52 protein-coding genes and 1 tRNA gene (1 of these 53 cut by a window edge) are annotated in these 56692 nt (G+C 68.9%); 29 read left to right on the top strand and 24 right to left on the bottom strand.

What is annotated here, in order from left to right; genetic code table 11:
- Position 1: 1 nt before the first annotated feature.
- Positions 2 to 1363: a lipase family protein gene (locus tag G4H71_RS05900; protein WP_072736321.1), complete on the bottom strand. Its 1362-nt coding sequence runs from the start codon at positions 1361 to 1363 to the stop codon at positions 2 to 4.
- 367 nt (positions 1364 to 1730) lie between these two features.
- Here G4H71_RS05900 and G4H71_RS05895 point away from each other — a divergent pair, with 367 nt between their 5' ends.
- Positions 1731 to 2999 carry a Tat pathway signal protein gene (locus G4H71_RS05895; RefSeq protein ID WP_246442549.1) on the top strand — a complete coding sequence of 423 codons (1269 nt, stop codon included), beginning with the start codon at positions 1731 to 1733 and terminating at the stop codon, positions 2997 to 2999.
- Between the two features lie 22 nt (positions 3000 to 3021).
- Here G4H71_RS05895 and G4H71_RS05890 read toward each other — a convergent pair whose 3' ends face one another.
- On the bottom strand, positions 3022 to 4926 hold the full coding sequence (locus G4H71_RS05890; RefSeq protein WP_072736046.1) for a propionyl-CoA synthetase: 1905 nt from the start codon (positions 4924 to 4926) through the stop codon (positions 3022 to 3024).
- A gap of 227 nt (positions 4927 to 5153) precedes the next feature.
- On the opposite strand from G4H71_RS05890, the gene G4H71_RS05885 reads away from it, so the two are divergent.
- Positions 5154 to 6146: an ABC transporter substrate-binding protein gene (locus G4H71_RS05885; protein ID WP_246442550.1), complete on the top strand. Its 993-nt coding sequence runs from the start codon at positions 5154 to 5156 to the stop codon at positions 6144 to 6146.
- A gap of 63 nt (positions 6147 to 6209) precedes the next feature.
- Positions 6210 to 6884: a GOLPH3/VPS74 family protein gene (locus G4H71_RS05880; protein WP_072736318.1), complete on the top strand. Its 675-nt coding sequence runs from the start codon at positions 6210 to 6212 to the stop codon at positions 6882 to 6884.
- Between the two features lie 6 nt (positions 6885 to 6890).
- Here the strand turns inward: G4H71_RS05880 and G4H71_RS05875 are convergent, their stop codons facing one another.
- Together G4H71_RS05875 and G4H71_RS05870 are read right to left on the bottom strand one after the other, a co-directional pair.
- Complete coding sequence (locus tag G4H71_RS05875) at positions 6891 to 8246, bottom strand: HNH endonuclease signature motif containing protein (protein ID WP_072736045.1); 1356 nt, start codon at positions 8244 to 8246, stop codon at positions 6891 to 6893.
- Positions 8247 to 8302: 56 nt separating this feature from the next.
- Positions 8303 to 8662 (bottom strand): Rv2640c family ArsR-like transcriptional regulator, encoded by a 360-nt coding sequence (locus tag G4H71_RS05870; protein WP_072736044.1) that lies wholly within the window; start codon positions 8660 to 8662, stop codon positions 8303 to 8305.
- 100 nt (positions 8663 to 8762) lie between these two features.
- On the opposite strand from G4H71_RS05870, the gene G4H71_RS05865 reads away from it, so the two are divergent.
- Entirely contained in the window at positions 8763 to 9164 is a 402-nt protein-coding gene (locus tag G4H71_RS05865) for an ArsI/CadI family heavy metal resistance metalloenzyme (protein ID WP_072736043.1), read from the top strand.
- Positions 9165 to 9174: 10 nt separating this feature from the next.
- On the opposite strand, the gene G4H71_RS05860 is transcribed toward G4H71_RS05865, so the two are convergent.
- Genes G4H71_RS05860 through G4H71_RS05850 form a run of 3 tightly spaced genes read right to left on the bottom strand, consistent with a single transcriptional unit; the run spans position 9175 to position 11060 of the window.
- Entirely contained in the window at positions 9175 to 9588 is a 414-nt protein-coding gene (locus G4H71_RS05860; RefSeq protein ID WP_072736042.1) for an arsenate-mycothiol transferase ArsC, read from the bottom strand.
- Positions 9589 to 9591: 3 nt separating this feature from the next.
- Positions 9592 to 10644 carry an ACR3 family arsenite efflux transporter gene (gene arsB, locus G4H71_RS05855; protein ID WP_072736317.1) on the bottom strand — a complete coding sequence of 351 codons (1053 nt, stop codon included), beginning with the start codon at positions 10642 to 10644 and terminating at the stop codon, positions 9592 to 9594.
- Positions 10645 to 10679: 35 nt separating this feature from the next.
- A complete protein-coding gene (locus tag G4H71_RS05850; protein ID WP_072736041.1) occupies positions 10680 to 11060 on the bottom strand; it encodes an ArsR/SmtB family transcription factor in 381 nt (126 codons plus the stop codon).
- A gap of 277 nt (positions 11061 to 11337) precedes the next feature.
- On the opposite strand from G4H71_RS05850, the gene rox reads away from it, so the two are divergent.
- Positions 11338 to 12777: a rifampin monooxygenase gene (rox, locus tag G4H71_RS05845; protein WP_072736040.1), complete on the top strand. Its 1440-nt coding sequence runs from the start codon at positions 11338 to 11340 to the stop codon at positions 12775 to 12777.
- 15 nt (positions 12778 to 12792) lie between these two features.
- On the opposite strand, the gene G4H71_RS05840 is transcribed toward rox, so the two are convergent.
- The 5 genes from G4H71_RS05840 to G4H71_RS05820 all read right to left on the bottom strand — a co-directional run bounded on the left by G4H71_RS05840 (position 12793) and on the right by G4H71_RS05820 (position 17302).
- Positions 12793 to 14283 (bottom strand): acetyl-coenzyme A carboxylase carboxyl transferase subunits beta/alpha, encoded by a 1491-nt coding sequence (locus tag G4H71_RS05840; RefSeq protein WP_072736039.1) that lies wholly within the window; start codon positions 14281 to 14283, stop codon positions 12793 to 12795.
- A 20-nt stretch (positions 14284 to 14303) separates the two neighbouring features.
- Positions 14304 to 15500, bottom strand: coding sequence for an ABC transporter permease (locus tag G4H71_RS05835; protein WP_072736038.1), 1197 nt, complete (start codon positions 15498 to 15500; stop codon positions 14304 to 14306).
- Complete coding sequence (locus tag G4H71_RS05830; protein ID WP_072736316.1) at positions 15497 to 16393, bottom strand: ABC transporter ATP-binding protein; 897 nt, start codon at positions 16391 to 16393, stop codon at positions 15497 to 15499. The genes G4H71_RS05835 and G4H71_RS05830 overlap by 4 nt, the downstream gene beginning before the upstream one ends.
- Before the next feature lie 65 nt (positions 16394 to 16458).
- A complete protein-coding gene (locus tag G4H71_RS05825; RefSeq protein WP_072736037.1) occupies positions 16459 to 17010 on the bottom strand; it encodes a hypothetical protein in 552 nt (183 codons plus the stop codon).
- Positions 16994 to 17302, bottom strand: a complete 309-nt coding sequence (locus G4H71_RS05820) for a helix-turn-helix transcriptional regulator (protein WP_072736036.1) — start codon at positions 17300 to 17302, stop codon at positions 16994 to 16996. Before G4H71_RS05820 ends, G4H71_RS05825 begins: the two co-directional genes overlap by 17 nt.
- Positions 17303 to 17456: 154 nt before the next feature.
- Here G4H71_RS05820 and fdxA point away from each other — a divergent pair, with 154 nt between their 5' ends.
- Positions 17457 to 17780 carry a ferredoxin gene (fdxA, locus tag G4H71_RS05815; RefSeq protein WP_072736035.1) on the top strand — a complete coding sequence of 108 codons (324 nt, stop codon included), beginning with the start codon at positions 17457 to 17459 and terminating at the stop codon, positions 17778 to 17780.
- Positions 17781 to 17795: 15 nt separating this feature from the next.
- Here the strand turns inward: fdxA and G4H71_RS05810 are convergent, their stop codons facing one another.
- Both G4H71_RS05810 and G4H71_RS05805 read right to left on the bottom strand, forming a co-directional pair.
- Positions 17796 to 19439 (bottom strand): ABC-F family ATP-binding cassette domain-containing protein, encoded by a 1644-nt coding sequence (locus G4H71_RS05810; protein WP_072736034.1) that lies wholly within the window; start codon positions 19437 to 19439, stop codon positions 17796 to 17798.
- Positions 19440 to 19498: 59 nt separating this feature from the next.
- Complete coding sequence (locus tag G4H71_RS05805) at positions 19499 to 20110, bottom strand: class I SAM-dependent methyltransferase (protein ID WP_083342801.1); 612 nt, start codon at positions 20108 to 20110, stop codon at positions 19499 to 19501.
- 153 nt (positions 20111 to 20263) lie between these two features.
- On the opposite strand from G4H71_RS05805, the gene G4H71_RS05800 reads away from it, so the two are divergent.
- Positions 20264 to 21112 (top strand): aldo/keto reductase, encoded by an 849-nt coding sequence (locus G4H71_RS05800; protein ID WP_072736314.1) that lies wholly within the window; start codon positions 20264 to 20266, stop codon positions 21110 to 21112.
- Between the two features lie 144 nt (positions 21113 to 21256).
- Here G4H71_RS05800 and G4H71_RS05795 read toward each other — a convergent pair whose 3' ends face one another.
- The 3 genes from G4H71_RS05795 to G4H71_RS05785 all read right to left on the bottom strand — a co-directional run bounded on the left by G4H71_RS05795 (position 21257) and on the right by G4H71_RS05785 (position 27881).
- The gene (locus G4H71_RS05795; protein ID WP_083342800.1) at positions 21257 to 23407 is read right to left on the bottom strand and encodes an MMPL family transporter; all 2151 of its coding nucleotides are present in this window, start codon (positions 23405 to 23407) and stop codon (positions 21257 to 21259) included.
- 62 nt (positions 23408 to 23469) lie between these two features.
- Positions 23470 to 26730 carry an ATP-binding protein gene (locus tag G4H71_RS05790; protein WP_072736033.1) on the bottom strand — a complete coding sequence of 1087 codons (3261 nt, stop codon included), beginning with the start codon at positions 26728 to 26730 and terminating at the stop codon, positions 23470 to 23472.
- 8 nt (positions 26731 to 26738) lie between these two features.
- Positions 26739 to 27881: an NAD(P)-binding domain-containing protein gene (locus G4H71_RS05785; protein ID WP_371842118.1), complete on the bottom strand. Its 1143-nt coding sequence runs from the start codon at positions 27879 to 27881 to the stop codon at positions 26739 to 26741.
- 68 nt (positions 27882 to 27949) lie between these two features.
- Between G4H71_RS05785 and G4H71_RS05780 the strand changes: the two genes are divergently transcribed.
- The 15 genes from G4H71_RS05780 (at position 27950) to G4H71_RS05710 (ending at position 44707) form a co-directional block, all read left to right on the top strand.
- Positions 27950 to 28681 carry an enoyl-CoA hydratase gene (locus G4H71_RS05780; protein WP_072736313.1) on the top strand — a complete coding sequence of 244 codons (732 nt, stop codon included), beginning with the start codon at positions 27950 to 27952 and terminating at the stop codon, positions 28679 to 28681.
- Between the two features lie 58 nt (positions 28682 to 28739).
- On the top strand, positions 28740 to 29855 hold the full coding sequence (locus G4H71_RS05775) for an MBL fold metallo-hydrolase (protein ID WP_072736312.1): 1116 nt from the start codon (positions 28740 to 28742) through the stop codon (positions 29853 to 29855).
- 30 nt (positions 29856 to 29885) lie between these two features.
- A complete protein-coding gene (locus G4H71_RS05770; protein ID WP_072736031.1) occupies positions 29886 to 32375 on the top strand; it encodes an HAD-IC family P-type ATPase in 2490 nt (829 codons plus the stop codon).
- A gap of 132 nt (positions 32376 to 32507) precedes the next feature.
- The gene (locus G4H71_RS05765) at positions 32508 to 32699 is read left to right on the top strand and encodes an antitoxin (RefSeq protein WP_072736030.1); all 192 of its coding nucleotides are present in this window, start codon (positions 32508 to 32510) and stop codon (positions 32697 to 32699) included.
- Positions 32700 to 32731: 32 nt separating this feature from the next.
- Positions 32732 to 34363 (top strand): Na+/H+ antiporter, encoded by a 1632-nt coding sequence (locus tag G4H71_RS05760; protein WP_072736029.1) that lies wholly within the window; start codon positions 32732 to 32734, stop codon positions 34361 to 34363.
- Positions 34364 to 34411: 48 nt separating this feature from the next.
- Positions 34412 to 35623, top strand: a complete 1212-nt coding sequence (locus G4H71_RS05755; protein WP_072736311.1) for a lipase family protein — start codon at positions 34412 to 34414, stop codon at positions 35621 to 35623.
- Positions 35620 to 36009, top strand: coding sequence for an MmcQ/YjbR family DNA-binding protein (locus G4H71_RS05750; protein WP_072736028.1), 390 nt, complete (start codon positions 35620 to 35622; stop codon positions 36007 to 36009). The genes G4H71_RS05755 and G4H71_RS05750 overlap by 4 nt, the downstream gene beginning before the upstream one ends.
- Complete coding sequence (locus G4H71_RS05745) at positions 36006 to 37238, top strand: sensor histidine kinase (protein ID WP_072736027.1); 1233 nt, start codon at positions 36006 to 36008, stop codon at positions 37236 to 37238. The genes G4H71_RS05750 and G4H71_RS05745 overlap by 4 nt, the downstream gene beginning before the upstream one ends.
- A gap of 87 nt (positions 37239 to 37325) precedes the next feature.
- Complete coding sequence (locus G4H71_RS05740; protein ID WP_371842128.1) at positions 37326 to 38084, top strand: LytR/AlgR family response regulator transcription factor; 759 nt, start codon at positions 37326 to 37328, stop codon at positions 38082 to 38084.
- A gap of 41 nt (positions 38085 to 38125) precedes the next feature.
- Positions 38126 to 38461, top strand: a complete 336-nt coding sequence (locus tag G4H71_RS05735) for a hypothetical protein (protein WP_139183139.1) — start codon at positions 38126 to 38128, stop codon at positions 38459 to 38461.
- A 13-nt stretch (positions 38462 to 38474) separates the two neighbouring features.
- Positions 38475 to 40232, top strand: a complete 1758-nt coding sequence (locus tag G4H71_RS05730) for a sodium/solute symporter (protein WP_072736026.1) — start codon at positions 38475 to 38477, stop codon at positions 40230 to 40232.
- 191 nt (positions 40233 to 40423) lie between these two features.
- Positions 40424 to 40777, top strand: coding sequence for a DUF485 domain-containing protein (locus G4H71_RS05725; RefSeq protein WP_072736025.1), 354 nt, complete (start codon positions 40424 to 40426; stop codon positions 40775 to 40777).
- Positions 40774 to 42408 carry a monocarboxylic acid transporter gene (locus tag G4H71_RS05720; protein ID WP_074700593.1) on the top strand — a complete coding sequence of 545 codons (1635 nt, stop codon included), beginning with the start codon at positions 40774 to 40776 and terminating at the stop codon, positions 42406 to 42408. The genes G4H71_RS05725 and G4H71_RS05720 overlap by 4 nt, the downstream gene beginning before the upstream one ends.
- A 240-nt stretch (positions 42409 to 42648) precedes the next feature.
- On the top strand, positions 42649 to 43080 hold the full coding sequence (locus G4H71_RS05715; protein WP_072736023.1) for a type II toxin-antitoxin system Rv0910 family toxin: 432 nt from the start codon (positions 42649 to 42651) through the stop codon (positions 43078 to 43080).
- A 40-nt stretch (positions 43081 to 43120) separates the two neighbouring features.
- Complete coding sequence (locus G4H71_RS05710; protein WP_072736022.1) at positions 43121 to 44707, top strand: substrate-binding domain-containing protein; 1587 nt, start codon at positions 43121 to 43123, stop codon at positions 44705 to 44707.
- A 48-nt stretch (positions 44708 to 44755) separates the two neighbouring features.
- Here G4H71_RS05710 and G4H71_RS05705 read toward each other — a convergent pair whose 3' ends face one another.
- Positions 44756 to 45658, bottom strand: a complete 903-nt coding sequence (locus G4H71_RS05705; protein ID WP_139183122.1) for an ABC transporter substrate-binding protein — start codon at positions 45656 to 45658, stop codon at positions 44756 to 44758.
- Positions 45659 to 45797: 139 nt separating this feature from the next.
- Here G4H71_RS05705 and G4H71_RS05700 point away from each other — a divergent pair, with 139 nt between their 5' ends.
- The 3 genes from G4H71_RS05700 to G4H71_RS05690 all read left to right on the top strand — a co-directional run bounded on the left by G4H71_RS05700 (position 45798) and on the right by G4H71_RS05690 (position 49353).
- On the top strand, positions 45798 to 48089 hold the full coding sequence (locus tag G4H71_RS05700) for an ATP-dependent DNA ligase (protein WP_072736020.1): 2292 nt from the start codon (positions 45798 to 45800) through the stop codon (positions 48087 to 48089).
- A gap of 156 nt (positions 48090 to 48245) precedes the next feature.
- Entirely contained in the window at positions 48246 to 48635 is a 390-nt protein-coding gene (locus G4H71_RS05695; protein WP_139183121.1) for a hypothetical protein, read from the top strand.
- Positions 48636 to 48717: 82 nt separating this feature from the next.
- Complete coding sequence (locus tag G4H71_RS05690; RefSeq protein WP_083342798.1) at positions 48718 to 49353, top strand: vitamin K epoxide reductase family protein; 636 nt, start codon at positions 48718 to 48720, stop codon at positions 49351 to 49353.
- A gap of 7 nt (positions 49354 to 49360) precedes the next feature.
- Here G4H71_RS05690 and G4H71_RS05685 read toward each other — a convergent pair whose 3' ends face one another.
- A complete protein-coding gene (locus G4H71_RS05685; RefSeq protein WP_072736018.1) occupies positions 49361 to 49975 on the bottom strand; it encodes a TetR/AcrR family transcriptional regulator in 615 nt (204 codons plus the stop codon).
- 177 nt (positions 49976 to 50152) lie between these two features.
- Between G4H71_RS05685 and G4H71_RS05680 the strand changes: the two genes are divergently transcribed.
- Positions 50153 to 51499 (top strand): flavin monoamine oxidase family protein, encoded by a 1347-nt coding sequence (locus tag G4H71_RS05680; RefSeq protein WP_072736017.1) that lies wholly within the window; start codon positions 50153 to 50155, stop codon positions 51497 to 51499.
- Here G4H71_RS05680 and G4H71_RS05675 read toward each other — a convergent pair.
- Entirely contained in the window at positions 51400 to 52455 is a 1056-nt protein-coding gene (locus G4H71_RS05675; RefSeq protein ID WP_083342797.1) for a helix-turn-helix transcriptional regulator, read from the bottom strand. The two genes, G4H71_RS05680 and G4H71_RS05675, sit on opposite strands and share 100 nt — an antisense overlap.
- An 84-nt stretch (positions 52456 to 52539) precedes the next feature.
- On the opposite strand from G4H71_RS05675, the gene G4H71_RS05670 reads away from it, so the two are divergent.
- Positions 52540 to 52941 (top strand): RidA family protein, encoded by a 402-nt coding sequence (locus tag G4H71_RS05670; RefSeq protein ID WP_072736016.1) that lies wholly within the window; start codon positions 52540 to 52542, stop codon positions 52939 to 52941.
- Positions 52942 to 53066: 125 nt separating this feature from the next.
- Here G4H71_RS05670 and G4H71_RS05665 read toward each other — a convergent pair whose 3' ends face one another.
- The 4 genes from G4H71_RS05665 to G4H71_RS05650 form a co-directional block, all read right to left on the bottom strand.
- A complete protein-coding gene (locus G4H71_RS05665) occupies positions 53067 to 53444 on the bottom strand; it encodes a hypothetical protein (RefSeq protein ID WP_185280466.1) in 378 nt (125 codons plus the stop codon).
- 74 nt (positions 53445 to 53518) lie between these two features.
- Positions 53519 to 53884 (bottom strand): hypothetical protein, encoded by a 366-nt coding sequence (locus tag G4H71_RS05660; protein WP_072736014.1) that lies wholly within the window; start codon positions 53882 to 53884, stop codon positions 53519 to 53521.
- 30 nt (positions 53885 to 53914) lie between these two features.
- Positions 53915 to 54823, bottom strand: coding sequence for a hypothetical protein (locus tag G4H71_RS05655; RefSeq protein WP_072736013.1), 909 nt, complete (start codon positions 54821 to 54823; stop codon positions 53915 to 53917).
- A gap of 458 nt (positions 54824 to 55281) precedes the next feature.
- Positions 55282 to 55354: transfer RNA gene (locus tag G4H71_RS05650), tRNA-Arg, on the bottom strand.
- 129 nt (positions 55355 to 55483) lie between these two features.
- Between G4H71_RS05650 and G4H71_RS05645 the strand changes: the two genes are divergently transcribed.
- Positions 55484 to 56323, top strand: coding sequence for an ABC transporter ATP-binding protein (locus G4H71_RS05645; protein ID WP_072736012.1), 840 nt, complete (start codon positions 55484 to 55486; stop codon positions 56321 to 56323).
- Between the two features lie 3 nt (positions 56324 to 56326).
- Positions 56327 to 56692, top strand: partial view of an ABC transporter permease gene (locus G4H71_RS05640; RefSeq protein ID WP_083342796.1) — the beginning only. The gene runs 819 nt beyond the window's last position; the window shows 366 of its 1185 coding nt (coding positions 1-366); it begins with the start codon at positions 56327 to 56329; its stop codon lies off the right edge, out of view.

The raw sequence follows: 56692 nt of genomic DNA, 5'->3' as shown, positions 1-56692 counted from the left end.
ATCAGGGCTCGAGGGTCGATGCCAGCCACGGCACGGTCTGCATACCGAAGAGGTCGGTGCCCCAGCCGTAGAGGTCGGTGAGGAACCGGATCATGCTGCAGTCGGTGGGTGCGTACGTGACCTCGGTGCCACCGGCGCGGTACTTGTCGGCGAGGTCGCGGGCGTCCTGCGCGGGAACCAGCGACATGGGTGAGTCGTCGGCGGCGCACGAGGCGATGAGCACGTCGGACCGCGGCGCCCGGGTCCCGAGCTGGTTGTCCTCGTAGACGTGCTGGAACTCGGGGATGTCGGCCGGGTGCAGACCACTGGTGAACAGCGTGTTCAGCGGCAGGAACGGTGCCGTGAAGTAGGCCGGGGTCTGGCACTGCGTGCGGTAGTAGTCGGCGAGGGCCTTGCCTGCCGGGTTGAGCTTCTCGTCGATCCGCATCTCGGGGTACTTCGGTTCCAGCCCGAGGAGCGTGGCGAACCCGAATCCCGAGCCGATCGAACCGTCGGCGGTGGCGAGGAAGTTCTTCTGGTTGACGACCATGCCCTCGAGGACGGTGGAACGAATGTTCAGCTCGGGCGCGTAGTCGTCGTGTGCCTCGGCCGCGAACGCGGCGCCGACACCGCCGCCTGCGATTCCGAACAGGGAGATCGGCGAGTCCGCGCCGAGTCCGGCCTCGTCCACCGCGAGCGCGGCACGCAGGCCGTCGAGGTTGGAGTGACCGGCGAACTTCCCGGCGAACACGCCGTGGGGTTCCGGGTCGCCGTCGTTGCCGACGTCGGTGATCATCACCGCGTAGCCCTTGCCGAACAGCAGGGCCAGGGGACCGAGTGCGGACCAGGAGGCGCCGTCGAGCGGTGCACCGCCGGTCCACTGGGTACTCGGGTGGCAGTAGGCGCCGACGCTGTCGTTCGCCTCCTGGTATCCGATGATCGGGCGGGTGGCGTCGTCCCTGCCGTCGTCCGGGATCATCAGGATCCCGGTGCTGATGTCCCGGGTCTGCCCGTCGATGTCGGTCGTGACGTACATCAGCTTCCAGGCCCGGAGATTGCCCGGCTGGTATCCGGTGAACTGCACCGTCACGGGCTGGGCGGCGAGCAGTGTCCCGGGTGCCTCGTCGCCGCGGAGGACGGGCTCGTCGTAGAACGGGTCGCCGGGCTGGAGCGCCTCGAAGATCTCCTCCGGTGACCCCATCCGTCCCTCGGTCATGGCGCCGACGACGTAGCCGTTGAACACCTCGTCGAGGCCGGGGGTACGGGGAGGCTCGTGCGCCGGATCCTGCGCCTGCGCGGGAGCGGCGAGCCCGGCCCACGTGATCGCCGCGGCTGCGGCGACGGGAACGATCCGTCGGACGAGGGTCCTCGGGCTGTGCTTCATCGTCGATCCTCTCGCCGGACGCACGGTGGCGCCGGTGTCGTGCAGGTGGAACGGGTTGCAGAACACTGGTGTTGCTGCGTCCGTGTGCCCGGACGGTGCTCGGGCGCGATCACGGTAGCCGACAGTAGCCGTCTACGTTCCCTCGGGATGTGGGGGCGGTGAGGGCGCGAGTCCCCGAGGGGCGGGACTTCGGCCCTCCATGGTGATGCTCGCTTTCACCAGGCTGTTTGTTACTTTCTATGGCGAGTATCACATATGACTCGGCAGGTTACCGGTATCGTCCCGGAATTTGCTACACAGTTGCGAGTCGAGAAGTCCCGGTGCAGTGCCGGAGACGCGTTCGGCGAGATCGATGTCAGGAGCACACGTGAAAACCCGTTCTCTCGTCGCGGCACTGGCGGTCGCGGTGTCCACCGCAGCCGCCATGCTGGCCGCTCCCGTCCACGCGCCCGCGTCCACTCTCGACCGGTACCTCGACGCGCCGAGGAGCAACGAGCAGGCCGAATACGTCGGCGGGGTGAATCCGGAGTTCTCCACCGACCCGGCCGTCCTGGGTGGGCTGCTGGAGGAGGCACGCTCGTCGGGGATTCCCGCGCAGCGCTACGCGGCCCTGCTGCACCAGTACTGGCTGACCGTCGCCACCACCAAGGCCGGCCTCGACCTGAACCGGTGGGACCCGCAGCTCGGCCTGGCCGCCAACGAACAGAACATGTCCGACACGTTCGCCTACTACCAGGCGCTCGCCCTCGAACACCCGGACTTCCTGTGGACGGGGCAGGGCGGCATGGCCGGCCCGTCCTTCGCCGCCGGAATGATGGACGTCGACCTCGGCCGGCTCGTGCTCGAGGTCCGGGAGGCGCGAGATCTGGTAGCGGGCATCGTCGGCACCCTCGACGAGGCCGCCGCACCGGCGACGGCGCATCTGCCCTCCGACGTGCAGGCGCTGCTCGAGGTCGGGGCGCTGATCACCGCGGAGGACATCGCCCATTTCCAGGTGCAGGTCGTCGCGATGAGCAAGCACATCTTCATGGACCTCATCCCGCAGCACGAGGCGTATCTCGCCGGCGGGATGACGGCGATCGACGAGTACCACCGTGCCGGTCTCATCGACGACAACGCGTACACGGCGTGGAAGCTCATCGCCACCGGTGATCCCGAGAACATCGTCGTCGGTAACCAGGATCTGCTCTACCGCGAGCAGTTCCAGTCGATCGGGGACCAGTGGGATCGGGTCGCCGCCTACGGATCCGACGAGGGGCGGGGAGCGGTCGGCCGGGCGCTGACCTACCTGAGCACCATCGGCGCGGACCCGGCGATCCCGGGGGTGGTACCGCCGCGCGAAGCCTCCCCGTTGACGTTGACCACCGACGACATCGGTGTCCCCGCAGGCTCGCCGACCTGGCACCTGCAGACGCCGCTGCCCGACTTCAACTGGGCGGACCGCGAATCCCGGTGGGAGTACATCACCGAGCGCATGGTGCCGCAGTACCGCTCGCTCAAGGAGAATCAGCCCGACGTGTGGCGGGCCGCGATGAGCAAGCCGATGTCGCAACAGATGTTCGAGCAGCGCGCGTTCGTGCGCCTGCCGCAGGTGCTCTCGTCGGTGGCGGCGACCACCGCGCTCTGGTACGGCTGAGCGCGGCGGTTCGGGCCGGCCGTCACCGGGCGGACAGCTGGGCCGCCAGGGCGTCGAGGACCGCGGGATCCTCGATGGTCGACGGCACCGTGTACTCCTCCTGGTCGGCGATCTGCCGCATGGTCTTTCGGAGGATCTTGCCCGAGCGGGTCTTCGGCAGGGCGGCGACGACGGTGACGTCCCGGAAGGTGGCGACGGCACCGATCCGGTCGCGAACCATCGCGACCAGTTCTTCGCGCAGGCGTTCCGGATCGATGTCGGCGCCTGCCTTCAGGACGACGTACCCGCTGGGGCGCTGGCCTTTGAGCTCGTCCCGGATCCCGACGACGGCGCATTCGGCGACGGCCGGGTGCGCCGCCACGACGGCCTCCATGGATCCGGTGGACAGCCGGTGCCCCGCGACGTTGATGACGTCGTCGCTGCGGCCGAGGACGTACACGTAACCGTCCGCATCGATGTACCCGGAATCACCGGTGAGGTAATAGCCCTCGAACGTCGACAGGTACGAGCGCCGATACCGTTCCTCGTCCCGCCAGAGGCCGGGGAGGGTGCCCGGAGGCAGGGGCAATTCGATCACGATGTTGCCTTCGGTGCCTGCCGCCACCGGAGCGCCCTCGGCGTCGACGATCCGTACCCGATAGCCGGGAACCGGAACGGACGGTGAGCCGGCGACGATCGGCATCGGTTCCAGGCCACGCAGATTCGCACAGATCGCCCACCCGGTCTCGGTCTGCCACCAGTGGTCCACCACCGGCCGGTCGAGAACCCGGCCCGCCCACTCGTAGGTGTCGGGGTCGAGTCGCTCGCCGGCAGCGAACAACGTACGCAGCGAGGAGATGTCGTACTGCGCGAGCAGTGCCGCATCCGGATCTGCCTTGCGGATCGCCCGGATCGCGGTCGGCGCCGTGAACAGCGCACGCACCCCGTGGTCGGCGACGACCCGCCAGAAGGCGCCCGCGTCCGGAGTGCCGACGGGCTTGCCCTCGTACATCACCGACGTGGCGCCGGCGAGGAGCGGCCCGTACACGATGTAGGAGTGGCCGACCACCCATCCGACGTCCGAGGCTGTCCACCACACATCTCCGGGCGAGATGTCGTACAGGTACCGCATCGACCACGTGAGGGCGACGGCGTGACCGCCGTTGTCGCGCACCACTCCCTTGGGTTTGCCCGTCGTTCCCGAGGTGTAGAGGATGTACAGCGGGTCGGTCGCGGCCACGGGAACGGCGTCGACGGGAGCGGCCTCGGACATCGATGCGTCCCAGTCCAGCCAGTTGGCGCCGTCGGTGGCGTCGGCCGCCGAGCCGGGGACCTCGGGCCGATCCTTCACGATCACGGTGCGCGGGGGAGTGGCGGTGAGCGCCAGCGCCTTTGCCACGATCGGCAGATATTCCACGGTCCGCCCGGGTTCGAGCCCACCCGAGGCAGTGACGAGGGCGACGGGTTCCGCGTCGTCGATGCGGGCGGCCAGCTCGGCCGCGGCGAACCCGCCGAACACGACGGAGTGGACGGCGCCGATGCGGGCGCAGGCGAGCATGGCTATCGCAGCTTCGGGGATCATCGGGAGATACACGACGACGCGGTCTCCCGCGGCGACACCCTGGGCGCGCAGCACTCCGGCGAACCGTGCGACCTCGTCGAGCAGCTCCGCATAGGTGTAGCTCCGGCACTGTCCCGTCATGGCGGAGTCCCAGATCAGCGCCGCTCGATCACCGTGACCGGCGAGCACGTGCCGATCGAGGGCATTGTGGGCGGTGTTGAGCCGACCGTCCGGAAACCACCGATACAGCGGTGCCGCCGAGTCGTCGAGCGCGCGCGTCGGCGGGGTGGCCCAGTCCAGGGCTTCCGCCGCCTCGAGCCAGAATCGCTCGGGCTCCTCGATGCTGGCGCGGTAGACGTCCTCGTATGTGGGCCGGGTCGAGCTCATCGGGCACCCTCTCGTTCGCCTGGGCTCCAGGCTCCTGCATTTCTCGTCCTGTGTCTCAGGCCACAGTAGGTCAGCGTCGGCGCCCCGGGCCACGTCCCGGGGGTCCGGAGCGCCCGGCGGCGTTCGGTCCGCGCCGAACGGTCCGTGGGCCGGTGGCAGCAGCATCTTGGCGAACGTCCGTCCATCTGCAAAGGTGAGCCTGAGCTAAGTCGCAACGGAGGTGTCCTGTGGGCCGAGGGAAATCGATGCTGGTGGGGATCGTGGGTGTTCTCGCGCTCGTGTCGGCGGGATGCAGCGCCGACGAGGAGTCGACAACGGAGTCGGACCGCACCACCGTCGTCGAGCACAAGTTCGGAAGCACCACCGTCGAGGGGATACCCGAGCGGATCGTCGCGGGCGGTAGCCAATGGGTGGACGCACTGCTCGAGCTCGGTGTCGAGCCGATCGCCTATCTCTCCGCCGGGGACCAGGGTGACGAGCGCGGGCTGTATCCCTGGCAGGAGGACCTGAGTGAGGACGCGCAGGAACTCGATCGGTCCACTCTCACCCAGATCGGTGCGCCGTTGCCCGAGGAGGAAATCGCGGCGCTGCAGCCCGATCTCATCCTGGCCTCGTTCGCCGTCACCTCGCAGACCGGGTTCGACCGGCTGAACACCATCGCGCCGACCGTGTCCGAACTCGGCGACGCGCAGGTCGATTCCTGGGAGGATCAGCTGACCGTGCTCGGCCGGATCCTCGACAAGGAGGACGAAGCAGCGAAGGTCATCGAGGAGCGCAACGCCGCGATCGACGACCTCGCCGCCGAGTTCCCCGGTCTCGAGGGCAAGACTGCGGTGCTCTCCCAGTACATGTTCGCCACCAACCAGCTGATCGTCGTCGCGGATCCCGACGACGGTGCCGCGCAGACCTTCCGGCGACTGGGGATGTCGGTGCCGCCCGCCCTGGTGGACGAAGCCGGGGCCGTGGGCGGGAGGCTGACGCTGAGCCCGGAGCGGGTCGATGCACTCGTCGCGGACCTGGTGGTGATGCTTCCGAACGGCGGCACGCAGGAGCAACTCGAAGCCTTGCCCGGGTTCGCCGATCTGCCCGCGGTGCAGGGCGGCGGTCTCGCCGTGGTGGACTACCCGACGGTGGTCGGCTTCAACACGCCGTCGAGCCGATCGGTCGCCTATTCGCTCGACCAGATCATGCCTCAGCTGGAGGCGGTGGCCAGGGCCTGACGATCCCGGATTGTTACCCTTTCGTCTGCTGCGTAGGTGGGGCAAGCACCGTACCGTGATCGCATGACGCTGCTCGCCGAAGATCTGCTGCTGCTCATGCTCGACGAGGAATCCGGGAAACCACTGGTGGACAGCACGAAGCTGCCTCGTGTGCTCGCCGGTGCGGTGTTGCTGGATCTGGCGTTGACCGGGGTCGTCACCCCGGCCGAGCCCGGTGAGGACGCGCGCAAGGGCCGGCTGGTGATCCGCACGCAGGAGTTCCCGGAGGATCCGCTGCTCCGGGATGCCGTCGAGATCGTGGGTAAGGGTCGTCCGCTGAAGCCGGAGAGCGCGATCGAGAAGTTGTCCAAGGGTATTCGGGACAAGGTGGCTACCCGCCTCGTCGCGGACGGGTGGGTGAGGGAGGAGCGCTCGCGGATTCTCGGGCTCTTCCCCTCGGTGCGGTGGCCGCAGGTGGACGGCAGCCGTGAGCACGCCTTGCGCGCCGAGATCGGTGCGTCGCTCGTCGACGGCATCACGCCGACTCATCGCACGGCTGCATTGATTTCCTTGATCGCAGCCGTCGACGTGGCTCCCAAGCTCTTTCCGAATGCGGACAAGAGGGCGATGAAGAAGCGCGCCAAGGAGATCGCCGAGGGCGATTGGGCAGGCAAGGCCGTTCGCAAGGCGGTGGATGCGGTGAATACGGCGATCATGATCGCCGCGACAACTCCGGCGATCGTGGCAGCAAGCAGCTGATCGACCTCACGGCGCGTGGGTGCGTTCTCGTGCCCCGTTGCATCGGAACCGTTGTCCGGCAGCGTGCCGGTGTCCCGGGACGCGGCGCCGGTGCGGGCTCACGCTCGCCGGTGGGGTGAATACCGGGTGCCTGGTCTTGCCGATCGTCACTTCCCAGTCCGTGGTGTGGAGTAGTCGGTGGTGGGTGCCGCAGAGCAACACGAGGTTGTCGAGGTCGGTGGGTCCGCCGTCTGCCCAATGTCTGATGTGGTGGCCCTCGCACCAGGCGGCGGTGGCTCCGCAGCCGGGGAAGGCGCAGCCACCGTCTCGGGCGGCGAGGGCCTTGCGTTGGGCCCTGGTGACGGTGCGGTGGGTGCGTCCCACACTCAACGGGGCGCCGTGCTCGTCGAGGATGATCGCCGTCACCTGCGCATCACACCCCAACAAGCGTGCGGTGTTGACCGTGAGGGGCCCCATCCACGGCGACCACGCGATACCCCGCACATCGGCAAGACCAGAGAGGTCAGCGACATCAGCAGGATCACCAGGATCGGCGGGGTGCGTGTCTGTGTTGTCGGCCGGCCGTGTTCTGCGGGCATATTCTTCCCGCCGGTCCTGGCCGAGGTCCCGCGCGTGTACGTGTACCGACAGGTGCGGACGTTCCCCACCCTCGACCCCCAACTCGCCGAACGCGAGGAGCATCGACAACAACTGGGCGAGCCCGTCCGCGCGACGTCGGGACGGTGTGCGCGGGTCACGGGTCCCGTCCGCTGCCGGGTGTGGTGCCGAGTATTTCGACAGGGCGGTCAGCAGCATCTCCCCGGTCACTGCGTCCACGTCACCACGAATCGCGACCCGACCATTCAACGTCTTCGATACATACAGCTCGTTACGGTCGGTGTCCTCCGACGCGGGCTGGTCATCGGATTCGAAGATCGCCTCCAACTTCGCAATCGCCGTGCGGACTCCGTCGGTACGCGCCAACGGCCCGTCCGCCGCCGCCAGCAACGCCGCCACACACCCCGGTAGAGCCTCGGCGGGCATGCCTTTCGGGGGCTTCGTGCAGAACCGGACGATCACCAACGCATGCTCGAACGCGATCCACCCCGCATCGAACGCCTCCGCTACCGCGGGATGCTCGGCCAACCCGGCACCGAGTTCCACGATCCGCCCCGCCGCACCCGGCGACACCACCGTCACCGACGACAACCACCCCTTCGTCGACGCGAACCCGTGATCCTCCCGCGTACACCGGCGCTCGACCTCGGCGACCACAGCCACCCGCTGCGCCTCCCACACCGCGATCTTCGCGCTCAACGCGACAGCGTCACACAACAACTCACGACTGGTCCGCTCCCGGAAACGATCCCCCTGATACCCCATACACGAACATTACCTCGAAAGAATGTTCGAAACAAGAGTGGGTGTCCGGCGAAATGTTAAGTGCAGCAGTTCGGGTCGAGGATCGAGCGGAGGGCGTCGAGAGCGTCTCTGCGGGCGCTGTAATACACGTTCATGCCTCGGCGAGTGGACTCGACCATGCCGGCCTTGCGGAGCTGGCCGAGGTGATGGCTTGCGGTTGATTCGGTGAGGCCGATGCCGGCGGCCAGATCGCAGGTGCAGATCTCCCCGCTCTCCGTGGTGAGCAGGATCGACATGAGCTTTATCCGTGCCGGGTCGGCCAGGGCCTTGAGGCGCAGTGCGACCTGGAGTGCTGCGTCGTCGTTCATCGGCGCGGCCGATATGGGGTTGCAGCAGACGGGTGAGCTCACGTCGATGGTCGGCAGCGCCTTGGGCATGTGCTCGATCCTACGCGAGATCTATTGACATATGTCGAAAAGGTCGTCAGCCTTGCCTGCGTACCTATTCGACATATGTCACACACCTGGAGGCTGTCTCATGTCACGCGCTCAACTCGCTCTCGATGTCGACGACTTGCCGAAGGCGGTCGCGTTCTATTCCGCGCTGTTCCGCACCCGTCCGGCGAAACTGAAGCCGGGCTATGCGAACTTCGTCGTCGCGGACCCGCCGTTGAAACTGGTGTTGCTCGAGAACCCGGGCCGAGGAGGCACGATCAACCATCTCGGTGTCGAGGTCGAATCGTCGGCGGCAGTGCACGAGGAAATCGCACGCCTGAGCGGAGAGGGACTGTTCACCGACGAAGAGATCGGTGCGACATGTTGCTTCGCCACCCAGGACAAGGTCTGGGTCACCGCTCCGGATGGGGAGCGGTGGGAGGTGTACACGGTGCTGTCGGATTCGGACACGTTCGGCTCGAGCGCCGCGACCGACGTGCGGTAGCGGCTCGCCGTCACTCGTCGAGTAGTCGTGTGGCGAGATCGTCTACGCGAGTGGCGATCTCGTCCCGAATCAGTCGCATCCGCTCGATCCCGTCGACACCGCGCAACGACGGTTCTTCGATGTTCCAGTTCTCGAGCCGGACTCCCGGCCCGACATCGACGCGCGCTTCGCTGCCGAGAGTGACCACGACGTCCACTCGGCGGATCAGGTCGGGATCGAGCGGCTTCGGACGTTCGTCGGTGATGTCGATCCCGACTTCGATCAGGGATTCGGCAGAGAGAGCGTTGATCTCGCTGCCGGGGCGGGTTCCGGCCGAGTGGACCTCGACGGTATCGGCCGTTGCCACGCGCATGAGACCGGCTGCCATCTGTGATTTTCCGCCGTTCTTGACGCATACGAACAGCACGCTCGCGGTGGCAAGCATCGTTCAGAACTCCTTCGTGAGTGCCGGTGCTCGGCGTGTATCGGGGAAGCGTGCGCGCAGTGCGAGGGCGACGTAGACCAGGCCGACCAGTACGGGGACCTCGATCAACGGTCCGACTACCCCGGCCAGCGCCTGGCCGGAGCTCACGCCGTAGGTGGCGATCGCCACCGCGATCGCCAACTCGAAGTTGTTGCCCGCGGCGGTGAACGCGAGAGTGGTGGTGCGGGCATATCCGAGCCCCATCGCGGCGCCGAGCAGGATGCCGCTGCCCCACATCACCACGAAATAGACCAGCAGCGGAACCGCGATACGCACGACATCCAGTGGCCGCGAGGTGATCTGGTCGCCCTGCAGTGCGAACAGCACGACGATCGTGAACAGCAATCCGTACAGCGCCCACGGTCCGATCCGGGGAAGGAACCGGTCCTCGTACCAGGTGCGGCCCTTGGCTTTCTCGCCGTATCGGCGGGTGAGGTAGCCGGCGACCAGTGGGATGCCCAGAAAGATCAGCACCGACTTCGCGATCTGCCACGGTGAGGTGTCGATGGTGGCCTGTTCCAGTCCCAGCCACCCCGGCAGCACGGACAGGTAGAACCAGCCGAGACCGGCGAACATGATCACCTGGAACACCGAGTTGATCGCGACGAGTACCGCGGCGGCTTCCCGGTCCCCACCCGCGAGGTCGTTCCAGATGATCACCATCGCGATGCAGCGCGCCAGGCCGACGATGATCAGCCCGGTCCGGTACTCCGGAAGGTCCGGAAGGAGTAGCCAGGCGACCGCGAACATCAACGCCGGGCCGACGACCCAGTTGAGCGCGAGGGAGCCGATCAACAGGCGGCGGTCGCCGGTGACGGTGTCGAGCCGGTCGTAGCGAACCTTCGCGAGCACCGGATACATCATGACCAGCAGCCCGACGGCGATGGGCAGCGATATCCCGTCGAGCTCCACTCGCCCGAGAGCCTCGCCGAGCGTGGGAACCATCCTGCCGAACAGGAGGCCTACCACCATGGCGCCGCCGATCCACACCGGCAGGAACCGGTCGAGTACGGACATCGTGCCGACGACCGCGGCGGGCCGGTCCGTCCTGGTCACCGGAGTGTCGGTGCTTGTGCTCGTGGGGACGACGATTCCGGAGACAGCACGGCGGACAGCTGGGCAAGAGTAGGCGCGACCACCCGGTAGTACACCCACGTGCCGCGGCGCTCGCAGTCCAGGACCCCGGCCTCCCGGAGGATCTTCAGATGGTGCGAGATGGTCGGCTGCGACAGATCGAACGAACCGGAGATGTCGCACACGCACGCCTCGCCGCCCTCGTGGCTGGCCACCAAGCTCAACAATCGCAACCGCACCGGGTCGCCGAGCGCCTTGAATGCTGTGGCCAGCTGGGCGGACGACTCCGCGGACAGCGGCTCGCGCACCAGCGGAACACAGGATTGGCCGGACGGCGTCAGTTCCCCTTGATTCGACACCGGTCAATATTGACATATTTCGAACCAGCCGGCCATTCTCGGGCTGTGACCTGCTGTGACCTGCTGTGACCTGCTGTGACCTGCTGTGACCTGCTGTGACCTGCGGAGTCCGATGAGAGCGGCTCCGCACCTTCAACCTACCGCGCACCCCGGGGCTTGTGGCAAGACCGGGGGCATGCGCCAGAATCGCTGGCCGAGGCCGAAAGTCCGAGGCGGCAGGTGCGCTCGGAACGTTCACGGAATCGGCTACTTCACCAACGCAGAGTCGAGGATTGTCATGATCGATGTGCTCATTGCCGGAGCGGGGCCGACAGGCTTGACGGCAGCCGCCGAGCTGCGGCTGCGCGGAGTGCAGGTGCTCGTGCTGGAGAAGGAAGCGCGGCCGACCGAGGTCGTCCGAGCTCTCGGCCTCCACGCGCGCAGTATCGAGATCATGGACCAGCGCGGCCTGCTGGAACGGTTTCTCGAACTCGGCAGGCAGTACCCGGTCGGTGGCTTCTTCGCCGGGATTCCCAAGCCCGCGCCCGAGCATCTCGACACCTCGTATCCGTACGTTCTCGGCATTCCGCAAACCACCACCGATCGTCTGCTGCTCGAGCACGCCACCGCGCTCGGCGCCGAAATACGCTGGAGTTCCGAACTGGTCGGCCTGAGCCGGGACGACGACGGCGTGACGGCTGAGGTCTCCGGCCCGGGATCGCTCCGGAGGCAGGTCCGTGCCCGCTATCTCGTCGGCTGCGACGGTGGACGCAGCACGGTGCGCAAACTACTCGGTGTCGGCTTTCCCGGCGAGCCCTCGAGGACCGAGACGCTGCTGGGAGAGATGGAGCTGGCCGCGGATCCGGAGACGATCGGCGCAGTGGTGTCCGAGGTACGAAGGACCCAACTACGTTTCGGTGCAACGCCTCTCGGAGAAGGTGTATACCGTGTCGTCGTGCCCGCCGAAGGGGTCGCCGGAGATCGCACGGTCCGGCCGACCCTGGACGAGGTGCGGCAGCAGATGCGGGTGGTCGCCGGTACCGATTTCGGTGCGCACTCGCCCCGCTGGCTGTCCCGGTTCGGCGACGCGACGCGGCAGGCCGAGCGTTACCGGGTGGGCCGGGTGCTGCTGGCGGGCGACGCCGCGCACATCCACCCGCCGACCGGAGGGCAAGGGCTCAACCTGGGGATCCAGGACGCGTTCAACCTCGGCTGGAAACTGGCAGCCGTGGTCGGCGGCTGGGCGCCGTCCGGCCTGTTGGACAGCTACCACACCGAACGGCACCCGGTCGCCTCCGACGTGCTGGACAACACTCGTGCCCAAATGCAGTTGATGTCCCTCGATCCCGGTGCCCAGGCGGTGCGCCGCCTGGTGTCGGAGCTGATGGACTTCGAGGACGTGAACCGGCATCTGATCGAGAAGATCACCGCGACAGCGATTCGCTACGACTTCGGTGAGGGGCACCCACTGCTCGGTCGTCGGCTCCGCGACGTCGATCTCGGCCGCGGTCGCCTCTACGAACTGATGCGCGGTGGCCGGGGGCTGCTGGTCGACCGCACCGGTCAGCTCTCGGTGGCGGGCTGGACGGACCGAGTCGATCATGTCGTCGACGCCGGAGCCGAACTGGAGGTACCGGCGGTCCTGCTACGGCCGGACGGCCACGTGGCGTGGGTCGGTGACGATCAGCGGGCGCTGGCCGGTCCACTCGCGCGATGGTTCGGCGCCGCGACCGGGTGAGGGAACATCACTGGCTCAGGGAAGCCCGAGTCCGCGGTAGCGGCCCAGGCGTGCGGACATCCGTTCCTCCGCGGGCGACGCGGCGAGGGCGTGCAATGACGAGGCGATGGCGCTGCCCACTCGTTTGGCGAAGTCCACCGGCTCGTCGGCGGCGTCCGGAAGCTCCGGGACGATCGTGTCGACGATCCCGTCGCGCAGCAGGTCCAGGGATCGGATCCCCTGGGCGGCGGCCATGTCCGGGGCATGCGCGGTGTCCCGGTGAACGATGGCACTGGCCCCCTCGGGAGGAAGCGGTGCGAGCCAGCCGTTCTGGGCGGCGACGACACGATCCGCGGGCAGGAAGGCGAGCGCTCCGCCGCCTGTGCCCTGCCCCAGCAGCACCGAGACCGTGGGAGTTCGCAGCGTGACCAGATCACTGATGCATCGGGCGATTTCGGGTGCCAGCCCACGCTCCTCGGCTTCCTTCGACAACGCCGCCCCGAGGGTGTCGATCACCAGGACCAGGGGAAGTTGCAGCTCCTCGGCGAGCTTCATGCCCCGGCGTGCCTCGCGCAGGGCGCCCGGCCCCATCGTGTGCCGCAGGGACTGCCCGCTGCGGTCCTGGCCGAGCAGGACACACGGCACGCCGCGGAACCGGGCGAGCGAGAGGAGGACGGTGCGGTCGGCCTCGCCCTGCCCCGTTCCACTGAGCGGGACCTGTTCGGTGGCCGCATGGCGCAGGAGTTGCCGGATGCCGGGGCGATCCGGGCGTCGGGACAGCAGGACCGACGCCCACGCCGGCCGGTCGGGGATCGGTTCCCGGTCGGGCGCGGCGTCGTCTCGTGCCGAGGGGGCGTCGACGAGGACACGGAGCACCCGGTGTACGAGCGTGCGCAGTCGCCGGGCGGGAACCACCCCGTCGATCACGCCGTTGCGGTAGAGGTTCTCCGCGGTCTGCACGCCCTCGGGGAACGGCTCGTTGTAGAGCGCCTGGTACACCCTGGGCCCGAGAAATCCGACCAGGGCGCCGGGTTCGGCGACGGTGATGTGGCCGAGCGAGCCCCAGGAGGCGAACACGCCGCCGGTCGTCGGATTGCGCAGATAGACGAGGTACGGCAGGTGCAGGGCCTTGTGCGCGGCGACAGCGGCCGCGATCTTCACCATCTGCACGAATGCGACGGTGCCCTCCTGCATCCGGGTGCCACCCGACGTGGGGGAGGCGAGCAGGGGAAGCCGCTCCGCGCCGGCGCGTTCGATCGCGGCGGTGATCCGCTCGGCGGCAGCGACCCCGATCGATCCGGCGAGGAACGAGAATTCGCATGCGATCACCGCGACGGTGCGACCCCGCACCGTGCCGGCACCGGTGATCACCGACTCGTCCGTTCCGGCGCGTTCGGCCGCCCGCTCGAGATCGGCGCGGTACGCGGCGCCCGGGCTCGTGTCGACGGGTGCTCGATCCCAGGAGACGAAACTCCCGGGATCGAGCACCAGATCCAGGATCTCGCGAGCCGCGATGCGGGTGGCCATGACGCGAGATTAGCGGAGGATCAGGATCGTCCGAGCGCTTCCTTCCACGACACCACCTTGCCGATGCGCAGGATCGACCGCTGGTAGATCTTCGCGGCCAGCACACTGAGTGCGGCGGTGACCGCGATCATCAACAGGGCGGTGCCCACGATCTGCGCCGGGCTCGCCACTCCGGCCGCGATGCGCAGCGGCATGAGGATGGCGGAGAACGGAGGTATCCAGCTCAGTACGTTGCTCAGCGTGCCGTCGGGGTTGCCGATCGCGGTGAAGGCGCTGAAGAACATCGCGAGGATGACCAGCATGAGCGGTGTCGCGGTGGCGTTCACGTCCTCCTGACGCGAGACCATCGATCCGGCGGCCGCATAGAGGACGGCGAAGAACGCGAAGCCGAGGACGAACCATCCGATGGTGCCGAACAGGACACCGAATGCGGTGCCCGTGACGGTGAGGACCCCGGTGGCCAGCCCCGTCGCGACGCCGGCGATCCCGTACACCACCAGCTGGAGCAGTCCGACCGCACCGATGCCGATCACCTTGCCCCACAACAGCTGCAGCGGCCGCAGTGTCGACAGCAGCAGTTCCACGACGCGGCTCGACTTCTCCTCCACGACGCCCATCGCGACGTACATGCCGAATCCGAGGATCTGCATGTACAGCAGGATGACCACCGTCACGGACAGTGCCACCCGCTGCCCCTGTTCCGGGTCCGGCGGGTCGAGTGCCTCGACGGTGACGGTGGCCTGCGAGGTGGCCTCGGCGAGCGCGGCGGAGTCGACGCCCTGCTCGGTGAGTGCCCGCGCCTGGGCGTTCTGGGCGACAGCCGAATCGACGACGGCACGCAGGTTCGCGCCGATCTCCTCGTTCGTGACGGCCGTGGCGGCGCCGGACGGCTCGGTGAGGACGGCGACGTCGAGGTCACCGTCACGGACGCGGTCCCTGGCCTCGTCGGCGGAACCGATCTCGCTGACGTCCACGGGCGTACCGATCGCGTCGCCGGTGGCGACGAGGACGGGCGCCAGTGCCTGGTCACCGACCAGGCCGATGGTCGCGTCCTCGTCGTCGCCACCGGAGAAGATCGAGAAGGCGATGATGCCGCCGACGATGACCACCAGCACGATGGCATTCGAGATGACGAAGCTGCGCTTGACGACCTGGGTGATGAACTCGCGACGGGCGACCAGCGCGATCGCGCGGGCCGGACTCAGCGGGGCGCTCATGCGGCCACCACCTCTCGGAACAGTTCGGTCAGGGACGGCCGGTGCGTGGAGAATTCGTGGACCGGGCCGGTTTTCAGTGCGGCGTGCAGGACGGTCTGGTCGTCGGTGCCCGGTGCGAGCTCGAGGACGGTGCGTCCCTCGCGGTGTTCGAGGACGGTGGCGCCGTCCAGATGAGCGGCCCAGCCGACGGGCGCGTCCGGGGCGTGGACCTCGAGCCGGGTGCTACCGGAGCCGCGTAGTTCGTCGACGGTGCCCAGGGCGCGCATGCGGCCCCTGCCGATGATCCCGACGCGGTGGCACAGCCGTTGGACCAGGTCCAGCTGGTGGCTCGAGAAGATCACGGGAACACCGGTGGCGGCCTTCTCCTTCAGCACGTCGCTCATCACGTCCACCGCCACCGGATCGAGCCCGGAGAAGGGCTCGTCGAGGACGAGTACCGCGGGATCGTGCACGAGGGCCGCCGCGAGCTGTACTCGCTGCTGGTTGCCGAGCGAGAGGGAATCGACCGTGTCGCCGACGCGTTCGGAGATCCCGAGCCGTTCGGTCCAGCGCTCCACCGCCTCCCGCGCCTCGGCGCGGGAGAGGCCGTGCAGTTCGGCCAGGTACGCCAACTGGGCGCCGACCTTCATCTTCGGATACAGACCACGCTCCTCGGGCATGTATCCGATGGTGCGGCGGACGTCGAGGTCGATGTCCCGGCCGCCGAGGAGGGCGCGTCCGGAATCGGCGGACAGCACGCCGAGCACGATCCGCATCGTGGTGGTCTTCCCGGCGCCGTTGCTGCCGACGAAGCCGAACAGCTCCCCGGGCCGGACGTCGAAGCTCAGGTCGTCGAGCGCGATGACGTCGCCGTAGCGTTTGGACAGTCCGTCGATCGTGAGGGTCTCGGGCATGAGGTCCTTCCCTGGGGTGCGGTCGTCGGTGTTCGTGATGGTGGCTCTCGGGTGGAGGTTCCTGCTCAGCGTTCCGTGGCGTCCTCCGGTTCCGGGTCGGGGCGGGTCCACGCGAGGATCATCGCAGGGGTGCACCCGCCGATGATGAGCGTCGTCAGCACCCACAGGCCACCCGCGTAGGTGCTGGCTCGGCCCGAGGACTCGAACGCCGCCGAGGCCACCAGGAAGATGGCCGGAAAGATCGTGAGCACCTGGGTGACGGTGAGTCCGATGGAGCGTGCGCTGTTGCGCTGCTGGATCTCCCACTCGTCGAGGGCGTCCCGAGGGGCGTCACTCTGCCGTCCGGAGACGATCTGCAGGATCGTCCAGGTGGGGAGGAAGATTGCCACGGCGACGAGCCACAGCAGCGGTCCGACGATCATGTCGAAGAGGCAGACGACCCCGACCGCGAACACGAAGGCGAATGTGGCGGCGAGGACGACGACCAGGACACGGCGGCGAGCCTGGGTGCGCCAGCCCGGGAGCCAGGTGCGGAACTGGTCCTCCTGCTTCAGGAACTGCCGGGTGCGGTGCTGCTGATAGCGCCCGAGCAGACTGGTGTCAGCCGGTGAGGTCATCGTCCTCGGCTCCTCGTGTCGATTCGATCGGGGGACGGCGATACAACTCGGTGGACAGCGGGCCGAACTCCCTGCGGGAGAACACGGCCTCCACCGGAAGCTCGAACACCGCGCAGATGCGGAAGGCGAGGTCGAGGCTCGGGTAGTGGTCGCCTCGCTCGAGTACGCCCACGGTCTGAGGATTGACGCCGACGAGCTCGGCCAATCGGGCCCGGCTCATCCTGCGCTCGGCGCGCAGGACTGCAATCCTGTTGTGAATGGGGAGTGTTTCTCCCCGTCGGACCGGAGACATGCATCATAGTGTTGTAAAAACACAACGCTTTGTCAATGTCTTCGTATGAGGTTTGCCTTAGCGGGAGGCTGATTCCGGAGGTGGCAGACTGGAAGTCGTCGATTCGCCCGGTTGGGCGCGAATCCACGAGGCAGGAAAGGTCAGGATCGCGGACGTGACGTACACCATCGCAGAACCTTGCGTCGATGTCTTGGACAAGGCGTGCATCGAAGAATGCCCCGTCGACTGCATCTACGAGGGTGGCCGGATGCTCTACATCCACCCCGACGAGTGTGTGGACTGTGGCGCCTGCGAGCCCGTGTGCCCCGTGGAGGCGATCTTCTACGAGGACGACGTCCCGGACGAGTGGGTCGAGTACACGAAGGCCAACGCGGACTTCTTCGACGATCTCGGCTCGCCGGGCGGAGCCGCCAAGCTCGGCAAGGTCGACTACGACCCACCGTTCGTCAAGGCGCTCCCGCCCATGGGCGAAGACTGACGGCTCCGCGCTCCGTCACACCTCCGACAGCTGTCCCGACTCCACCCGCCAGCGCCTCGTACTGCGGGTGGAGTCGAGCATTCTGCGGTCGTGGGTGACCAGTAGCAGGGTGCCGTCGAACCGGTCCATCGCCTGCTCGAGTTGTTCGATCGCCGGCAGATCGAGGTGGTTGGTCGGCTCGTCCAGGACCAGCAGGTTCACGCCCCTCGCCTGCAGGAGTGCCAATGCCGCACGGGTGCGCTCACCGGGGGAGAGTGAGGCGGCGGGGCGCAGGGCCTGAGGGCCGCGGAGACCGAACTTCGCCAGCAGGGTCCGTACCTCGGCGTCCGGCCAGTCGGGTACGTGTGCCGCGAAAGCTTCCGACACCGTCTCCTCGGCGGTGAACAGCGCCCGTGCCTGGTCGATCTCGCCGATCAGGACGCCGGAACCCAGGGCTGCGCGGCCCTCGTCGGGTGCGATCCGGCCCAGCAGCAGACCCAGCAGGGTGGTCTTTCCCGCCCCGTTCGGCCCCGTCACCAGTATCCGATCGCCCCAGTTCACCTCGGTGGTGATCGGGCCCAGAACGAAACCGCCGCGCCGGACGAGCGCGCCGTCCGCTGTGGCGACCACCGCGCCCGAGCGCGGTGCCGCCGCGATCTCCATCCGCAGCTCCCACTCCTTGCGGGGTTCCTCCACGACGTCGAGGCGTTCGATCCGGCGCTGGGTCTGCCTCGCCTTGGCAGCCTGCTTCTCGGTGGATTCGGCGCGCAGGTTCTTCCCGAGCTTGTCGCCGTCCTTCGCCTTGCGGCGGGCGTTGCGGACGCCGTGCTCCATCCAGTTCCGCTGCATCCGCGCGCGATCCTCGAGCGATGCGCGGGTGTCCGCGTACTCCTCGTACGCCTCGCGCGCATGCCTGCGGGCGACCTCCCGCTCGGCGAGGTAGGACTCGTACCCGCCGTCGTACACGTCGATCTTCTGCTGGGCCAGATCGAGTTCGACGACGGACGTCGCGGTGCGGGCGAGGAACTCCCGATCGTGGCTGACCACCACGATCGCCACCCGCGTCTCGGCGACGAAACGTTCGAGGAGTTCGAGCCCGGCCAGGTCGAGATCGTTGGTCGGTTCGTCGAGCAGGAGGACGTCGAACCGCGCCAGCACCAGGCTCGCCACCCCCGCACGGGCGGCCTGACCTCCCGACAGGGCGGTCATGGGGGTTTCCAGGGGGACACCGAGGCCGACGTCCGCGGCCGCCTTCTCGGCGCGCTCGGCGAGGTCGGCGCCGCCGAGCGAGAGCCACCGTTCCAGGGCCGGGGTGTACTCGTCCTCGTGCGGTGACGCATCGTCGGTGCCGAGCCGTTCCGCTGCGGTGTTCATCACCGTCTCCGCGTCGGCGACACCGGTGCGACGGGCGAGGAATCCCAGCACCGACTCCCCGGCGATCCGGTCCGGTTCCTGCGCGAGGTAGCCGATCGTCGCGTCGGCGGGAGTGCGCGTGACGGTCCCGGTCACCTCCGCGTTCCCGATCCCGGCGAGTGTCGTCAGCAGCGTCGACTTCCCGGCCCCGTTGGCACCGACCAGGCCCACCACCTCGCCCGCGGCCACGGTCAGGTCGAGTCCGGAGAACAGGGTCCGGTCACCGCGCGAGGCGCCGAGACCGTCGATGCGAAGAGTTGCCGTCACGACCGTCGAGTATCCGGGTACGCCGGGCCGGGGGCGACGTCAGGTCCACGTCCTGCGAGTCAGGAGCGGACCAGCAGGAACCAGCGGGGATCGACGGACCGCAGCGGCGGCGGTAGCCAGTCGGTGTCTGCATCGGTGTCGGCCACGAGCGTCCATTCGGTGAATCGCCGTTCGATGTTGGCCCGGGACGTCCCACTCGGCAGTGGTCCGCGGTAGCCGCGTCCGAAGGCGAACATCAGGAGCGACGCTCCGGGAGCGGCGAGGCGCCCGACCGACTCGACGTACGCGGTGCGCTCCTCGTGGCTCAGTCCGTGATAGCAGCCGACGTCGAGCAGCAGGGTGTAGCCGCCGTCGAGTGCGTCTCCGGGGTCGGTGATGTCCACCCGGCGGAAGTCGATCTCGACGTCGGCCCCGTGCGCCCGTCGCCGGCCCTGCTCCAGTGCCCGTTCCACGACGTCGATCGCGGTCACGTCCCATCCTCGCCTGGCGAGTTCGACGGCGTGGTAGCCGCGGCCGCAGCCGATGTCGAGGGCCCGGCCGGGTTCCGGCTTGGTGTAGGTACCGCACCCGAATCGGGGTTCCGGGGAGAACAGCCGGTCGACGTCGCGCTCGAACCGCTCGGCGCCGTGCTCCCAGGGGGCCCACCCCAGGCGGTACATCATCCGATACATGAGGCTCACCACGCCTCCTTCCCGACCTGCTGGTCGGTAATACCCCGAATGTCCGTCCCTGACACCTCCGGCCGGAATCGCGTCGCCGCACGTCGACGCTCCGGTTCCGCGCTGGTGGCCGCGGGTCCGGTCACCGTCCGGTTACCCTCAGGTATGACCTACAACAGTGGTAACAGTCAGGTGCCCACGATCGTGCTCAACGACGGGAAGGTCATTCCGGCGTTGGGGTTCGGGGTCTTCCAGGTGCCCGAGGACGAGACGTATTCCGTCGTGACGAATGCGCTCGAGGCCGGCTACCGCAGTATCGACACCGCCGCCGTGTACGGCAACGAGACCGGCGTCGGACGGGCGATCGGGGACTCGGGTATCGCGCGGGAGGACCTGTACGTCACGACGAAACTGTGGAATTCGGAGCAGGGGTTCGACTCGACCCTGCGGGCGTTCGACGCCAGCCTGAGCCGGCTCGACCTCGACTACGTCGACCTCTATCTCATCCACTGGCCCATGCCGTCGAAGCACCTGTACGTCGAGACCTACAAGGCGATGCAGCGGATCCGGGACGAGGGGCGTGCCGTGACCATCGGCGTCTCGAACTTCACGCCCGAGACCCTCGACGTGCTCGTCGCCGAGACCGGCGAGGTGCCGGCGATCAACCAGATCGAGTTGCACCCGGGATTCACGCAGGAGGAACTGCGCGCCTATCACACGGGTAAGGGCATCGCGACGGAGGCGTGGAGCCCGCTGGGGCAGGGAACCCTGCTCGAGAATCCCACCATCACCGCCATCGCCCAGGCACACGGCAAGACCCCGGCGCAGGTCATCATCCGGTGGCATCTGCAGATCGGCAACGTGGTCATCCCGAAGTCGGTGACGCCCTCGCGGATCGCCGGGAACTTCGACGTCTTCGATTTCGCGCTCACGTCGGAGGAGGTCACCACCATCGCGCACCTGTCCACGCCCGACGGCCGGATCGGCCCGGATCCGGAAACTTTCGGAGCCTGAACGGGATTCGCCGCGCTGCTCCCTCGAGATCTCACCTCCTACGAGATCTCACCTCCTTCGAGATCCCACCGAGGCCACCTTCACCCGCCCCCTCTGTCCGGGTGAAGGTGGCCTACGCCTCGTCAGACCGGTCGAAGGTGCCCTTCACCCAGGGGGAGGGGGTGCGGTGGTGGTGACGGGCCGGGGCTCGCGGGCGTCGTGACCGTCCCGTACCGCCCCGTCACGATTCGGTGGGGTCGGACGGGTGGGGCCGAGCCAGGCAGGCAGCCACCAGTTGGCGCCGCCCAGCAGGTACATCGTCGACGGCACCAGCACCATCCGGACGATCGTGGCGTCGATGAAGACGGCAGTCGCGAGACCGACACCCATCATCTTCACCGTCACGTCCGGGTCCAGCGCGAAGCCGGCGAAGACCGCGATCATGATGGCCGCCGCACAGGTGACGACCCGGCCGGTGGAGGCGAGGCCCTCGACCACGCTCGAGCGCGGGTCGCCGGTGACGAGCCACCGTTCCCGTACCCGGGACAGCAGGAACACCTCGTAGTCCATCGACAGGCCGAAGAGGATCGTGAACAGCAGGATCGGCACCCAGCTCGACACCGGAACCGCGTGGGGGAGCCCGAGTAACTGTGCACCCCAACCCCATTGGAACACCGCGACGAGAACGCCGTACGAGGCGGCCACGGACAGCAGGTTCATCGCCGCCGCCTTCACCGCCACCAGCGGGGCCCGGAACACGATCGTCAACAGCACCACCGAGACGGCCACGACGAAGCCGATCACCAGCCACAGCCGCTCGGAGAGGCGGTCCGAGATGTCGGCGAACGTCGCCGTGAGCCCGGTGACGTGGACACCCTCGGGCAGCTCACCGCGGATCCGGCCGAGCAACTCGGTGCTCTCCGGATCGCTCGGGCCCGTGGTGGGCTCGACGAGGATCAGGGCCGCCGTGCCGTCCGGGTTGACGAGGGCGGGTGCCACGCCCGCGACCCCGGGATCGGCGCCGAGAGTGGTCGACAGGGCGCTCAGCTGGGACGCCGGGACCTGCTCGAGGTCCACCGCGACGGCCAGCGGCCCGTTCGCGCCCGGCCCGAAGCCGTCGTGCACCAGGTCGTAGGCCTGCCGTGCGGTGTTCGACTCCGGCTGGCTGCCCGCATCCTGGGGCCACGTCCGCAGATCCAGGACCGGGGCGGCCAGCAGGAGCAGCAGTCCGAGTGCGGCGAGCATCCACAGCAGCGGGTGACGGGAGACTCGGACGGCCCACCGGTACGTCAGGGTCGGGCCCGTGTCAGGCCGTGAGCGCAGCCGGGCACTCGCCCGGCCCAGAACTCGCGGTCCCGCCAGCGCACACAGCGCCGGGACGAGGGTGACGGAGGTGAGCATGACGACGCCGACCATCGCGAACGTGGCGTAGCCGAACGACTCGAACATCGGCAGTCCCGCCAGGCGGAGCCCGAGCAGTGACACCAGGACTGTGGTTCCCGCGAACACCACCGACACCCCGGCGGTGGAGTTGGCGGCGGCGACGGCCTCGGGCGCCGGCATTCCGGCTCGCAGCCCTTCGACATATCGGGTGACCAGCAGCAGGGCGTAGTCGATCCCGACGCCGATACCGACCATGGTGGCGATCGTCGGCGCCAGCGTGCTCACCGTGGAGAAGCCGGCCAGGAGCATGATCAGCCCGGTCCCGATTCCCACACCGATCAGTGCGACGGCGATCGGCAGCCCGGCGGCCACGACCGAGCCGAATGCGAACAGGAGGATGACGAGCGCGACCGTGATGCCCACCGCCTCGGCGATCCCGGAGGGTTTCGAGATGTTCTCCGGCACCTGCCCGCCGAAGGCCACGTGGATTCCCTGCTCGGTGGCCGGGTTCGCGGCGGCCTCGAGCGCGTCGACTCCCTCGCTGCCCGTGAAGTCGGTGACCGGGATGTCGTAGAACACGCCGATCAAGGTGATGCTGCCGTCGCCGGACACGCGTGGTGGCGTCACCTGCGCCGCTCCCGGCATCGCACGGAGGCGCTCGGAGACCTCGCTCACCACGCCCCGGTCCACCGCTCCGTCGGAACTGTGTAGGACGACGCGGGCATCCGCTCCCGAGGTCTCCGGGAAGCGTTCGGTGAGCAGGTCGGTGCCCAGCTGCGCCGGGATTCCCTCGATCGTGTAGTCGTCGCGGGTCTCACCGCCGACCGCCGCCACTGCGCCGAACACGACGAACAGGAGCGCGACCCAGGTCACGATCACTCGCCACGGGTGATCCGCCGCGAAGCGGCCCACACGCGCCAGTAGTGCACTCATCGAGTGAAGTCCTCTCTCGGGAACGGCAGGCGAAAAGAATGCCCCGTACTGCTTGCAGACGTCTAGGAATGCTGGTGGAGGCGACGTTCGGCGGCCTCGATCCACTGTGGGCAGCCGCAGCGACGGGCCACCTCGTACGCGAGGGTGCGGTGCCGGGCGGCGTCACCGGGCCGTCCGGCGACCTCGGCGAGATCGGCCAGAACGGTGTCGACCGGGCCGATCGCATAGGCGCCGGTGTCCGCGCCACCCACCTGGCCGGAGCGGGCCGACAGCTCGGTGTAGACGGCCTCCGCTTCGGCTCCCGAGCCGACGCGCGCGACGACGATGCCCCGCAGCGCGAGCATCAGTCCGTGGAAGAAGTCACGGCGGACGGGCAGCACGGCCTCGCGGGTGCGGCGTGCCACGTCGATCCGTCCGTTCGCGGCCTGTGCGAGAGCCAGCAGGTCGGTGACGACGTCGGGCGCATCGCTGTCGACGGTGTCCGCGACGAGTTCGAATTCGCCCTCGCGGCCCTGTGTCAACCACATCGTCAGGGTGGCCAGCGCCAGGATGCTGTCCGCGTCCAGTCCCGCCCGGTCCATGAGCTCGTGCCCACGCAGGTAGTGTTCCTCGGCCCCGGCGAGATCACCCCTCATGTGGGCGAGCAGCCCGCGGAACATCGCGGCGGTGCCCCTCGCCTGGTGCCACCGGTATCGGTCGGCGAGCTCCGACTGGCGGGTGGCGTGCCACTCCGCGGCGGCGAGGTCGGCCGCCGCGGCGCACTGCCAGGCGTGCAGACTGTGCCCGAGCATCGTGAACACCGGGAGGCCGTGGTCCTCGCCGATGCGCAGTACTTCGTCCGCGATGTCGTCGCCGGTGACGAGGCTCCGGAACGATCCTGTGCCGCAGTGGAGTGCGTTGAGGGTGAGGCCCAGGAGCTCGGGGTCGCCGATGTCCCGTGCGAGGAGCTCGGCGGTGCGTGCCGCCGCGAGGGTGCGTGTGGCGTCCTCGCCGCCGAGCTCGTGGACCAGCGTGATCAGCAGCCGGCACCGGAGCGGGGCGTCGAGATCCTCGTCGAGGAGGGATTCGGCGACCGCGACGGTGTCCCGGTCGACGGCGCCGTACCGCCGGTTGACCCAGGGGGTGGGGGTGTCGACGAAGGCCAGGATCCGGGCAGCGAGGTCCCGGCGGTCGTGACGATCGGCGACCGCGAGAGCACGTGCGCGGGTGAGCATCCCGGCAGAGCTCATGCCCGCGGACAACTGGGTGCGGCTCAGCTCGGTGAGCAGGTCTACGAGTTGGTCCGGGGGTGGCGTGTCGTCGTCGGGGAGGTGTTCGGTGGCGGTCAGTGCTCGTTCGAGGAAGTCGATCGCTCCGTCGTGCGCGAACCGCCGAGCGGCCTGTTCGGCGGCAGAGATATTGTGCACGAGTGCCTTTCGTGCAGTGTCCGGGGACAGGCACGCCGAATAGTGGTGGGCCAGAGCGGAGCTGTCGGTGGGATCGAGGTGCTCGATCGCGGCCGCGACCCGCTCGTGCCATCGGTGCCTGCGCAGTCGGCTCAGATCGCTGTAGAGGGTCTCGCGGACGAGGGCATGGCCGAACCGCACGATGCCGGGCTCGGGTTCGGTCACCAATCGCGCGCCCAGTCCGTCCTCGACGGCATCCAGCACCGCGTTCTCGTCGAGATCCGATGCGGCGGTGAGGAGATCGACCGGCACCTCCCGTCCGACGACGGAGGCGAGCCGCAGCACCGAGGCGGATGCCTCGGGAAGCTGGGCGATCCGCCGCCGTAGGACGTCCCGGACCCCGTCCGGTACCTCCGAGGTGGCGACCAGTTCGCCCTCCGCGGCCAGGAGGCGGGCGCTCTCCTGCAGGTAGAACGGGTTACCCCCGGTGCGTTCGGTCAGTGCCGCGACCGTCGCCGGATCGGTCGCCCGGCCCGCGACGCGCCGGATCAGTGTGGCTGCCGAATCGACGTCCAGACCACCCAGCCGAACGCGGGTCGGGGAGAAGCGGGCGAGGTCCGCGAGTGCCGTCTCGATCCGTGAGCCCGGTTCGTCCGCACGGTAGGCGACGGCCACGAGGAGCGGCAGCCGTCGTTCGGCGACATGGGTGAGCAGTGCGAGTGTCTCGGCGTCCGCGCGGTGCAGGTCGTCGAGGATCAGTGCGGTCGGCCGGTGGGACAGTGCTGTCTCGAGGTAGTCGCCGACGGCGTGGTGCAGCAGGAAACGCCCGACGGAAGCGTCGGCCGCCGGCACGCCGGGTGGCGGTGCACCGCCGAGCTCGAGGAGCGGCGCGAGGGATGCGGCCGCGGACCCCGGGGCCACCGTGTGGCGGATCTCGCGCAGGATCTCCACCCATGCCCAGGCCGAGGGCGCTCCGTCGAACTCGGGGCACCGCCCCACCGCGGTGAGCCGGCCCGCGTCGTCGAGGCGGGATCGGAAGCGGTCGAGCAGGGCACTCTTGCCCGAGCCTGCCTCACCGCCGATCACTGCCAGTGCCCCCGGCTCGTCCGCCGCCCGCATCAGCGTCTCCAGCTCGGCGTCACGGCCGACGAACACCGCTGCACCCCGGCTCGCCACGGCCCGAGCCGGGGTGGGGGAACCGTCGCCGGCGAGGGTCCCGTCGAGTATCCGGGACTCCACGGCGGACAGGGCCGGCCCCGGATCGAGCCCGAGTTCCTCGGCGAAGAGTGCGCGGGCGGTGCGGATCCGGGCGAGAGCCTCGGCCCGTCGCCCGGTGGCATGCAAGGCCAGGGCGAGCAGACGCCATCCCTCCTCACGCAGTGGGTGCTCTCGCGTCAACTCCTGCGCCAGCAGCACCGCCCGATCGGCGGTGGCCGCGGAAAGGTATCCGGCGGCGAGTCTTTCGCGAAGAGCGACGTGCACCTCGTCCAGCCGTGCCGTCTCCGGTATCGCCCAGGAGGAGGCCGCGAACTCGGGATAGGCGGGACCGCGCCACAGGGCGAGGGCGCCCTGGAGTTCGGTGACGGTGGCGGCGCGGCGGGCGAGATCCTCGAACTCCCAGGCGTCGACCGCCCGGTCGGGAAGATCGATCGCGTAGCCGCCCGGGCGGGTGGTCAACGTCGTCGCCGGTGCGCGCGGCGGACGGTCCGGTTCCAGGGCGCGACGCAGGTTCGACACGTACGCCTGCAGGGCGCCGAGCGCACGAGGCGGTGGCGCGCCGTCCCACACGTCCTCCACGAGCCGGTCGGTGGGGACCGTCTCGCCGCGTGCACCCAGCAGCACCGCCACGACTGCTCGCTGGCGGGGGCCACCGAGCGAGATCGGGCGGTCGTCCTCACCTCGTGCCTCGAGACCCCCGAGCACTCGAAAACGCACCATGGTGCAGCTCAGAGTACGCGTGCCGCCCGCTCAGGTCCCGGGTCGAGGTACCGCGTCAACTCGCGGGCAGCTGCCTGCCCGGCCCGGTTCGCGCCGATCGTCGAGGCGGACGGGCCGTACCCGACGAGGTGGATGCGCGGGTCGGAGGACACCTGCGTCGCGAGTCGGCCGGTCATCGTGATCCCGCCGCCGGGGCCACGCAGGCGCAGCGGCGCCAGATGATCGAGCGAACTGCGGAATCCGGTGTTCCAGAGGATGACGTCCACGGCCTTCTCGGCGCCGTCCGGCCAGCGCACGCCGTGCGGGGTGATCTCCCGGAACATCGGGTGCCGGTCGAGGACGCCGCGAGCGCGGGCGGCGCGGATCGCCGGTGTGACCGGCAGGCCCGTCACCGACACCACCGAGCCCGGGGGCAGCCCGCGACGGACCCGGTCCTCGACGAGGGCGACCGCGGCGCGGCCGTGGTCGGAGGTGAACGGTTCCTCACTGAAGTGGGGCTCCCGGCGGGTGACCCACGTCGTGTCGGTGACGTGCGAGATCTCGTCCAGAAGTTGCACCGCCGATATTCCGCCCCCGACGACGAGGACGTGCGCCCCGGCGAACTCGTCCGCACTGCGATAGTCCCTGGTGTGCAGCTGCCTGCCCAGGAACGTCTCGGCGCCGGGATAGTGCGGAATGAACGGACGCTCCCACGTCCCGGTCGCGTTGATCAGCCCTCTCGCGGCGAACACGGCGTCGTCGGTCTCCACGTGCAGGCGGTCGCCGCGATCGCAGACCACCCGCACGTGCGCCGGACGGTGCACCGGCAGCCCGAACTTCTCCTCGTAGACACGGTAGTAGTGCGGAACCGCGGTCGAGGCGAGCACGCTCCCGGACGCACTCCCGGATGCCAGGGACGGCTGCGCCGCAGCCACGGTGTCCGCGAAACTCAGACCGGGAAGATCGTGCACGGCGTTGACGGTGCTCAGAGTCAGTGACGGCCAACGGAACTGCCACGCGCCTCCGGGTCCGGGCGCATGGTCGAGGACGACGAACGACCGCTCCGGCTCCACACCGAGCCGGCGGAGGTGGTACGCCGAGGAGAGTCCGGCCTGACCCGCGCCGATCACGGCGATGTCGACGTCCACGGTCTCCGATGTCATAACCTCCATTACTACAAGACCACCGAGGACCTGTAGAGCGCAGAGGGACATCTGCCGACCGACGAAAGCGAGTGGAGATGATCGGGACGAGCCGCGAAGGCGACGTGATCACCCTCGAACTGCAGCGCGAGGAGCGGCGCAACGCGCTGAACACCGAACTCTGCCAGGCATTGCAGGACGCCGTCACCGAGGCCGTGGCCGAGGGCGCCCGTGCTCTCGTGCTCACGGGGCGGGGCCCGGTGTTCTGCGCCGGGGCCGACCTGTCCGGCAGCGTCTACGCCGAGGGCTTCACCGACGCACTCGTCGACATGCTGCGCACGGTCGAATCCGCGCCGGTGCCGGTGATCGCGGCGGTCAACGGCCCCGCCATCGGTGCCGGGTGCCAGCTGGCGACGGCCGCGGACCTGCGGGTCGTCGCTCCGACGGCGACCTTCTCCATCCCTGCTGCCCGGCTCGGGCTGTCCGTCGACCGCTGGACCATCCACCGCCTCTCCTCGCTCATCGGCGGCGGCCCGGCTCGTACCCTGCTGCTGGCGGCCGAGCAGGTGGACGCGGACGCGGCGTTCGCCCTCGGCCTCGCGAACCGGCTCGGTGACGTGGCCGCAGCGCACGACTGGGCCCGCAAGATCGCCCGGCTCGCGCCGCTGTCCCTGCAGCACATGAAGTTGGTCTTCAACGACGACGGGGCTCACGCCGAGTCGCCTGCCGCCGAACTCGCCGCGCTCGAGGCGGCATGGCGCAGCGAGGATGCGAAGGAGGCCCGCGCCGCGCGGAGCGAGAAGCGCCACCCCGAGTTCCGGGGACGGTAGCGGTTCGGGCCCGACGAGGCGAGCGCAGTCGGCGGAACTGTCGCATATCGTGGACGGGGTGAATCCCAAGCGCATCGCTCTCACCGCACTGGCGGCAGCAACCGGAGCCTGGCTGACCCGGGCGGCATGGGGTGTGCCGGGGCAGATCGGTGCGTCCCGGTCCAGGATCCAGCCCTATGCCGGTGCCTCGCCGACATATCGCGACTACCGATTCCACAACTCGGAGCCCTCGGGGGAGATCCCCGCAGGTGCGTCGGCGGGAATCGCGAAGTCCTTCGTCACCCGTGGCTCGGTGGGGCGCCCGCGCAAGCCGATCCCGCTCGCCACTCCCATCGCCCCCGCGGAGGCCGGTGCCCTCGCGGTCACCTGGTACGGGCACTCGAGCGTTCTGGTCGAGGTGGACGGGTACCGGGTCCTCGCGGATCCGGTGTGGAGTGACCGGGTCTCGCCGTCGGCGTCGATCGGCCCGGCCCGGCTGCATCCGATCCCGGTGGCGTTGGGGAACCTGCCCGCCGTCGACGCGATCGTGATCTCGCACGACCACTACGACCACCTGGACAAGGCGACCGTCCAGCAACTGGCGTCCCGGCAGTCGGCGCCGTTCGTGGTTCCGATCGGGATCGGTGCGCACCTGCGTCGCTGGCGTGTTCCCGAGGACCGCATCGTCGAACTCGACTGGGACGAGTCGGTCACGCTCGGCGGGCTCGTCCTCACCTGTACCGAGGCCAGGCACTTCTCCGGACGTGGCCTCGTCAGGAACCCCACCCAGTGGGCGTCCTGGGTCATCGCCGGTCCGGAGCGCCGGGTGTTCTTCGGCGGAGACAGCGGGTACACCCCGCGTTTCGCCCGGCTGGGGGAGTCCTACGGCCCGTTCGATCTCACGCTCCTGCCCGTGGGGGCCTACGACGACCGGTGGCGCGACATCCACATGAACCCGGAGGAGGCCGTGCGCACGCACGCCGATCTCAACGGAGGTGACGGCACACACGGCAGGCTCGTCCCGGTGCACTGGGCCACGTTCAATCTCGCGTTCCACCCGTGGTCCGAGCCCATCGTGCGGCTCACGACGGCGGCCGGGCAGGTCGGCACCGAGGTGTCGGTCCCGGTGCCGGGGCAGCGGATCGACGTGACGAGACCAGCCACACACTCGACGTGGTGGCAGCATCTGTCCTGAACACCGGTTCCGGTGGGTAGCCTTTCGAGAATGACGAACGATCAGGTGGGGGCCGAAACCGGTGTGGTCACCGGGGTCGACACCGACGCGGCGCACCTCGCTCGTGGACTGACCGCCGACCAGGTCGCCGAGCGTGTGGCCCAGGGCAAGACCAACGACGTCCCCGACCGGGCCAGCCGCTCGGTCCGCGACATCGTCCGCGGAAACGTGTTCACCAGGATCAACGCGATCCTCGGCGTCCTGTTGCTCATCGTGCTGGCGACCGGATCGATCATCGACGGCATGTTCGGTCTGCTGATCGTCGCGAACAGTGGCATCGGCATCATCCAGGAAGTCCGGGCGAAACGGACCCTGGACAAGCTGGCGATCGTCAGCCAGTCCAAGCCGCTCGTGCGCCGGGACGGCAGTGCCGTCGAGATGGCGCCCCGCGAGGTGGTCCTCGACGACATCATCGAACTCGGCGCGGGAGACCAGATCGTCGTCGACGGCATCGTCACCTCGGCGTCGAATCTGGACGTGGACGAGTCGCTGCTCACCGGCGAGGCGGACCCGGTGCACAAGGCGGTGGGCGCGCAGGTGCTCTCCGGCAGCTTCGTGTCCTCGGGAAGCGGGACCTACCGGGCGACGAAGGTGGGCCGCGACGCGTACGCCGCCAAGCTCGCGGCGGAGGCCAGCAAGTTCACCCTGGTCCATTCGGAGCTGCGCAGCGGGATCGACAAGATCCTCAAGTTCATCACCTATCTGATGATCCCGGCGGGCCTGCTCATCATCTACAACCAGCTGTTCTCGAGCGGCCAGGCCCTCGGGCCCGCCCTCAACGGCATGGTCGCCGCACTGGTGCCCATGGTGCCGGAAGGACTCGTGCTGATGACGTCGATCGCCTTCGCGGTCGGGGTGGTCCGCCTGGGTCGCCGCCAGTGCCTGGTCCAGGAGTTGCCGGCGATCGAGGGTCTCGCCCGCGTGGACGTCGTCTGTGCGGACAAGACAGGCACTCTCACCGAGAACGGGATGCGGCTGTCGGAGCTGCAACTGGCCGCCGACGTGGACGGACAGGCGGACGCGGTGCGGGCGGCGTTGGCCGCGCTCGCCGCCGACGACCCCCGGCCCAATGCCAGCGTCCTCGCGATCAAGGAGGCGTTCCCGGACGATCCGGGCTGGGGTGAACCCACGGCCGTCGCGCCGTTCTCCTCCGCGAAGAAGTGGAGCGGGCAGTCCTACGGCAGCCGCGGCAACTGGGTGCTCGGGGCGCCCGACGTCCTGCTCGCGCCGGGCAGCACGATGGCCGACCGCGCCGAGGAACTCGGCGCCCAGGGGTTGCGGGTGCTGTTGCTCGGAAGCGCCGAGCGTCCGGTGGATTCCCCGGAAGGGCCGGGCGACATCACACCTCGGGCATTGGTCGTCCTCGAACAGCGGGTGCGTACGGACGCCAAGGACACGCTCGAGTACTTCGCGAGTCAGCACGTCGTCGTCAAGGTCATCTCCGGCGACAACGCGGTGTCGGTGGGCGCGGTGGCGTCCTCGCTGGGTCTGCCCGGAGCCGACCACCCCGTCGATGCGCGGGAACTGCCGTCCGAACCGGAGAAGCTCGCGGACGCCGTCGAATCCGGGAGCACGTTCGGCCGGGTCCGGCCGGACCAGAAGCGCGCCATGGTCGGCGCCCTCCAGTCCCGCGGGCACACCGTCGCCATGACGGGCGACGGCGTCAACGACGTGCTCGCCCTCAAGGACGCCGACATCGGTGTCTCGATGGGATCCGGCAGCCCCGCCACCCGGGCGGTGGCTCAGATCGTCCTGCTGGACAACAAGTTCGCCACCCTCCCGTACGTCGTCGGCGAGGGCCGCCGGGTGATCGGCAACATCGAACGGGTCTCGAACCTGTTCCTCACCAAGACGGTCTACTCGGTGCTGCTGGCCTTCCTGGTCGGGTTCTCCGGGGTGCTCTCGACGATGTTCGACTTCGAGCCGTTGCCGTACCCGTTCCTGCCGCGGCACGTCACGATCGCCGCCTGGTTCACCATCGGGATCCCCGCGTTCCTGCTGTCCCTGGCCCCGAACAACGAACGCGCCCGGTCCGGATTCGTTCCGCGTGTGATGCGCCTGGCGATCCCGTCCGGCGTCATCATCGGCGTGGCCACGTTCGTCTCGTACGTCCTGGTGTACGCCGGGCCGGACCAGACCGAGACGCAGAAGGTCCAGGCCGGCACCACCGCGCTGATCACGCTCATCATGATCGCGGTCTGGGTCCTCGCCGTGGTGGCCCGCCCGTATCAGTGGTGGAAGGTCGTGCTCATCGCGGGCTCGATCGCCGGCTACCTCGTGCTCTTCTCCGTGCCGTTCACCCGCGAGTTCTTCAAGCTCGACCCCTCGAACGTCGCGGCGACCACGACGGCCGTCGTCTGCGGTCTGGTGGGTGTGGTCCTCGTCGAGGTCGGCTGGTGGGTGACCGGTCGTATCCACGGCGAGCACCGTCGGCTGTTCGCGACCCCCGACGACCTCCCGGGCGAGCACCCCGGGCGCTGACCGTCACACCCGCGCCCGGCCTGTCGCTGTGGCGAGGGCGGTGCGGACCTGTGAAAATCGGGTACGACTGCGGGTGATCGCCCGCCGCGCGGATTCCGCAGGTACCGCCTGCGGAGCGGAGAAGGAGACGACATGAGTTTCGCGGACACCCTCAAGGGTCTGATCGGCAAGGGCAAGAAGGCCGCGGCCGACAACTCCGAGCAGATCCAGGGCGCCATCGACAAGGCGGCCGACTTCGCCGACGACAAGACGGGCGGCAAGTACAGCGAGAAGATCGACAAGGCCGCCGACGCGGCGAAGAAGGCCGTGCCGCCGAAGGAATGACGTAGGGCTGAAGCTCCGCGCACAATCGACACGTGCACGGTGCGCTGATCCTGCTGGTCGTTCTCGCGGCCATCGCTGTCACCACGTTGGCGCGCCGTCTCGACCTGCAGGTGCCGCTGGTGCTGGTGGCCCTCGGGTCGGCGGCGTCGTTCCTGCCCGGGTTGCCCCGGCTCGAGCTGAGCCCCGAGGTGATTCTCGGTGTGGTCCTGCCGCCGCTGCTGTACTCGGCGGCGTTGCGGTTCTCCACCCAGACGCTGCGGCGCCACCTCGGTCACATCCTGCGGCTGGGCATCGTCACGGTGCTGGTGACCGCCTTCGCCGTGGCGTTCTTCGCCCACTGGCTGATTCCCGGTCTCACGCTGGGGGCGGCAGTCGTCCTCGGCGCCGTCGTCGCACCCACCGACGCGGTGAGCGCGGTGTCGGTCGGGCGCCGACTCGGCCTGCCGCGGCGCGTGCTCGCCGTGCTCACCGGGGAGGGGCTGGTCAACGATGCCTCGGCGTTGACGCTGTTCACGGTGGCCGTGGCCGGCGTCGTCGGGGCGAGGGTGTTCGAGCATCCGGTGATCTTCTTCGGCTACGAGGTCCTCGGCGGCATCGCCGTCGGTGCGGCCTTCGCGCTCGTCGTCGGCGCGGTCCGCGCGCGGATGCGGGACCCGTCACTGGAGACGGTCCTCGGACTGATGCTGCCGTTCGCCGCGTACCTGGCTGCCGAGGAGATCGAGGTGTCCGGCGTGCTCGCCGTCGTGACCGCCGGTGTCGTGATGGGGCATCGTTCCGCGGGCGAGTCGGTGACCACCCGGCTGCAGGAACGGTCCGTGTGGTCCAGTCTCGACCAGCTCCTCGAGATGTTCGTCTTCGCCTACATGGGGCTGCAGTTCAAATGGGTGATCGAGGACGTCCGCGACAGCGGCCTGTCCGTCACCCGGGTGTTCCTCTATGCGCTTGCAGTGCTGGCCGTCGTCATGGCGGTGCGGCCGGGATGGCTGATGCTGCACTGGTTTCGGCGACACATCGGTCTCACGGCGTGGCCGGCCCGCGGGCTGGGGTGGCGCGAGACCCTGGTCGTCTCGTGGGCCGGGATGCGCGGAGTGGTGACCCTCGCGGCCGCGGCCGGAGTTCCGGTCACGCTCGCCGACGGGACGCCGTTTCCGGGCCGGGAGATCATCCAGACGGTGGCGTTCGTGGTCGCCGTCGGCACCCTACTGATCCAGGGGGCCACGATGCCGGCCCTGATCCGGGTGCTGCGCGTCGCCGATCCGCACGAGGAGCAACGGTACGAGGAACAGTTCCACGTCGCCCGCGACATCGCGGTGGCGGCGGGCGAGGAGGAACTCGACGCGCGGGCACGGGTGCGGCCGGACGACGTTCCCGTGGCGGCTTTCGACGATGCCGTGGACCGGGCCCGGCGTTCGCTCCGGGCTCGCCGGGCCGCGCAGGACGCCGAGGAGGCCCCGGACGGCAGCGGCGTCGCCGCCCCGGGCGGAACCGGCGTCGCTGCGTTGCTCGCGGTGCTCCGCCGGGACATACTGCGCGCCGAGCGCGCCGCGCTGGTGCACGCCCGCGACTGCGGCATCCTGGACGACGAGGTGTTGCGTAGCGTGTTGGAGAGCCTCGACCTCGACGCGGCCGCGGCCGAGGAACGGGTCCGCCGTCGGTGGTGGTGAGCCGCGGCCGGCAGGAACGAACAGAGGGAGGCGCCGGTGGAGTCGTCGATGCGGTTGCGGATCGGGGTGATCGCTCTCGCAGGCGGTGTGGCCGTCCTGTCCGGGTGTGCGCAGAGCGCCGGTCCCGACGAGCCCGATGGTGCACTCTCACACACGACCGTCCCTGCTCCCGTCGGCGACGAACGCGGGTCGGTCGTCGCTGCGGAGACGGTCACCGACTTCCATCCCGACATCGCCGCGCTGGGTGCCACCGCACAGCGGGTGACGTACCGGTCCACCTCCGGGGTGGACGGCACCGGGGCAGAGGTGGTGGCGACCGTGTTCACCCCGCCGGGCCCCCCACCGGAGGGCGGATGGCCGGTGGTCACCGTCGGCCACGGCACCACCGGCGTCACCGACGAGTGCGCGCCCTCGGACAGCCCGGATCTGCTGGGGACCGCCGCGCTGTCCGGGACACTGGTGGAGCGCGGATACGTCGTGACGGTCTCCGACTACCAGGGACTCGGCACGGACGGGCCGCACCCGTACCTCGAGCCCGATTCGGCCGCATACGATCTCATCGATGCCGTTCGGGCTGCTCGGCTGACCGTGCCGGACACGTCGACCCGGTGGGCCGCGCTCGGTATCTCGCAGGGAGGCCAGGCCTCCTGGGCCGCCGCCGAACGTGCGGCAGACTACGGGGACGGTCTCGAGTTCGTCGGTGCCGCCAACCTGTCACCGGCGGCGGACCTCTCGCGGATTCTCGACGGCCCCGACGGCGTGCAGTTGACCGTGCCTCAGACGATGTTCCTGCCGTACCTGATCGAGGGCCTGCGGGTCACCGACCCGGATCTGGACCCGTCCGCCTATCTGCGTGGTCCGCTCGCGGACGCCACCGACGTCACCCTCTCCTGTGTCACCGCGAAGCTTCCGGAGAAGCTCGAGCTGCTCCGTGCGATCGACGCGGAGGACGTCGGGCCCCGCACCATGACCGATGCCGAGAACATGCGCGAGCTGCTGGGCGCGCGGGCACTTCCGCGGCAGGCCGCCGCCGGTCCACTGCTCGTCGTGGTCGGCACGGGGGACGATCTGATCCTGCCCTCGTGGACCGAGAACGCCGTGGCTCGGGCATGTCTGGCCGGTGACGTCGTCGACCTCCGGGTGAACGTCGGAGAGCGGCACGCGGATCCGCGTGCCGTGCCCGGCGCGGTGGACTGGATCGCGGACCGCTTCGCGGGCGTGCCGGCACCGGACACGTGCGGAGCGGAGGGTCCGGAATGAGTGATCCGGGAGCCGGGCGAGAGCTGGAACGATTGAGAGCACTGTGTCTGGAACTGCCCGAGACGACCGAGCGGATCAGTCACGGCGAGCCGTCGTGGTTCGTCCGCAAGGCTCCGATGTTCGTCACCTTCGCCGGTCGACACCACGATGATCGGGTCAGCTTCTGGGCAGCGGCCCCGCCCGGTGCGCAACAGGATTGGGTGGAGCGCGATCCGGAACGCTTCTTCGTGCCACCGTACGTCGGCGGCCGGGGCTGGATCGGGGTGTACCTGGACGTCCCCCAGGATCGGGCGGACGTGGCCGACATCGTCGAGGACGCGTATCGGACGGTGGCGCCGAGGACCCTCGTCGCCAGGCTCGCACCGCCGGATCCGGAGTCGCGGTGACGGGGACCGTCGTCACGATCGTCGTCCTCGCCGCGGTCGTCGCCGCGGTGACCGGAACCGCACTGTGGCTGCGGACCCGGCGAGCGGTGACGACCCCCACCGAACGCGCCGTCCACGAGGCGCTGCACACCGCCTCGCTCGCCGCGCGGTCGCTGCGTCACGGATTGGACGAGCCCTCCGCCCAGGCGGCCGCGCCGCACCTGCGGCATCTCGTCGGCGCACAGGCGCTCGCGCTCCTCGGCGCCGACGGCGAGATCCTCGCCTGGGACGCCGACGGGATCCTCGCCAGGACCGGCTCGCACGGGGAGGTCGCCGATCAGGTGCGTGCGGCGGCACGGCGGGCCGTCGACGGCGAGCGCCGGGTGATGGTGCCGCAGGCGGACCTGGTGCGTCCGCCCGCCGCGGCGTCGATCCGTGCCGTGGTGGCGCAGCCACTGCTCATCGAACACTCCGGGGTGGTGGGTGTCCTCGCCGTCGTCACCACCGTCGAACCCGGACCCGGCATGTTGGGCGCCGTCGCCGAGGTCGCGCGATACGCGTCCGGCCAGATCGAACTGGCCGAGCTCGACGCGTCGCGGGCCCGGCTCGACCGGGCCGAGGTGCGGGCACTGCGGGCGCAGATCAGCCCGCACTTCATCTACAACGCGCTCGGTACGGTCGCCTCCTTCGTGCGCACCGACCCGGCTCGGGCGCGGGAGCTGATCCTCGAGTTCGCGGACTTCACCCGCTATTCGTTCCGGTCGGCCGGGGAGTACACGCTGCTGTCGGACGAACTGCGCAACATCGACCGCTACCTGACCCTCGAGCGGGCCCGGTTCGGGGACGCCCTCGACGTCAAGCTGCGGGTGGCTCCCGAGGTGCTCGGGGTCGTCCTGCCGTTCCTCGCGCTCCAGCCGTTGGTGGAGAACGCAGTCCGGCACGGGATCGCCGGCAAGAGCGGTGGGGGCACGGTGAGCATCGTCGCAGCCGACGAGGGCACGGACTGCGTCATCAGCGTCGAGGACGACGGTGTCGGGATGGACCCGGAACTGCTGCGCTCCGGGTCCCTCGACGCGGTGGACGAGTCGACCGGGGTGAAGGAGACCGCGCACGTCGGCCTGGCCAACGTCGACGACCGGCTGCGGGCCGCGTTCGGCAACGACTACGGACTGGTGGTCGAGACCGCTCCCGGCGCGGGAACGAAGGTGAGCATGCGGGTCCCGAAGTTCCGGCCCGGAATCAGGGCGTGAGTGTCGGTCGGCGGGTGTACTCGCGTCGCGCCCCCGCGTGGCACCATGATGTGTGTTGTGAGCCACTCAGATGACGATCCGCAGCCGATGACGGTGCTCGCGGTGGACGACGAGGCGCCGGCCCTCGACGAGCTGGCCTTCCTGTTGCGGGCCCAGCCCGAGGTGCGGGAGATCCGCACGGCGTCCGACGCCACCACCGCGCTGAGGCTGCTCCGCGACGGCGGAATCGACGCGGTGTTCCTCGACATCAACATGCCCGGGCTCGACGGCCTCGAACTCGCGGGTGTCCTGGCGAACTTCGCCACACCCCCGCCGGTGGTGTTCGTGACCGCCCACGAGGACCGGGCCGTCGCCGCGTTCGATCTCGGCGCCGTCGACTACCTGCTCAAGCCGCTGCGGGAGGAGCGCCTGGCCGAGTCGGTGCGTCGCGTCGTCGAGTTGCGGGCCCGCGCGCAGACTCCGTCACCCGAACGAGACACCGGGGAGGTCATTCCCGTCGAACTCGGCGGTGTCACGACGCTCGTGCCGCGGTCGCAGGTCCAGTGGGTCGAGGCGGACGGGGACTACGCGCGGCTGCACACCGCCACCGGCTCGCACCTCGTGCGCATTCCCATCTCGTCCCTCGAGAACCGGTGGGCCGATGCCGGATTCCTCCGGGTGCACCGTTCCTATCTGGTGTCGCTGCCGCTGGTCACCGGAATCCGTACCGTCGGCACCGGTGTCCTGGTGTGCCTGCGTCCCAACGGGGACGACCCGCCGGTGGAACTGCCGGTGAGCCGCCGTCACGCGCGCACGCTCAAGGATCGGCTGGTCCGCGCGCCCCGACAGACCTGGACGTCGCGGTGAGCGCCACGTCGCCTCGCCGGACCCCGCCGCCCCGCGAGCGGGTGGTCCTGGCGCAGCGCACGGGCGCCCGGATCGTCCGGACCCGGGTGGAGGTGCAGGAGCAGACCGAGGTGGGGGAGGCGATGATCCGTGGCCTCGTGCGGGCCCAGCTCGGTCTCGCCGTCCGGCTCGGTCTGCTCGCGGTGATCCTGCTGTGCTCCGTCCCTGCGGTTCTGGCGGTGTTTCCCACCTTCGCCGACGTGACGGTGTTCGGCATCGCGTTGCCGTGGCTCGTCCTCGGACTGCTCGCGTACCCGGTGCTGCTCGGCACCGGGTGGGTGTACACGCGGCAGGCCGAACGCAACGAGCAGGATTTCACCGACCTCGTGGACGACTGATGAGCGACGACTGATGGATGCCGAGGCAGGATTGCCGGTCCTCACCGTCCTCGCGGTGATCGCGGCCGCCGTCGCGACCGTGGCCATCGGGGTGTACGGGGTGCGCCTGGCCCGCACGACATCGGACTTCCTGGTGGCCTCGCGCAGCGTCGGGCCCCGGTGGAACGCCGCCGCAATCTCCGGCGAGTATCTCTCGGCGGCATCGTTTCTCGGCGTCGCCGGCTTGATCGCCAAGTACGGTGCGGACGCACTGTGGTACCCCATCGGGTTCACCGCCGGGTACCTCGGTCTGCTGCTGTTCGTCGCGGCGCCGCTGCGGCGTTCCGGGGCATACACGGTGCCCGACTTCGCCGAGTTCCGACTCGCGTCGCCCCGGCTGCGCAAGCTCGCGATGGTGGTCGTCGCGGTCATCTGCGTGCTCTACCTGGTGCCCCAGTTCCAGGGCGCGGGGCTGACCTTGGACATCCTGCTCGGCCTACCGAGTTGGGTGGGGGCCGTCGCGGTGGCGGCGATCGTCATCGCGAACGTCGTCGGAGGCGGAATGCGGTCGATCACGTTCGTGCAGGCCTTCCAATACTGGCTCAAGCTCACCGCCGTCGCCGTCCCCGCGATCGCCCTGGCCGGCTGGTTCCTCGGTGACCGCGACGAGATCGGTTCTCCGGCACCGCCGACCGTGTCCGAGCGCACGACGGTGGAGATCACCACGGATGTCGTCGTCCAGGTCGCCGAGCCCGTGGCGGTGCAGGGCACCGGAGTCGTCGACGACGCCGTCCTGGACGGCCCGGTCGTCCTCGATCCGGGCACGCACACCCTCGGCCGGGGCACCTCACTGGTCCTCGAATCGGGTGCCGCAGTTCCCGTCGTCGCGGGGGCGCCCGCGGCGAACTCGGACTGGGTCTCGCCCGGGTGGGGTTTCGGCGGGCCGCACCCGACGTACCAGGTCTACTCGCTGATCGTCGCGACGTTCCTCGGCACGATCGGTCTCCCGCACGTGCTGGTGCGCTTCTACACGAACCCGGACGGGCGGGCCGCGCGGCGGACGTCGCTGGTGGTGATCGGCCTGCTCGGGCTCTTCTACCTGTTCCCGGTGCTGCTCGGGGTGTTCGCACGGCTGTATGTACCGCAGTTGCTCATCACCGGGACCTCGGACGCGGCGGTGTTGCTCCTGCCCGCATCCGTGTTCTCGGGGCTCGCGGGGCAGCTGCTCGCCGCGCTCGTCGCAGCGGGGGCGATCGCCGCGTTCCTGTCGACGTCGTCCGGGCTGCTCGTGAGCGTTGCCGGCGTCATCAGTACCGACGTGCTCCGCGGACGTATCCGCGACTTCCGGATCGCCGCCGTCCTCGCCGGGCTCGTCCCGCTCGCACTCTCGCTCGCCGTGACCACGATCGACCTGTCCCGCACCGTCGGCATGGTGTTCGCGGTGGCGGCGTCGACGCTGTGTCCCCTCCTCGTCCTGGGTATCTGGTGGCGGGGTCTCACCGCGCCGGGAGCTGCGGCGGGGTTGGCCGTCGGCGGCCTGACGTCGGGGCTCGCGGCGACGGTGTCGGTCGTCGCCGGGGTGTCCGAGGACGTCGGCGGCGGCTGGCCGGCCGCGATGCTGGGGTACCCGGCCGCGATCAGCGTCCCGCTGGCCTTCGTCACCATGATCGTGGTCAGCAAGTGCACCCGCTCCCGGATCCCCGCCGACGTCGCGCGGGTGTTCACCCGGATGCACGCCCCCGAGCGTCTCGGGATGGGCTCGGACCGTGAGCAGGGGCTGCGGCCGGGGTGACGGCGTTCGCGTGACTCGGCCGGACCGTGCGTCATGGTCGCCGAGCACCCGCCGTTCGTCGCGTCCGGCGAACCGTTCACCGCACAGCCCGACAGCTCACCGTGTGACTGCAGCCACACTCTTCCGATGTGATTCAGCTCTCAATAACGTCGGCGTACATCACCACCTCACACGCGACCAAGGAGTCAGCAGTGACCACAACCGATCTGGGGGCCGCGCAACGGCCGGCGCCCGACGGGCAAGCCTTCGTGGAGATGCAGGCGAGCCCACAGTTCCAGGAACTCCGTCGTCGCCTCCGCAGCTTCGTCTTCCCGGTGACGGCGTTCTTCCTCGTCTGGTACGTCACGTACGTACTGCTCGCCACCTACGCCGCCGACTTCATGGCGACGAAGGTCATCGGCAACATCAATCTCGGGATCATCCTCGGGCTCGGCCAGTTCGTGACCACCTTCGCGATCACCGCGATCTACGTCCGATTCGCCAACCGGGAACTCGATCCCCGCGCGGCCGTGATCCGTGACGAGTTGGAAGGCCCGGTCCAGTGAACATCCTCGCGCAGGGCGGCACCGACATCGGTAACCCGCTGTTCAACATCGCCATCTTCGGTGTCTTCGTCGTCGTCACGATGGGTCTGGTGATCCGCGCCAGCCGCACCACGAAGAAGGCATCCGACTTCTACACCGGCGGTGGGCAGTTCACCGGCCCGCAGAACGGATTCGCCATCGCGGGCGACTACCTGTCCGCGGCGTCGTTCCTCGGAATCGCCGGGGCCATCGCGATCTACGGATACGACGGCTTCCTCTACTCGATCGGCTTCCTCGTCGCCTGGCTCGTGGCCCTGTTGCTCGTGGCGGAGCTGCTCCGCAACACCGGCCGGTTCACGATGGCCGACGTGCTCAGCTTCCGGCTCAAGCAGCGTCCCGTTCGGATGGCGGCCGCGCTGTCGACACTCGCGGTCTCGCTGTTCTACCTGCTCGCGCAGATGGCAGGCGCCGGTGGCCTGGTGGCGCTGCTCCTCGACATCGAAGGCAAGACGGGACAGGGCATCGTCGTCGCCGTCGTCGGCCTCCTGATGATCGTGTACGTGCTCGTCGGCGGCATGAAGGGCACGACGTACGTACAGATGGTCAAGGCCGTCCTGCTCATCGCCGGTGCCGGAATCATGTTCGTGCTCGTGCTGTTCGCGGTGAAGGGCAACTTCTCGCAGCTGCTCGCGGACGCCCAGACCGCCGTCAGCGCCTCGGCGAACCCGGCGATCGCGGACACCGACGTCCTCGCACCCGGTGCCAAGTACGGCATCAGCGGAATGAGCCAGCTGGACTTCATCTCGCTCGGTATCGCCCTGGTCCTCGGCACCGCCGGCCTGCCGCACGTGCTCATGCGCTTCTACACCGTGCCCACCGCTCGTGAAGCGCGCCGCTCGGTGACCTGGGCGATCGGCCTGATCGGCGCGTTCTACCTGTTCACGCTGGTGCTCGGCTACGGTGCCGCCAAGATGGTCGGCCCCGACGCGATCATGGCCGCACCGGGTAGGGAGAACTCGGCGGCACCGCTGCTGGCGTTCGAACTGGGCGGCACGATCTTCCTCGGCATCATCTCGGCGGTCGCCTTCGCGACGATCCTCGCCGTGGTGGCGGGTCTCGCGATCACCGCGTCGGCGTCGTTCGCACACGACATCTACGCCAGTGTCATCAAGCGCGGCAACGCGTCCGAGGAAGAGCAGGTGCGCGTCTCCCGCATCACCGTCGTCGTCATCGGAGTGCTGGCCATCGTGCTCGGCATCATGGCAATGGGGCAGAACATCGCCTTCCTGGTCGCGCTGGCCTTCGCCGTCGCCGCGTCCGCGAACCTGCCGACGCTGCTGTACTCGCTGTTCTGGAAGCGGTTCAACACCACCGGCGCACTGTTCAGCATCTACGGTGGCCTCATCAGCTGCCTGACGCTGATCGTGTTCTCCCCGGCGGTCTCCGGCAGTCCGTCGTCGATGTTCCCGAACGCCGACTTCGCCTGGTTCCCGCTCTCGAACCCCGGCCTCGTGTCCATCCCGCTCGCGTTCGTGCTCGGCATCGTCGGCACGTACGTCGGACGCAACCGGCTCGAGGATCCGGAGAAGCAGGCCGAGATGGAGGTTCGTTCCCTCACCGGCGTCGGTGTGGAGAAGGCCGTCTCCCACTGATCCACCCCCGAGCACTACCGGATGAATCGCTCTTTCATCGCCTACAGCACTGATGAATGGCTCTTTCATCGCCTACAGCACTGATGAATGGCTCTTTCATCGCCTACAGCACTGATGAATGGCTCTTTCATCGCCATAGTGGCGACGAAGGAGCCATTCATCCTTGTGCCGGGTCGTCCGGATGGGGGACCGGGACGAACCCGTGGGTGCGCTGGAACACACCTGCGCTACGCTGCACCGATGGCGAAACTCATCGCGAAGGCAGACGTCCCTCTCCCGCCCGGGGAGACTTGGGACAAGGCGTCCGACCTCGAGAACTTCGGCACCTGGTTCCTCGTGCACGAGGGCTGGCGCAGCGAGCTTCCGACACAGTTGGCGAAGGGCACCGAACTCAGCTCGGTGGTCACCGTCAAGGGCCTGCGCAACCGGGTGAAGTGGACGATCAAGGAGTACGACGCCCCGCGGCGCCTGGTTCTCAAGGGTGACGGCAAGGGTGGGGTCAAGCTGGGCCTGGTCATCGACGTCTCGGAGAAGGGCGACGGGTCGGAGGTCGCCTTCACCGTCGAACTCGGCGGGGCGCCGCTCTTCGGTCCCATAGGCAAGGGCGTCGCCAAGGCACTCGAGGGCGATATCGACAAGTCGTTGGAGAAGTTCGTCGAGTTGTACGGCTGACGTGCCGGCACTCTGATCGAGTCGCGAAGAAGGTTCGAACATGGGCGGACGGCACCAGGCCAAACACCTCGCCGAGCGCAAATCGCGTCGCGGCCTCGTCTACGCGGGTGCTGCGGTGGCGGCCCTGCTGGTGGTCGGCGCGGGCGCGTACGTGGTGGCGTCCGCGACCGGGGGCTGCGGTGAGGTGTCCGAGTACACGGTGGCCGCCGACCCGAGCATCGCCGCGGCGGTCGGAAAGGTCGTCTCCGACACCGATCCCGGCGACCTCGGATGCGCGAGCTTCTCGGTCTCCGAACGCGACTCGGCGCAACCCCCCACTCCTGGCGAGGATGCGCCGAATTTCTGGATCCCGGATTCCTCGCTCTCGGTCGCGCGCGCCTCGGCGGCCGGCACCGTGTACCCGGTGGCCACCGAATCGCTCGCGGCGACGCCGATCGTCCTCGTCTCCCAGGCAGGTGAGCAGGTCGAGTTCGCTTCCTGGCTCGACGTCGTGCGCGTCCAGGGTCTGCAGCTGGGTGACCCACAGTCGGACACCGTGTCCGCGGGGCCGGTCGTCGCGGCACTCGCCGAGGCGGAGTCCGATGCCGCCGACCCGAATGCGGTGATCGGTGCGCTCGTGTCGATGGCGCAGTCACAGGCCGCCGACGCGGCCGTTCCTTCGGCGACGGCCCGGCTGGACGGGGTGTCCGCGCGCGGTGGGATCGCCGTGGTGTCCGAGCAGCAGGCCGTCGGTGTGTCGACGGTGTCGGCGTCGGTGCCCGCCACCGGCAGCGTCTTCCTCGACTACCCGCTGATCGTGACCTCCGACGGCGACGGCGTGGACGAGGCGGGCTCCGCGCTGACCGAGGCGCTGGCCGGCGAAGCCGGGGTGGCTGCGCTGCACGAGTCCGGGCTCCGAGGCGCCGACCGCGCGGCGCTGCCGGACGGTCGCGGCGTCGGTGACGTGCCGTCGTTGCGGGTCGGTGAGCCGGCGGTCGTGGTGGACACGCTCACCAAGTATTCGGTGCTCGCCAAGCCGTCGCGGGCACTCGTCGTCCAGGACGTCTCGGGCTCGATGAACTACACGGCGGGATCCCGCACCCGGGTCGCACTGGCGGCGGAGGCGGGGGAGACCGGAAGCCGGCTGTTCCCGGACGCGGCGCAGCTCGGACTGTGGGTCTTCTCGACCGGCCACAGCGGTACCCGCGACCACACCGAGATCGTGCCGATCCGCCCGCTCGACGAGGACGTCGACGGCTCCAGCCAGCGCGAACTACTGGTGCAGGGCCTACGCTCGCTGCCCGATCGCGTCGGTGGAGGAACCGCGCTCTACGACACCACATTGGCCGCCTTCCGTGAGGTCAAGGACGGATACGACCCGGCCTACGTGAACAGCGTGATCATCCTGACCGACGGATCGAACGAGGACCCGAACAGTATCGGGCTCGAGGAACTGCTCGCGACGCTGCAAGCGGAGCAGGACCCGGCCCGCCCGGTGCTCGTGGTCACCATCGGCATCACCGACGATGCCGATGCTGCTGTGCTGGAACGGATCTCGTCGGTCACCGGCGGCACCAGTCACGTGGCACGGACGCCGTCGGAGATCCCCACGGTGTTCGTCGACGCGCTGGAGAGCCGCACCGGCTGAGAGCGGTCGAGGACCCGGGTGACATCGAGCGCCGCGTGACTCAGTGACTCAGTCGAGGACCCGCACGCCCGCGGTGTCGGTGATCCAGGTGCCGGCCAGTGCGTCGAGGACGCCGCTGTCGTACAGGGTCTCGACCGCGATGGACACACAGGTGGTCATCGGGCTGTCCTTCTCCAGGACCAGTCCGAATCGGTCCGGCGCGGCCGTGGACCGGGAGAACTGGCCCACCATCACGGTCTCGGACAGCTCCTCGCTGATCTGCAGCCCGGTGGGGAGATCGACGACGAGGGCATCGATCTCGCCGGCGAGCAGCGCTTCCTTGGCGTCGTCGTTCGTGGCGTACGCGGTACCGGGTAGCTCCGTCTGCACCGTCGCGGCGGCCGTGCCGAGGCTGGTCGAGTGCTCCTGGGCGCCGAGCCGGAACCTGACGAGATCGGCGGTCGACCGTGCCTCGGCCGCGGGACTCTCGCGCAGGGCCACCACCGCCTGGGCGACGGCGTAGTACGGCGAGGAGAAGTCGACGGCACTGCGCCGGTCGTCCGAGATGGTGAACTGGTTGATCGCGAAGTCGAAGTCCTTGACGCCGGGAGCGAGTGCGTCGGCGAACGGGACGACCACGAATCGGACGCTGTCCGAATCGTATCCGAGCCGCTCCGCGACCTGCCGCGCCACGGCCCCCTCGTAGCCTTCGCCGTTCGCGGGGTCGTCCGAGGCGAACCAGGGTGGGTACGCGGGGGAGTCGGTGGCCAACGTCAGACTGCCGTCGTTCTTCGTTGCGCCGCTGCCGGGGCCACATCCGGCCACGGGCTCCGACGCCGACAGCGATGCGGGGTCGGGCACCGACAGTGGCGCGGGGTCGGGCACCGACAGTGGCGCGGGGTCGGTGTCGGACGGTTCGACGGGTGCGCTCGCGGTGCAACCGGTCGCCAGTACGGCGGTCAGCGTCAGCATCGTTGCGACGGTCGGCAGGGCACGGGACACTCGCGTCATCTTGCCCGCAGCGCACGATCCGTGCCAGGGATGTGGGCGCGCGGCGCACAATGCATATGTATCTGTGACGTTTGCGGACGGTGATCTCCCGGAGGTGTGAATGGCGCGCCGCGGCAGTGACGGCAAGCAGCGGATCGAGATCGGTGGCAGGGCCCTGGCCGTGACCAATCTCGACAAGGTGCTGTATCCGGAGGCCGACACCACGAAGGGGCAGGTGATCGAGTACTTCACCGAGATCGCCCCGGCGATGCTGCCCCACCTCGCCGATCGCGCCGTGACGCGCAAGCGCTGGCCGGACGGGGTCGATCACGAACCGTTCTTCGAGAAGAACCTCCCGACCTCGGCCCCGGAATGGATCGAACGGCACGCGATCGAGCATTCGCATCGGTACGTGCAGTACCCGGTGCTGGACTCGGTCGCGGCGCTCGCGTGGGCCGGGCAACAGGCCGCTCTCGAACTGCATGTGCCACAGTGGCGATTCGTCGGCGGAGACCGGGGGCCCGTCACCCGGCTGGTGTTCGATCTCGATCCCGGTTCGGGGGTGGGCCTGCCGGAATGTGCGGCGGTGGCCCGCGCGATCCGGGACCTGGTGCGCGAACTGGGATGGACCGCCTATCCGGTGACCAGCGGCAGCAAGGGCCTGCACGTGTACGTGCCGCTCGACCGACACCTCGCCCCGGACGGCGCGTCGACGGTGGCGAAGCAGGTAGCGGTCGGCCTGGAGACCCTGCTCCCCGAGCAGGTCACCGCCACGATGGCCAAGTCCGTCCGTCCGGGGAAGGTCTTCGTCGACTGGAGCCAGAACAATCCGTCGAAGACGACGATCGCCCCCTACTCGCTGAGGGGGCGGGCGCAGCCCTGGGTCGCGGCACCGCGGAGTTGGGCCGAACTGGACGATCCGGAACTGCGCCAGTTGGGCTACGAGGAAGTGCTGGAGCGGTTTCGGGCCGACGGGGATCTGCTCGAGGGGCTCGACCCACCGGTGGCCGAGCCGGACCGGCTGCACACCTATCGCGGCATGCGGGATCGTGCGCGTACTCCCGAGCCGGTTCCCGACACGGTCCACCCACACGGTGCCGACGACACCTTCGTCATCCAGGAGCATCACGCACGGCGACTGCACTACGACTTCCGCCTCGAACGGGACGGAGTGCTGGTGTCCTGGGCCGTGCCCAAGAATCTGCCCACGACACCGGCGGAGAACCATCTCGCGGTGCACACGGAGGATCATCCCGTCGAGTACGCGAGCTTTTCCGGCACGATCCCGAAGGGCGAGTACGGCGCGGGATCGGTGGAGATCTGGGACACCGGTACCTACGAGACCGAGAAGTGGCGCGACGACGAAGTGATCGTGCGACTCGACGGCTCACGGGTGAGCGGGCGCTATGCACTGATCCGCACGAACGGGAACCAGTGGCTGGTGCACCGCACCAAGGATCAGGGTGCCGTGCGTGCACCCTCCGGCCGAGCCCCGTTCCCGCACGACATCACGCCCATGCTCGCGACGCCGGGACCCGTCGAGGGGCTCGACGCGACGGACTGGGTGTTCGAGGGCAAATGGGACGGCGTGCGGGTGATCGCAGAGTTCGATGCCGGAAATCTCCAGCTGCGCAGCCGGATCGGGCGGGACAAGCTGCGCGACTATCCGGCACTGGGGCGGCTGTCCGAGGTGCTGGCGGGGCACGACGTCGTCCTCGACGGCGAGGTGGTGGCCTTCGATGCGCACGGAGTGGCCAGCTTCTCGCTGCTCCAGGACGGTGCGCCTCCGGAGTATCTCGCGTTCGACATCCTGTACCTCGACGGGGTGTCGCTCCTGCGCAAGAGCTACAGCGATCGGCGGCGGGTGCTCGAGGCGTTGGCGGCCAAGGTCGACGGACTGAATGTTCCTGCTCCACTGGACGGTCCGGCCGACGAGGCCCTCGCCGCGAGCCGTGCGGCGGGGTGGGAGGGGGTTGTCGCGAAGCGGCGGGAGTCGGTGTACCTACCGGGCAAGCGCGGCAGATCGTGGATCAAGGTGAAGAACTGGCACACCCAGGAGGTGGTGATCGGGGGCTGGCGGAAGGGTCGGGGCGCCCGGTCCGGCAGCCTCGGATCACTGTTGCTGGGTCTCCCCGGCGTGGACGGACTGGAGTACATCGGCAAGGTGGGAACCGGATTCACCGACCGGGAGCTGACCCACCTGATGTCGGCGCTGTCCCAGCTCGAACGGAAGACGAGCCCCTTCGCCGGCGAACTGCCGGCCGCCGAACGCAGGGACGCGGTGTGGGTGACGCCGACGCTCGTCGGGGAGGTGCGGTACATGGACTGGACCGAGGCCCAGCGGCTACGGCACACCAGTTGGCGGGGCCTGCGTGACGACAAGACACCTGGGGAGGTGCGTCGGAGCAGGTGATCCACTGCGCGACTGGCTTTTTCCTACTTCTCGCGTATGGTCGGATCCAGTTTGTGGTTGGCGCTTTCGAAAGGTGTGCGGCAATGGCGGACATATCCCGGAGCAGGGCGAGGGCCCGAATCCCGAATCTCGAACCTCGAACGAGGTCGTGACGTCGTGACCAATGTGGCGAGAATGCTCGACGGCCTGCGAGCACGGCTCGAGGCCGTCATCGACGGCTCCGTGGGAGAGGACGATCACGCGCGGGGATATCGATCGGGTTTGCGCGCAGCCCGGCTGTGCCTGCTGGACGAGCAGGCCAGGCACGTCGGCTTCTGGGGCCTGTTGGACCGGGCACCTTCCGGTTCCGCGCGCCTGTCGCGGGCGGCGCATGCACTCGATCGGGTGCGCTACCGGCTCGAGGAGAAGAGCTCGGCCGTCGACATGACGCTGGTTCGTGGCCGTGGGTTCCAGGACGCGGTGGACTACGCATTGCGGGAGGTGGCCCGCGTGGCCACCACGCTGGAGGACGGCCGCCCGGCTCCGTCCGGGGCGCGCTCAGGCTGATCGCTGCTTCTGACGCTCGTACCCGATCGATACGACGGGTCGGTCTCAGCTTCTTCCTATCGATGCTGGTTAACATGGCGTCATGCGCCACTCTCCCGATCCGGTGGAGTCCTCTCCCGACAGTGACGCCCCGCCGCGCGAGGTGCGCGACGGGGCACCGTTCGCGCGGTCGCTGCCCTGGCTGTTGCTGATCGGTGGCGTCGTCGGGCTCGTGGCGTCATTCGTACTCACGGTCGAGAAGTTCGCGTTGGCTGCGGATGCGAACTACATCCCGTCCTGCAGCTTCGACTCCGTCCTCGACTGCGGTGCGGTCATGGCGACCGCGCAGGCCTCGGTGTTCGGGTTCCCCAACTCGCTCCTCGGAATCGCCGGGTTCGCGATGGTCGTGGCCACCGGTGCCGGGTTGCTCGCCGGCGCCCGGTTCGCCCGGTGGTACTGGCTCGGGGTGCAGGTGGGCGTCACCGCCGCGGTGGTATTCGTGCACTGGCTGATCGCCCAGAGCCTGTTCGTCATCGGATCCCTGTGCCCGTACTGCATGGTGGTGTGGCTCGTCACCGTCCCGATCTTCTGGTACGTCACGCTGCGGAATCTGCACCACGGAGTCTTCTCTCCGCCGGTGCGCGCAGAGGTGGTGTCCGCCGCCGGCAACCACCTCCTGCCGGTGGTGGTGTGGGTGGTCACTGTCGCCGCCCTGGTGGCCTACCTGTTCTACCTGTAGGCCTGTTCTACCTGTAGGCGACGGTCTGGGGGTCGGCGTACCCGATCACCATCTCGACCGCGCTGTCGAGGTCGCGACGGGCGCGGGCCGGATCGGAGTCGGTCACGTACTGCACGATCAGCCCGTCGAGCACGGCGAGAGACAGCCGCCCGAGCGTGCCGAAATCGACGGCGCACCGCTCGCCGGCGGCCTCGGCGGCCTGTGCACAGAACTCCGTGACCAGTGCGGTGTACCGCTCGAACTGCAGCTGAGCCAGACCGCCCGGGCCCTGGCTGCGCACCGAGTACATGGCCAGTTCGTACTGCATGATCTGCAGCCCGAGGTCGCCCTCGACGAGCGTGTCCCAGAATCGCGTGACCCCCTGCCGGATCGCGTGCGCCACCCCGCGGTCGAGTTCGAGGCCGGACTTCACGGTGACCAGCACCTCGTCGATCAGCGCGGCGATGACCGCGCGCAGCAACGTGTCCTTGGACGGGAAGACGTAGTGCAACGTGCCCAGCGGGATGTCGGCTTCGGCTGCGATGGCGCGCAAGGTGGTGTTCGCCACGCCGACGGTGCTCAGCACCCGGATCGCCGCCTCGACGATCTGCGCCTCGCGGTCGGCGGCCTTGACGTATGCCACGCGCTCCTCCTTCGGCGGCCCCGCATCACCGGTATGTCGGACGTCCGACCGCGTCGTTCACAGTAGCAACGGGGAGGCCTTGCGCAGCGAGGGCGACGTGTGGCCTACTAAATGTCGGACGGTTGTCCGACTTAGATTTCTCCTCGTACGAGTATCGCCACGGGACAGGGGCAGAGGATGCGACCAGCGCAGGAATCCGGAGTACCGGCGGAGACCACCGTGGCGGTGATCGGTGCCGGCCTGTCGGGGTTGATCGCGGCCCGAGAACTGCACCGGCGGGGTATCGAGGTGCTCGTGCTCGAAGCCGCCGACCGATGGGGTGGGCGGGCGCTGAGCGAGGTCACGCCCTTCGGCTCACACGTCGACCTGGGTGGGCAGTGGATCGGCCACGACCATCACCGCGTCACCGCGTTGGCCACCGAACTCGGAGCGACGAAGTTCCCGATGCACACGGGAACGGTTCCCGCGGTGGTCGACGGTGTGCGGCGAGTGCGCATCCCGTCGATGCTGGTCGCCGGTGCGGTACTCGCCGGCGTGGAGGCGCTCTCCCGGATCGGTGTACTCGAGCGATGGAACACGGCGACCCTCGCCGACTGGCTGGGTAAGGTTCCGGGTCGCACGTCGCGTCGTCTGCTCGAGGTGATCGCGCTGATCTCCTGGACCGCCGACCCGGACCGGATGTCGATCCAGGCGATGGCGACGATGGTCCGCAGGCAGGGTGGTCTGCGCACCATGCTGTCCACGCGCGGCGGCGCACAGGATTCCCTCCTGGTGGAGGGGATCGGTGCGCTCGCTGACGGCATCGCCACCGAACTCGGGGAGCGGGTGCTGCCGGGGCATCGGGTCACCTCGATCACCGCGAACGACGACGGGGTCACCGTGGACACGACCTCAGGACAGGTGCACGCGGCCAAGGTGATCGTCACCGTGCCCCCGCCGATGGTGCGGCGGATCGCCTTCGACCCGCCGCTCCCGGAGAGTCGAGAGGCGTTGGTGCGCAACACCTATATGGGGACGGTCTACAAGGCCATTGCGGTCTACGATCGTCCGTTCTGGCGGGACCGCAGCGACGGGGAGTTCCTCGTACTCGACGCGCCGGGGCGGGCGGTGTTCGACACCAGCCCGCCGGAGGGCCCGGGGCATCTGTGTGTCCTGGTGGGCGGGCCGGAAGCGCGGACGCTCGACGGCCTCGATCCCGCGGAACGTCGCGAGGCCTTGTTCGGCGTGCTCACCGACCACCTCGGACCCGAGGTGCTGGAGCCGGTGAGCTGGCACGAGAAGTCCTGGCATCTGGACGAGTACGTCGGCGGAGGGTATCTGGCGCTGCCCGTGGCGGGGACCACGGAAGGCTTCCTCCCGGTCGATTCGACACCGGTCGGCGACATCCACTGGGCGGGCACGGAAACCGCGGCGGACCACGCCGGCTACTTCGAGGGCGCCGTCGAATCCGGTGTCCGGGTCGCGGCCGAGGTGGCTGCGGCGCTGGCCCGCGAGGGGCGCGACTCTCCGGGTGGCACGTCGTAGCGGGTAGCCAGCGTCGTGGCGCGCTCGCGCAGCGAGGCGCGCAACCATTGCGGTGCAAGTACTTCCGCGTGGGTGGCGAGTTGCCACACCGCCCATTCGGCATGTCGCGGGTCCTGGAAGACCGCCTCCAGCCGTAGCCAGCCGTCCACTTCGGGTTCTTCGGCGCCGATGGTCAGCGCGGTGTCCACCAGGTGTGCCCGCCGCGCCGGGTCCACCCGCACCGACACGGTCACCTGGTCGCCGCCGGTCCGGAACCGCGCGCTGCGTTCCTGCCAGGCGCGGTCCAGGTCGACTCGCTCCGGTCGCTGCGCGGGTTCGGCGAGTTCCTGGGCGGCCGAGATCCGAGACAGCCGGTAGGTACGGTCCGCGCCGGACCTCGTGGCCAGCAGGTACCCCTGGTCGCGTGCGGTGACCAGCCCTATCGGGTCCACCGTGCGCCACTTCGGTGCCTGATCCGCGGCGGCGTAGCGGATGCGCAGTTTGTGTCCGGCGAACACCGCGCGCCGGACCTCGGCGACGATGGTGTCGGGTACTTCCTCGGCGACGGACCGGCGCGCGAGGAGATCGGTCTCCGGGTCGATGAGCAATCGCTGGGCCGCTCCGGCCGCGGTGTTCCGATAGCTCTCCGGGAGCGCGTCGACCACCTTGAGCATGGCCGACGCGAGCGCGGATCCGAGGCCGAAGACCTGTGCGCCGCGGCGTGATCCGGCGACCAGCAGGGCGAGCGCCTCGTCGTGGTTCAGTCCGGTGAGCTCGGTCTGGAAACCGGGTAGCAGTGCGAAGCCGCCGTGCCGGCCGCGTTCGGCGTAGACCGGGACGCCGGCCGCGGACAGCGCCTCGATGTCGCGCAGCACGGTGCGGGTGGAGACTTCAAGCTCACGGGCCAGGGTGGCCGCGGACAGCCGGCCGCGCTGGCGCAGCAACAGCACCAGCGAGACCAACCGGTCGGCGCGCATGCGAAAAACTCTATCGGAATACATGACACAGGATGTCGTGTATCGCTGCGAGGCTTGTTTCGTCGCCTACGAGAGGAGCTCCACATGGCACACGCCATTGTCAATCCCGATGGCCTGCACGACCCGGTCCCGTTCGGCTACAGCCACACCGCGGCTGTTCCTGCAGGTGCGGAACTGGTTCTGGTCGCGGGGCAGTACGGGTCCGGACCGGACGGGGCAGTCGTCTCCGACGATTTCGCCGAGCAGGTGAAGCGGACGTTCGACAACATCGGTGTCGCGCTCGCCGCCCACGGTCTGGACCTGAGCGATGTCGCTCAACTCAGGACCTACGTGGTGGACCATGACGTCAGCAAGCTCGGGCCGATCGCCGGTGCCGTACGGGAGATCTGGGGTAGGACTCCGCCGACGCAGACTCTCGTCGGTGTGGCGAGCCTGGCTGCGCCGGACGTGCTGTTCGAGGTCGAGGCGCTGGCCGTACGGCCCTGAGCAGGCGACTGTCGGGAGGAACAGCAAGGAATGGGTGCGGCCCGATGCAGGATGAGGTGGACGCCAGGATCCGCCGCATCGGGCGGCAAGCCTTTTGCGCGTCGTTCAGGCTGCCGGATGCGTGCTCAGTCGTCGTCGCGGAACCATTCGTCGGGGATGGTGGCGGCGATCTTTTCGCCTTCGGGTGTGGCTCGTCCCCAGAATCCGAGTCGTTCTTCCGGTTCGGGGTGTGTTGCCAGTTCTTGTAGTCGGGCGATGTGGGTGTCGGGGCCGCCTGGCCAGGGGTGGAAGCCTGGTCCTGCGTCGCCGCCGACGTGTCCGATGTCTATCAGGCCGAGTCGCACCAGGTTCTGATACGCCTCGTTGGTGCGTGTTGCTGCCTCATCGGCGCTGAAGTCCGACTCGAATCCGGAGGACACTGGAGGGCCGAACACCCAGTCGTCGTTGCTCCAGTACAGGATGAACCGCTCGATCTCGGTAAAGTCCGACATGTGTGTTCGCACTTCCTGTGTCTCTCGCGTTTCGGCTGGGGTGCAACCGATTCGACGTGTGTGCCGTCGTCGGGGTTGCAGTGTGTTCAGTCGTCGTCGCCGAACCACTCGTCGGGGATGATGGCGGCGATCTTTTCGCCTTCGGGCGTGGCTCGTCCCCAGAACCCGACTCGTTCTTCCGGTTCCGGGTGTCGCGCCAGCTCCTGCAGTCGGGCGATCTGGGTGTCAGGTCCGCCTGACCAGGGGTGGAAGCCTGGCCCCGCGTCGCCGCCGACGTGTCCGATGTCCATCAGGCCGAGTCGCACCAGGTTCTGATAGGCCTCGTTGGTGCGCGTTGCCGCGTCCTCATCTCCGAGAGCGAGCTTGAACGTCCTGTAGGGGTTGAACCCGAACACCCAGTCGTCATTGCTGTCGTACAGGATGAACCGCTCGATTTCGGTGAAGTCTGCCATGCGTAGCTCCCGTTCTCTTGTGTCCGTACGTCACTTGACGTGAATCTTCCGGGTTGCTTCGCCCTCGGCTTGCTGTATGTCGATGGTTCTGCCTCCACTTTCGCTGTCAGGCCGTATGCCGATGAGCGTTCCGTCGGGGAGTACCCAACCGTCTCCCTTGTATGTCGGCGCAAAGGAACCCGGGACGGCGTGTTCGACGAGGTCGTCGAGCACACGGGCGAGTTCCTCCTTCGTCTCGACGGTCCGGATACCACCGTTGTCTCCTCGGGGGAGTGATCGAAGGTACTCCTGGACGTCGTCCCAGCCCTTGACGTTCTCGGGTGGCGGGGGGAGTGGCCGGGGGTTGTCGGCGAAGAATCGCTCCATCAGCTCTCGCAGCCGATCGAACGCGATTCCGGCTGCGCGGGCGGCGTCCTCGAGCATCCGCTGAAACTCGGCCGGGTGGGTTGCCGCCCAGGCGACGCCGGCCACCGCCAACACCGTGGCGAACAGGGCAAACGCACCCATCACGGCCCCAGCGCCACCGAACAGGCCGCCGATCACCGCCGGGAACCCGATGGTGATCGCGCCCCCTTCGTCCTCGGCCGCTTCAGGCTCGGGTGCAGTGGTCGGCGTCGAGGGTGCACCGTAACCACTGCCGCCGCCGGCATAACCGCCGCCACCACTGTTGCCAGAGCCGCTCCCACTCTCGGCGGACGGGTCGGGCTGCCAGACAGGCTGCTCGACCACAGGCGGCGGCGCGACCGGCTGCTCGACGGGCGGGGGCGGCGGGGGTGCGACCGTGACCGTGGTCGGATCGAGGATCGCCCCGACATTCGTCACCGGCAACTGCGCCTGCGGGTCGGGGACGAGGTCGGTGCCTGTCCCGACGTCCCCGATGTATCCGCCGCGGACACCGATACCGTCGCCGTTGTCGACACCGGTCGGTGCGGGGCCCATCGTGGGCGCCGGTGGTGTCGTCGTTTCGGTCGGGACTCTTCCGGGGTCGACGCACACATAGGGCACCGGATTCGGTGGTGGCGGACCGGGACTGCCCGGATTGGCCGCGCGCCAGCTCGCCTCGTACGCCGAATTCCATTGCACAGTTTCTCGTTGGCAACGTTCCGAGGGTGTCTCGGCCGACGCATTCGGCATGGCAAGGGCAATGGTTGCGACTGCGAGTAGTCCGAGGATGCATGCCGAGGCAAGAGCCACCTTCTGTCGAATCCGTTTCACTGTGTACCGGCCCCTCGCTGCCCGGAACCTGACCGGAATGATTTGATCCGATCACAGCGCGCCCCAGGCGGCAAATATTCAGCTACCTTTGTTCAGATTCGGCGGTCGATCTGTACGGGTTCGGCTCTGACGTCACCGCTCGCACGGAGAGGCGCCTGGTGGTGGAGGCATAGAGAAGAGGGTGCCCTCGGCAGGATTCGAACCTGCGACACCGGCTTTAGGAGAGCCGTGCTCTATCCCCTGAGCTACGAGGGCGTGCGCGGAAGCGAAGTACGAGACCCCTGCATGCGCCAGGAGAGTGTATCGGCAACCCCGTCCACCACGCACACCATGGTCGCGTGCCGGGTGCACGGTTGCGTCGCCGAGGTCGACTAGGGTCGCGACATGGCACTGACGGCTCGCGGCCTGACGCGCACGTTCGGCCGGCACACTGCTGTCGCACACGCGGACGTGACATTGACGCCGGGCACCATCACCGGCCTGGTCGGCCCCAACGGCGCGGGCAAGACCACCCTGCTCCTCATGCTCGCCGGACTGCTGGCCCCCGACTCCGGCTCCCTCCGGCTCGACGATCAGGAGGTGGATTCGACGCAGCTACGTGCGGTGATCGGGTGGATGCCGGACGTGTTCGGTACCTGGGACAGTCTGACGGCGACCGAGATCCTGACCACGTTCGGGCGCTTGCACGGGCAGGCGGCGAGTGCGGCGCGTCTGCGCGCCGCCGAGCTCCTCGACCTGGTCCACCTCTCCGCGTTCGCCGACCGCCCCGCACACGAACTGTCCCGGGGACAGAAGCAGCGGTTGGGCTTCGCGCGCACGCTGGTGAACCGGCCCCGAGTTCTGCTGCTCGACGAACCCGCTTCCGGCATGGACCCCCGCTCCCGCATGGAGCTGCGCGACCAGCTGAGGGCGATGGCGGATGCGGGATGTGCGGTCCTGATCTCCTCGCACATCCTCACCGAACTCTCGGAGATGGTCGACGACGTGGTGATCATGACGGCCGGGCGTACCCGGGACTCCGACCGCCCGACCGGACACCGGTGGCGGGTGCGGGAAGCCGGTCAGCCGGCCACCTCCGCGCGGATGATGAGCTTCGCCGACGAAGAGGCCGCCGCTCGCCATCTGGGCGAACTCGTCGCCGCCGGCGCCAACGTCGCCGAGTTCTGTCGGGTCGACACCGAACTCGAAGACGCCTATCTCGCGTTGGACGCGGAGAGGACCTGATCCGTGACCAGTACCGTGCGCGAGCCCGTCACCGAACCGGCGAATTCACGCGGACACCGGATCCGCCGGTGGTGGTCGGTCGTCGGCGTCCTCGTGGGACTCGAACTCCGACAGCGTCTGCGCACCACCCGGTGGAAGATCACACTGGGTATCGCCTTCGTGGTGATCTCCCTGATCGTCTTCGGGTCCATGTATGTCGCGATGATTGCGGGCAGCGCCGACTATCGCGACTGGTCGCAGAACCTGTATGCGATCGTGATGGCGGCCGAGTTGTTCCTCGGCATCGTCCTGGCGCCCACCCTGACCGCTACCGCCATCAACGGCGATCGTAAGGACGCCACCCTCGCGGTGGTGCAGGCAACCCCGATC

Origin of the sequence: Rhodococcus triatomae (assembly GCF_014217785.1) — a bacterium.
Lineage (GTDB): Bacteria > Actinomycetota > Actinomycetes > Mycobacteriales > Mycobacteriaceae > Rhodococcus_F > Rhodococcus_F triatomae.
The sequence above is the reverse complement of the archived record's forward strand: the minus strand, read 5'-3'. Positions and strand labels throughout refer to the sequence as shown.

Excerpts from the sequence above, each read along its gene's own strand:
- G4H71_RS05900 (WP_072736321.1), bottom strand. The coding sequence starts at position 1,363 with ATGAAGCACAGCCCGAGGACCCTCGTCCGACGGATCGTTCCCGTCGCC.
- G4H71_RS05890 (WP_072736046.1), bottom strand. The coding sequence starts at position 4,926 with ATGAGCTCGACCCGGCCCACATACGAGGACGTCTACCGCGCCAGCATC.
- G4H71_RS05880 (WP_072736318.1), top strand. The coding sequence starts at position 6,210 with ATGACGCTGCTCGCCGAAGATCTGCTGCTGCTCATGCTCGACGAGGAA.
- G4H71_RS05875 (WP_072736045.1), bottom strand. The coding sequence starts at position 8,246 with ATGGGGTATCAGGGGGATCGTTTCCGGGAGCGGACCAGTCGTGAGTTG.
- G4H71_RS05870 (WP_072736044.1), bottom strand. The coding sequence starts at position 8,662 with ATGCCCAAGGCGCTGCCGACCATCGACGTGAGCTCACCCGTCTGCTGC.
- G4H71_RS05865 (WP_072736043.1), top strand. The coding sequence starts at position 8,763 with ATGTCACGCGCTCAACTCGCTCTCGATGTCGACGACTTGCCGAAGGCG.
- G4H71_RS05860 (WP_072736042.1), bottom strand. The coding sequence starts at position 9,588 with ATGCTTGCCACCGCGAGCGTGCTGTTCGTATGCGTCAAGAACGGCGGA.
- arsB (WP_072736317.1), bottom strand. The coding sequence starts at position 10,644 with ATGTCCGTACTCGACCGGTTCCTGCCGGTGTGGATCGGCGGCGCCATG.
- rox (WP_072736040.1), top strand. The coding sequence starts at position 11,338 with ATGATCGATGTGCTCATTGCCGGAGCGGGGCCGACAGGCTTGACGGCA.
- G4H71_RS05840 (WP_072736039.1), bottom strand. The coding sequence starts at position 14,283 with ATGGCCACCCGCATCGCGGCTCGCGAGATCCTGGATCTGGTGCTCGAT.
- G4H71_RS05835 (WP_072736038.1), bottom strand. The coding sequence starts at position 15,500 with ATGAGCGCCCCGCTGAGTCCGGCCCGCGCGATCGCGCTGGTCGCCCGT.
- G4H71_RS05830 (WP_072736316.1), bottom strand. The coding sequence starts at position 16,393 with ATGCCCGAGACCCTCACGATCGACGGACTGTCCAAACGCTACGGCGAC.
- G4H71_RS05825 (WP_072736037.1), bottom strand. The coding sequence starts at position 17,010 with ATGACCTCACCGGCTGACACCAGTCTGCTCGGGCGCTATCAGCAGCAC.
- G4H71_RS05820 (WP_072736036.1), bottom strand. The coding sequence starts at position 17,302 with ATGTCTCCGGTCCGACGGGGAGAAACACTCCCCATTCACAACAGGATT.
- G4H71_RS05805 (WP_083342801.1), bottom strand. The coding sequence starts at position 20,110 with ATGTATCGGATGATGTACCGCCTGGGGTGGGCCCCCTGGGAGCACGGC.
- G4H71_RS05800 (WP_072736314.1), top strand. The coding sequence starts at position 20,264 with ATGACCTACAACAGTGGTAACAGTCAGGTGCCCACGATCGTGCTCAAC.
- G4H71_RS05795 (WP_083342800.1), bottom strand. The coding sequence starts at position 23,407 with ATGAGTGCACTACTGGCGCGTGTGGGCCGCTTCGCGGCGGATCACCCG.
- G4H71_RS05790 (WP_072736033.1), bottom strand. The coding sequence starts at position 26,730 with ATGGTGCGTTTTCGAGTGCTCGGGGGTCTCGAGGCACGAGGTGAGGAC.
- G4H71_RS05785 (WP_371842118.1), bottom strand. The coding sequence starts at position 27,881 with ATGGAGGTTATGACATCGGAGACCGTGGACGTCGACATCGCCGTGATC.
- G4H71_RS05780 (WP_072736313.1), top strand. The coding sequence starts at position 27,950 with ATGATCGGGACGAGCCGCGAAGGCGACGTGATCACCCTCGAACTGCAG.
- G4H71_RS05770 (WP_072736031.1), top strand. The coding sequence starts at position 29,886 with ATGACGAACGATCAGGTGGGGGCCGAAACCGGTGTGGTCACCGGGGTC.
- G4H71_RS05765 (WP_072736030.1), top strand. The coding sequence starts at position 32,508 with ATGAGTTTCGCGGACACCCTCAAGGGTCTGATCGGCAAGGGCAAGAAG.
- G4H71_RS05755 (WP_072736311.1), top strand. The coding sequence starts at position 34,412 with ATGCGGTTGCGGATCGGGGTGATCGCTCTCGCAGGCGGTGTGGCCGTC.
- G4H71_RS05750 (WP_072736028.1), top strand. The coding sequence starts at position 35,620 with ATGAGTGATCCGGGAGCCGGGCGAGAGCTGGAACGATTGAGAGCACTG.
- G4H71_RS05740 (WP_371842128.1), top strand. The coding sequence starts at position 37,326 with ATGACGGTGCTCGCGGTGGACGACGAGGCGCCGGCCCTCGACGAGCTG.
- G4H71_RS05730 (WP_072736026.1), top strand. The coding sequence starts at position 38,475 with ATGGATGCCGAGGCAGGATTGCCGGTCCTCACCGTCCTCGCGGTGATC.
- G4H71_RS05715 (WP_072736023.1), top strand. The coding sequence starts at position 42,649 with ATGGCGAAACTCATCGCGAAGGCAGACGTCCCTCTCCCGCCCGGGGAG.
- G4H71_RS05710 (WP_072736022.1), top strand. The coding sequence starts at position 43,121 with ATGGGCGGACGGCACCAGGCCAAACACCTCGCCGAGCGCAAATCGCGT.
- G4H71_RS05705 (WP_139183122.1), bottom strand. The coding sequence starts at position 45,658 with ATGCTGACGCTGACCGCCGTACTGGCGACCGGTTGCACCGCGAGCGCA.
- G4H71_RS05700 (WP_072736020.1), top strand. The coding sequence starts at position 45,798 with ATGGCGCGCCGCGGCAGTGACGGCAAGCAGCGGATCGAGATCGGTGGC.
- G4H71_RS05690 (WP_083342798.1), top strand. The coding sequence starts at position 48,718 with ATGCGCCACTCTCCCGATCCGGTGGAGTCCTCTCCCGACAGTGACGCC.
- G4H71_RS05680 (WP_072736017.1), top strand. The coding sequence starts at position 50,153 with ATGCGACCAGCGCAGGAATCCGGAGTACCGGCGGAGACCACCGTGGCG.
- G4H71_RS05675 (WP_083342797.1), bottom strand. The coding sequence starts at position 52,455 with ATGCGCGCCGACCGGTTGGTCTCGCTGGTGCTGTTGCTGCGCCAGCGC.
- G4H71_RS05670 (WP_072736016.1), top strand. The coding sequence starts at position 52,540 with ATGGCACACGCCATTGTCAATCCCGATGGCCTGCACGACCCGGTCCCG.
- G4H71_RS05660 (WP_072736014.1), bottom strand. The coding sequence starts at position 53,884 with ATGGCAGACTTCACCGAAATCGAGCGGTTCATCCTGTACGACAGCAAT.
- G4H71_RS05655 (WP_072736013.1), bottom strand. The coding sequence starts at position 54,823 with ATGGGCCCCGCACCGACCGGTGTCGACAACGGCGACGGTATCGGTGTC.
- G4H71_RS05645 (WP_072736012.1), top strand. The coding sequence starts at position 55,484 with ATGGCACTGACGGCTCGCGGCCTGACGCGCACGTTCGGCCGGCACACT.